This is a genomic window from Dactylosporangium sp. NPDC049140 (assembly GCF_040648435.1).
The window spans coordinates 1-56,171 of sequence record NZ_JBEZDS010000006.1 but is presented as its reverse complement, the minus strand read 5'-3'; the positions used below and the strand labels follow the sequence as shown (position 1 = coordinate 56,171).

The following is a 56,171-nucleotide window of genomic DNA, read 5'->3' as shown; positions in this document are numbered from 1 at the left end:
CATCAGCTCGCTGACATGCAACGTCGCCCGGTCGATATGCATGGGGCGATCCTTCCCGCGGCGGGGCGGCCACGGTACCGCCCGGTCGCGCGGGCCGGCAGGAATGGTCCGGCACGGATGTCGGGCCGAAAGACGTTGTATTCCGGGAGCTACGTTCGGGGTCCCTACCGGATGCGGGCCACCGCGCCGTGGCAGGCGACCTCCTCCGCCGACGGGCGCGGGCCCGCGACGTCGTCGGCGTGCCAGTACGCCACCGAGGTCATCCCCGGCTCGACCAGCTCGAAGCCCGACAGGAGCTCGGCGAACCGCGCGCCCGAGCGGGGCTGGAAGCGCCCGTCGGGGTTGTTGGCGGTGAGCGCGGCGATGGTCTCCTCGGGCAGGAACTCCCAGGTGGCGTGGGACGCGACGAGGTAGCTGCCCGGGGCCAGGGCGCCGGTGAGCCGGTCGACGATCGCCTGCGGGTGTTCGTCCTCGCGGACGAAGTGCAGGACGGCGACGAGCAGCAGGCCGACGGGCTGGCTCAGGTCCAGGGTCGCGGCCAGGTCCGGGTGCTCCAGGATCTTCTCCGGCTCGCGCAGGTCGGCGTCGATGTACGCGTTCGCGCCGCCGGGGGCGCTGGTCAGCAGGGCCCGAGCGTGGGTGAGCACGATCGGGTCGTTGTCGACGTACACGACGCGGCTGGCCGGGTCGACGGCCTGGGCGATCTCGTGCGTGTTGTTCGGCGCGGGGATGCCCGTGCCGACGTCGAGAAACTGGCGGATGCCCTGCTCGGCGAGGTACCGCACGGCCCGGCCCATGAACGCGCGGTTCTCCACCGCCATGAGCTTGACGCCGGGCATGGCGGCGGCGATCGCGTCGCCGGAGGCCCGGTCGGCGGCGAAGTGGTCCTTGCCGCCCAGCCAGTAGTTGTACCGCCGGGCCGGGTGCGCAACGGTCGTGTCGATGCGCGCGTGGCCCTGCTCCGTGATGTCCATCAGTGCACCATCGTAGCGAGCGATCGGCGCGGTTGGTCAACGCCGCCGATGGGTACGGTCGCGCCGTGAAGGTTGCGGTGGTGGCACACCGGAAGAAGACGCTGGGCGGCGGCCTGGACGAGCTGCGGCGCGTCCTGGACCGGGCGGGGGCCGGCAAGGTCGGCTGGCACGGGGTACCGAAGAGCAAGAAGGCCCCCAAGCAGGTCCGCAAGGCCCTGAAGGAGGGCGCGGACGTGCTCTTCGTCTGGGGCGGCGACGGCATGGTCCAGCGCTGCGTGGACACCGTGGCGGGCACCGGCGTCACCGTGGCCATCATCCCGGCCGGCACCGCGAACCTCTTCGCCTCGGCGCTGAAGATCCCCCGCGACATCGAGGCGGCCGTGGACGTCGGGCTGCACGGCGAGCGGCGGCGGTACGACCTCGGAAAGATCGACGGCGAGCACTTCGCGGTGATGGCCGGGGCCGGCTTCGACGCGTCGCTGATCGAGGACGCCGACCGCGGCCTCAAGCGCCGGGCCGGCCGCCTGGCCTACGTGCGCACCGCGCTGCGCCACGTGCGCGACGAGCCGGTGCACACGATCGTCCACCTCGACGACGAGCCCTGGTTCGAGGGGCCCTCGACCTGCCTGCTGATGGGCAACATCGGCACGATCTCGGGCGGCATCAAGGCCTTCGACGACGCGAGCCCGTTCGACGGCCGGCTCGAGGTGGGCGTGACCACCGCGCGCGGGGCGCTGCAGTGGGCCCGCACGATCGGCACCATGGCGACGGGCCGCACGGACCGCTCGCGGTTCGTCAAAATGGGCCATGCCCGGAAGGTGTACGCCGAGTTCGCCGAGCCGGTGCTGCTGGAGCTGGACGGCGGCGCGCGGAAGAGGGTCAAGCGCCTCGAGGCCGAGGCGGTGCCCTCCGCCGTCACGATCGCGGTACCCACACGAACGTGAACAGGCGCCGCCCGCCGGACCAGGGCCGCGGCGGGACGGCGAGCTCGTGCACCCCGACCCCGATCTCCAGGCCGTCCGGCGTGTCGAAGGCGAGCTCGCGGAACCCGGCCTCGGCGAACCACCGCCGGATGTCGACGGTCACGTCGGGCGCCCGGCGGTGCCGGGTCCAGACCACCCGCGCGCCGTCCGCGCACAGCTCCGGCAGGGCCGCGATCGTCCCGCGGATGTCCTCGTCCGTGACGTTGCCGAACACGCCGCAGGCGAGCACCACGTCGGCGGGGACGGCCCCCTCGTACGCCCCGCTGTGCCCAGCATCACCCTCGAGCACCTGCAGCGCCGTACCGGCGACGAGGCGGCGCGCGACGGCGGCGTTGGCGGGGTCGAGCTCGACGAGCCGCCCGGTCACATCCCCGCGCCGCGGGTGCCCGTCGAGCGCCCCGGCCACGTCGCGGCCCTGCCCCGCGCACATGCTGACCAGCCGCACGGCCCCCGGCGCCCGGCTCGTCACGGCGTCGGCGACGTGCCCGACGACGATCTCGAGCCGCACCGCGAGCGCCGATCCGGGCATGTCGTACGCGTCATGCCACTCCACCCAGTTCTTCATCTCAGCATCTTGGCCCGGCCGTGTCCGGACCGGCGAGTCCGGTAGCCTGCAAGCATGGTGCTGAGGACCCCCGATTCGGAGGCCGGCGCCGCCGGGCTCGCCGCGATCCTGGCCCGGCCGCACGAGGCGTCGCTGGCGTTCGACTTCGACGGCGTGCTCTCGCCGATCGTCGCCGACCCGGGCCTCTCCCGGCCGTATACGGGCGTCGTGGCCGCCCTCGGGCGCCTCGCCGAACTGGTCGGCTCGGTCTCGATCATCACCGGCCGGCCCGTCGCCGACGTGCTGCGCCTCGGCGATCTCGGCGAACTGGCGGCGCTCGAACACTTCTCGATCTTCGGGGTGTACGGCATGCAGCGCTGGGACTGGGCCACCCGCTCGGTCGTCTCGGAGCCGGTCCCGGCCGGGGTCGCCGCCGCGCGTGCGGAGCTGCCGGGCCTGCTCGACGCGGCCGGCTACGACGGGGTGTCGATCGAGGACAAGGCGATGTCGGTGGCGGTGCACACCCGCCGGGCGGCCGCGCCGCAGGAGGCGTTCGCGGCCCTGCGCGAGCCCCTGGCGGAGGTCGCCGCGCGGCACGGGCTGACCGTGGAGCCGGGCCGGATGGTGCTGGAGCTGCGCCCGCCCGGCATCGACAAGGGCCACGCGCTGGAGACGATCGTGACGGGCCACGGGGCGCGGGCGGTGGCGTACTTCGGCGACGACCTCGGCGACCTGGCCGCCTTCGACGCGGTCGAGCGGCTGCGCGAGGCGGGCGTCCCCGGCCTCAAGGTGTGCAGCGGCTCCGACGAGGTGCAGCGCCTGGCCGAGCGCGCCGACCTGATCCTCGACGGGCCGCCGGGCGTGCTCGAATTCGTAGAGGGCCTGAACGAGCGCCTCAAGTGAAGTGACGGCCTGAGCGAGCGCCTGAAGTAGGAAACCTCAGCGCGGCAGCTGCTGCAGGATGATCCGCGCCATCTCGGCGACGAGCGCCGTGTCTTCCGTGTGCGCGAACTCCATCGCCGCGTGGGATCCCCGTCCGCAGACCGCCGCGGTGTACCGGGGCGCGACGACGACCAGCGCGCACTCCTCCACCTCGGCCCCGCCCCGCTGTGCGAACCGCACCCCGGGCCCGACGGCGGCCGGGTGCAGCGGCGCGACCATCCCCACGAACGCGGCCCGCTCGGCGAGCCCGGTCAGCGACGGCAGCCACGACCGCGCCGTGAACGCGTCGGTGCACGTGGCCAGCACCACGGCCTCGTGCCCGGCCCGCCGCAGCACGTGCTCGAGATGGGCCCCGAAGAGCCCGGGCGTGGCCGAACGGGCCTTCCCCCGGGCGGCGGCCGCCTCGAAGGGCGTTCCGGCGGGGAGGTGTACCCCCGGCCGCGACGCCCGTAACGCCTGAGCCCCGCAGGCCTCGTGGGCCCCGATCGACTCACGCACGGCCAGCGTGGCGGGTCCGCCGAAGAGGAGCCCCTGCCCCCAGTGCGCGCCGAGCGCACGGGCGTTGGCGAGGTCGGCGGGGGTCTCGATGCCCTCGGCCACGATGAGCGCCCCGGTCCGCTCCGCGACCGCGTTCACCGCGGCCACCACCTCGACGGTCCGGGCCGCGTGCGGCGCGCGCAGGAGCTGCAGGTCGAGCTTGACGACCTCGGGCTCGAGCAGCGGCAGGAACGCGAGCGACATCGGGTCGGCCCCGACGTCGTCGAGCGCGAGGCAGTGCCCGTGGGCCTGGACGGCCGCGGCGAGCTGCAGGAGGGCGGCGGGGTGGGCGGAGAGCGCGCGCTCGGTGTACTCGAGCACCATCCGGAACGGCGCGTCGCTCATCAGCTCCCGCAGCCGCGGCGACAGCGGCTGGTCGACCACGGCCGGCTCGGCGTTGACGAACACGAGCGCGGGCGGCGCCTCGGCGGCGCGCACGGTCTCGAGCGCCCGCTCCGCGCAGAGCGTGTCGAGCTCGGCGAGCCGCCCGGCGGCCACGGCCGCGGCGAAGAGGTCCCGGGCCCGCCAGAGGCCGCTGCCGACGGGCCCGCGGGCGAGCGCCTCGACCCCGACCGGCCGCAGCCGCGCGAGCTCGACGATGGGCTGGAACAACGGCTCCACGGCCCGCTCGGCCAGCACCCGCTCGATGGTCCATCCGGACCGCCTGGTGTCGGTGTCGGCCGCGCCCCGCACCGCGCTCGGCAGGCCCGCCAGCTGCAGCACGGACGCGCGCGTGATGGCCGGCGTCTCCAGCATGCCCAGCGGGGTGACCTCCACGGTGTCGTCCTCGGGCCCGAGGCTCGGCACGGGGCCGACCCGGCCGCGCAGCACGTTGCGGGACGCGAGCGTGCGGCTCATCCGTGACCGGAACAAGGACTGTCGCAGCGGCTTGGGTGCCGGCATGGACACGGAGGGTGAGGTTCCGGTAGCGACGGGAGGAACGCTCGGCCGGTCTTGGGCCTGCATGCCAACCTCCCGGCTCGACACCGCCATGTGCCCCGCTCCCCCACCCACCCTAATCCCTTGCCTCCCAGCAAACCAGCCACGCAGGTCAGCCCCGGGGGCCATGTGATCGAGTCCGCAACCAGCCCGCGGTCACGCCGAGCCATCGAATGCCATCACGCCGCGGCGGCCGGGCCCGAAGCCGGGCCCGGCCGCCGTGCGGTTGGGGTGCTCGTCAGGCCGTTGCGGCGATCACCTCGACCGACTGGGTGTCGGCGTTGATGGCCGTGGTCGAGTACGAGCAGTCGCGGAGGCGCTTCTGCGAGTACAGAGACGTCTGGTCCGTGTAGTGCGACGACGTGTGGTCGCCGGACTCGCCGAAGGTCAGGATGCACTTGGCCGACGGGCCGCTGCTCGTGTAGGCCAGCGTGAGCAGGAAGCTCGTCCCGTAGTTGACCACGTATCCCTTGTTGGTCAGGTCGCTGCCCGGGACGAACGTTCCCGGGTCCATGAACGGCTCCAGCGACGAGCCCGGCGCCGGCTGGTACTGCGCCATGTTCGCGATCCCGACGTTCTCCGTGGAGCCCGGCACGGGGATCTTCTGGCCGTTCTTGATGGTGTACTGCACCTGCGACATCGGCACGTTGAGCGCCAGCCCGACCGCGCGCATCCGCTGCATGCCGCGGGCCAGTCCGGCCAGCAGCCCGTCGGGCGAGGCCGGCGCGCCGCGCGGGGTCCGGGTCGGGTCCGCGGGGTTGAACGGGACGCCGAAGAGCGGCCCGGCCTCGTCGAGGGCGCCCGGGTTGGCCGCCACGACGGCGCCGACGGTCTCGCGCCAGAGCACGGCGCCGCGGCTGGAGAGCTCGAACAGCTTGTCCCACCCGGCCAGCACGGCGCAGCCCGCGCTGACGTCGACCGCGGTGCCGTCCACGACCACGGGCGTGTGGCCGCGGGCCTGGCAGGCGGTCACGGCGTAGGCCGCCACCTGCGAGGCCGTGTAGGAGTCGCCGGACAGGATGGTGGTGCCGAGGCCGGCGAGGTCGAACTTGGCCTGGCTGTTGACGAGCTTGAAGTTCTGCCGCGTGCGGACGGTCAGCGGCGTGCCCTCCGGGCCCTGCAGCGGCGTGAAGCCGGTCAGGAACTGGTTGGCGCTCGGCACCCAGTGGCTGTCGTTGGAGTTCAGCACGTAGTCGCGGCGGGTCAGCTGGGGCTGCTGGGCGAAGGGCACGAGGCCCGGCGAGCGGGCGCCCGGCGCGACGACCCAGGAGTTGGCGCTGTTGCTGCCGTCGAGCAGGTTGAGCGGGTTGCCCGACCACTCGGCGATCGCGGCCGGCGAGAGGTTCGGCGTCGGCGAGGAGTCGGTGTAGAAGGCGTTGCCCGACGAGTCGGTGGCGATCGTGTTGACCCACGGGATGCCCTGGTTCTGGGCGATCGCGGTGCGCAGGCCCGACACGTCGGTCGCCCGGGCCATGCTCAGCCACGTGCGGATGAGCCGGTCGTTGTCGATGTTCGCGTCGCGGTAGGTGATCGCGGAGAACTCGTTCCAGCCCAGCGACGGGTCGATCGCGGAGAGGTCCAGCACCGGCCCGTAGCGCGTCGACCACATCGTGCGCGTCACGTTCTGCAGCGAGCCGTCGGCCTGCTTCACCTTGACGGTCACGGACTTGCCGGTCATCGACTCGGGGACGCCGTCCACGGTGTACGCCGTCGGCTGCCCCGGCACCAGGTTCACCGAGTAGAAGGTGTACCGCGCCCCGGCCGCGATCGTGTGCGTCCACGCGACCTTGTCGGTGAACCCGATCTGCACGCCCGGCAGGCCCCCGAGGCTCGCGCCGTACACGTTGACGTTGCCCGACACCGTCAGCTGCGACTCCCAGAAGCGCAGCTCGCCCTCCCACGGGAAGTGCGGGTTGCCGATGAGCATGCCCTTGCCGGTCTGCGACTTGTCCGCGCCCAGCGCCCAGCCGTTGCTGGACAGCGACTTGCTCTGCCCGGTCAGCTGGTCGACCCCGTCGCGCACCTGCTGCTTGGACACGGCGAGCGCGGCGGTCGACGGCGGCGTGGCCGCCGCGATCGGGAACAGCAGCGCGCCGCCGCTGGCGAGCAGGGCGATGTCGCGGTCGTACGCGAGCAGGTCCACGGCGGTGATGGGCTTGACCCACGGCTGCCCCGCGCACCAGCCGGGCACATGGGCGGCGCCCTTGCTGGCCAGGAAGGCGTTGTACCCGCGCACGTACCCGTTGACCATGTCGCGCTCGTCGGCGGTGAGCGTGGCCACCTGGGCCTGGGCCCGCTCGACGACGCCGAGCGAGGCGTAGGCGAAGTCGGTGGCGAGGTTGGCGTCGCCCTCGCCCGGGCCGAAGTAGCGGGAGCGCTCGCTGCGCACCTTGACGACCTGGTCGGCGAGGTCGCAGAAGCGGTCCTCGGCGTAGGCCCACGCCTGCCCGAAGGCGACGGAGCCGAGGTTGGCGGCGGTGATGTGCGGCACCCCGTAGGAGGTGCGCTTGATGACGGCGGCATACCCGCCGGCGGCGACCGCATCGGCGGCCGCGGCGGCCGGCCCGGCCGAGGCGAGGACGACGGCTGGGGATAACAGAGCCGCGGCGGCGAGCGCGATGACGACCCGGCGGGTTCCGGACACATTTCCTCCGTGGAGACGGCGGGAAAGATCACAGGGAAACTGAGCGCATCATCCACAGTACGCAGCGTCATCACTGGTTTCAATGGCCACACCAGTCACACAACGGATCTCGGGCGCATCGAACCCGTTGAATCTTGATGCATAGACAGTGGTGTATGCTCCGGTACCGCCGAGGTACACCTGGTCGCCGGCGCGCAGATCCGCGGACAGCTCGACGTCGAACATGATCGTGTCCTGGCTGTCGCACGTCGGCCCTGTGAGGTGGAACCGGTCCCGCCGCGCGCTGCCCCGCGAGTCGGAGACGGGAAACCGCAGCTGGTTGCCGGTTTCAAGGCTCTCCATGAGCCCGTTGAACGCGCCGACGTCGAGGTGGGCCCAGCGCCGGCCGCCCCGGGTCGCGGTGCCGATCACCGTCGTGCGCAGCCGCCCGGCCTCCGCCACGAGCGCCCGCCCGGGCTCGCAGACGGCCGCCACGGGATACGGCAGCTCGGCCAGGCCGGCGCCGATCGTCGCGCCGTAGTCGCCCAGCGGTGGCGTCTTTCCGGTGTATCGAGCGGGAAATCCGCCGCCGAGGTTCACCATTTGCAAGAAGACATCTTCGGCAGCCAATTTGTACATCACGTACCCCACGGCCCGCAGCGGCGCCCGCCACGCGTGCGGCAGCAGCATCTGGGAGCCGACGTGGAAGGCCGCCCCGTACGGGCGCAGCCCGCGCTCGCGCGCGGCGAGCATGAGGGACACGGCCTGGTCGACGTCGACGCCGAACTTGCCCTCGCTCGGCACGCCGCTGCGGATCTGGTGCGCGGCCAGGCGCACCACGACGGCGGCCCCGGGCGCGGCGACCGCGAGCTTGTCCAGCTCGTCCTCGGAGTCGAAGGCGAAGCGCCAGACGCCGGCCGCGTGCTGGCGGGCGACGTGCGCCAGCGGCTTGACCGGGTTGCTGGACAGCACCAGCCCGGGGTCGGCGCCGATGCCGACGAGCGCGTCGAGCTCGGTCGCGGAGGCGATCTCGAAGCGGCTCCCGAGGGCGTGCAGCAGCGCCAGGATCTCCGGGTGGGGATTGCACTTCATCGCATAGTGCACGGCCACGCCCGGCAGCGCGGCGGCGAGCCCGCGGTAGGCGGAGGCCACCCGGTCGAGGTCGATCACGAGTTCAGGGGCGGGCGGGAAGGCGTCGAGGCGGTCCATGGACCCTCCCGGATCGCAGATGGCGACGGATTGAGAGCACCATATTGCACAACGTGACTCTTGGACTACTCTCAATACACCATCGATCGAAAAATGTTGATCGAAATCCAGGTAACGGGGCCAACGACGTGCCCAGCCGACGGCGATCGGAGAAGCTCGACATGAACGTCAAGATTGTCGATCTGGTGCAGGGCGAGCTGCGAGAAGAGGCCTGGAAACTCTACTCGGAGGCATTCGCCGAGCTCAACGCGCTGGCCGTCCAGCGCCACCTGATGTACCGCCACGAGTTCGACGACGTGATGGACGACCCGAGGGTCGACAAGTACCTGTGTCTCGACGACGACGACACGGTGCGGGGAATGTCGATCTACACCAACCACCTCGACGCGGTCCCGCTCATCTCGCCGCCTTACTTCGAGCACCGCTGGCCGGAGCACTACCGCGAGCAGCGGATCTGGTACTGCGGCTACGTGGCCACCCAGGGCGATGCCCGGGCGGCCACGGCCTTCGGCGAACTGGTCACCGCGATGTACCTGACCGCAGCGGCGCAGAACGGTCTCATCGCACTCGACTTCTGTCAGCGCACCGACGAGGTTCGTCACATGTCCCGCGTCGTGCGCCTGATGCTCCACCGCCTTTCCGGCGACGTGAAGGCCCAGAAGATGGACGAACAGCAGTACTGGCTCTACGAGTTCCCCTCGGCCGCCTGAACTACAGCAGCGGTTCCCTCCACATCGGCCACACGGGCGGCCCGTCCGGCAGCAGGACCGGCGGACGGCCTTCGTAGCCGTGCCGCAGGTACAACTCACGGTTTCTGGGATCGTTGGCCTCCAGGTATGCGGGGAGGCCGGCGCGGTCCAGCCGGGCGTGGTGCCGGGCCAGCAGCGCGCTGCCGATGCCGAGGTTCTGCCGGTCGGGCCGCACCGCGATGAACGCCAGGTAGTGGTGCGGCCCGATCGGGTGCTCGGCCTCGAGGGCCGCGTCGAGCTCGCAGATGCGGTCGAACGCCGGGCCCGTGACCTCCTTGAGCCGGCTGTCGTAGTCGACCGGCGGCGGGATCGCACGGGTCAGCGGGAACCACAGCGCGACCCCCGACAGCTTGCCGTCGATCGGGTCGACGCTGGCGTACACCTCGCCGTGGCGCAGTGCGTGCTCGGCGAAGATCGCGAAGTACTCGGGGCTGGACTCGCGCCGCAGGGAGTCATCGGGCATCAGCCAGCGCGCGACCGCGCCGTCGCTCATCGCCGCGACGAGCACCTCGGTGACCTCGTCGGGGCTCACCGGGTCGATGTCGCGGACGACCACGTCCTGAATGGCGTGCGTCATGTGCAGCATCCCTTCCAAGTAGCCACAGTGGACAGTGGTCAGGCCGCGTGATGCGCGACATCGGCGGTGACCCGGTGCGGCCTCGTGGGCCGACCGAAGACGCTTTCCGCCGCCACGAAACCCTCGGTGCCACGGCCGATCCCGGCGTAGGCGTCCGGCCGCGAGCCGCGCATGATCGCGGCCCAGCCGAGGCCGAAGAGGGCGCAGAGTGCGTAGATGGTGGAGAACAGCCAGTTGAACGGCGAGTCGTCGGACACCTGCAGCAGATCGCCCAGGCCGATCACGGTGGCCAGCAGCACGAAGGTCAGCAGCAGGAACGCGAGCAGCGGCGCGAGGCGGGCCCGCCAGACGTTCTCCCGGCGCCGGTCGCGCACGAAGAAGCCGACCACCGCGGCCGACGTGGCCCACATGAGGATCAGCACGCCGAGGCCGCCGGCGACGGTCATCCACGCGAACAGGTGCACGAGCGGATCGGTGTGCGTCACGAAGTACACGATGAGGACGCCCAGCGCGAGGACGCTCTGGGTGAGCGAGCCGGCGATCGGGGCGCCGGTGCGGGGGTGCGCGGACCCGTAGATCCGCGGGAGCACGCGCTCGCGGCCGAGGGCGAACTGGTAGCGGGTCACAGAGGTGTGGAAGGCCAGCATCGCCGCGAACACGCTGGTGAGGAACAGGATGTAGCCGGCGTTGACCAACGCCTCCGGCACGTACGGCGCCACCAGGTTGAACACCAGGTTCGTGGTGTCCTGCCGCGCGGCGCCCACGATGTCGCCGGCGTTTGTCGACATCGCGAACGCGGAGACGCCGCAGAGCACGCCGGGAAGGAACACGGCCCAGTGGGTGGCCCGCCCGATGGTCTTCTTCGGGTCCTTGGCCTCCTCGGAGAGCACGACGGTGGCCTCGAAGCCGACGAAGCCCGCGATCGCGAGCACCAGCATCGCCACCACCTCGGGGGTCGCCAGCTGCTGGGGGTTGAGCGGGCCGAAGTCGACCTTGCCGCCGTGCGGATGGGCCAGCATCACGAAGTCGTAGATGAGCACGATCGCGATCTCGACGGTGAGCAGCACCGCGAGCACCTTGCCGCTGAGGTCGACCCAGAGCACGCCCAGGATCGCCACGAGGAACCAGCCCACCAGCGAGCAGACGAACCAGCTCGCCTGCACCCCGCTGGCCGCGAGGATGCTGGAGGCGACGACGCCGAACAGGCCCAGCAGGCCGATCTGCATGGCGGCGTACGCGGGCAGGGCGATGAACGCCGCCGCGACCCCGATCATGCGGCCCAGCCCGTGGCTGATGTAGCTGTAGAAGGCCCCGGAGTTGACGATGTGCCGGCTCATGGCCACGAAGCCGACGGTGAACAGGGACAGGATGAGGGCGGCCACGAAGTACACCAGGGGGACGGCGGTGTTGCCGACGACGGCGTAGATCGTCGAGATCGAGCCGAGGATCACCGTCAGCGGTGCGGCGCCGGCGACGCCGAAGAACACCACCGACGGCACGCCGAGCCGGTTGTTGGCCAGCCCGCGCGCGACGATGTCGGGCCCGGTCAGGGTCGTACGCGCCATAGTCTTCGTCTCTCCTTGAGCCGGCTGGCTGACGTCACCGGCGGCCGGCAGCGAGGGCTGAGCCCACCGCGGCCTCGGTGTACTGCACGAGCTGGACGAGGTCGTCCGGGAGCGAACTGAGGATCCCCGGCATCGCCTGCATGCAGTCGCGCTGCTGCTGGGGGCTGAAGAACACGTACCGCGTGAGACCGGTCGCCACGACCAATGCCACGAGTACGCGGTCGGAGAGGTTCATCGACCGGCGCCGGCCCAGTGCCTCGGCGAGGCGGATGGACTCCCACGCCGCGGCGTTGCGCTGGTCAGGGCTGACCGGCATGTAGAGGGTCTGGGCGCCGAGCAGCTTCCGCTTGGTCACCGGCTCGACCACGCCCGCCCGCAGCAACCGTTCACCGACCTGGTCGGCGGCGTCCTGGGAGAGGTACGCCAGCCAGGTGCGGATCTCCTTGTGCTGCGGCTGGGCGACGAGCAGGTCGAGCAGCGTATGGCAGAGCGAGTCACCCGGCGGTTCGTGGCTGACGACGTACAGGTCGCCGGTCATCGCGCGCAGCCGGCCGAAGAGCATGAGCTCGCCGAGCAGCCCCGCCGCGAGGCCGAGGCCGGTCGCCCTTGGGTGCAGCCGGGAACGGCCGGTCCGATCGTCGTGGGCAATGAGGTAGTAGCTGTTGGCAAGCACGGCAAATCACGCTCCTCGGCACTAGGCAAAAGGAGATCATGAATGAATAGAGGTTCATCCTCGACGTCCCCAGCATCATGTACCAAGCACTGCGCGTAGTGCAACGAGTACTAGACTCGGAGTATGGACGAACGCAAAATTGCATAGGATCACCAGCGTGAAAACGGACACCACCAGAACACCCGAGGAGGTACCGGTGGCCGCCGACGAGGGGCCCACGCTGCGCCGCCGTCGCCTGGCCGCCGAGCTGAAGAAGTGCCGGGAGGAGGCGGGCTTCACCCAGGAGGCGGTGTCCCGGCAGTTCGAGTGGCACTCGGCCAAGGTCACCCGCATCGAGAACGCGCGGGTGCCGGTGACCCCGCGGGACGTCAACGACCTGCTGACGCTGTACGGCGTGGCCGACAGCGCCTACCGCGACGCCCTCATGACCCTGGCCCGGCTGGCCCGCCAGCGGGGCTGGTGGACCGACTACAAGGACGTCATGCGCCCGGGGAACTTCGTGGGCATGGAGGCCGATGCCTCGTCCGCGAAGGTCTGGGAGCCTATCGTGCTGCCCGGGCTGCTGCAGAGCGAGCAGTACATGCGCGCGCTCATCGGCACCGGCCGCAGCCATGATCCGCAGGCCGCCAACGACCGCCGCGTAGAGCTGCGAAAGACCAGGCAGCGGCGGCTTTCGGGCCCCTCGCCGCTGACCCTGTGGGCGATCGTGGACGAGGCCGTGGTGCGCCGGATGATCGGCGGCCCGGAGGTCATGGCCGCGCAGTGGCGCCGCCTCATCGAGGCCAACGCGCTGCCCAATGTCACCCTGCAGGTGCTGCCGTACGCGGCGGGCGAACATGCGTTCCTCGGCGGTTCGGTCGCACTGCTGGAGTTCCCTGACGTCGCCCACCTGGATGTCGTGTACCTCGAAGGGCTTGCCGGGGACTACTACGAGGAGCAGCCTGCAGAGGTCAAGCGTTATCGGGTCGAGTTCGAGCGCCTCAGCACCAGAGCACTCACGCCGGAGGAGTCGACCGGCATGATCCAAGGCCTGCTCGACGACCTCTGACGGCGGAGGAGTCCGCCCGGAAAGGAGGTGTGCGATGCATGGCTATGAATTTTCAAGATGCCAAATGGCGCAAAAGCAGCCGTAGCAACGGCAACGGCGGCGCCAATTGCGTGGAGGTCGCGGTCGCCGGCCGAGAAATCGGCGTTCGGGACAGCAAGAATCCCACGGGGCCCGTTTTGCAATTTACGCCCGTGGATTGGGAGTCGTTCGTGGACGGCACGAAGCTTGGTCGCTTCGATTCCGCCCACTAACGACGTGCTGAATCAGTGCCGGTGCTGTGAACACCGTCACTGAGTTGTGCAAGGGCACGTCGCCGTGCCCTCTTCGAACCGAGAACGCCTGACGGCGCGTTGCGGGGGGCCGATGCGTAATGCATCGGTCCTCAGCAATCGATGCATCGATGCTATTGCTCATCTCGGCGGATGCCCAGCACGCCGTTTCGCAGCATCTGCGATTTCTACCCAACCCCGCGTAGTCGGTCGCTCACGGGTGTAACCGGCGTTATCGTGCGTCTCGCATGGGTCGGCGGCCGGTATATGAGGGCCGGGCGGGCGTCGACAAGCATCCATAGATCCGTGAGACTGCACGGCGTGGAGGATCAGCTCGCCTTCGCCGGCGGCCGGGCCGGCACCGGCGCGGCCACCTGGGGACAGAGCGCGATCTGGGACGTCGTGAGCCGGCTCGGCGACGACGCGGCGCGGTACAACGTCGGCGGCGGGCTGCCGCTGGACCCGCCGCTGCCCCTGGCCGGGCTCGCCGACCTCGTCCGGGCGCTGCTGCTGCGGCACGACTCGCTGCGCACCACGCTGCGCCGCGACGCCGCCCTCGAGCAGGTCGTGCACGCCGGCGGGGCGATCCCGCTGCACGTGCGGGCCGGCGAGCCCGACGGCGTCACCGCGACCGCGTACGCCTTCTACCACGACCTGCAGGCGCTGCCGTTCGACGCCGAGCGGGAGCTGCCGGTGCGGGCCGGGGTCGTGACCGTGGACGGGCGCGCGGCGTACCTCATCCTGTCGCTGTCGCACACCGCCGCCGACGGCTGGGGCCTGCGCAACCTGCTCGCCGACGCGGCCGCCCTCGCCGCCGGCCGGGCCCCGGACGCCGGCGAGCGGACGCAGCCCCTCGAGGAGGCGGCGTTCCAGACGTCGGAGAAGGGCCGCCGGCGCGACGCCGCCGCCCGCCGCTCCTGGCTGGACAAGCTCACCCGCGGCCCGGCGAGCCAGTTCCCGGCCCGGGCCGGGCGCCCCGCCGCGGCCGCGTTCCCCAACGCCGTGCTCAACTCCCCCGCCCTCGCGCTGGCGCTCGACCGGGTCGCGGCCGGGCTGGCCGTCAACCCCGGCGCGGTGCTGCTCGCCGCGGCGGCGGCCGCGTCCGCCCGGCTCGGCGGCGCCCCCGACGCCGTGTTCCAGGTCGTGGTCAACAACCGCTTCCTCCCGGGCATGGCGGGCGCGGTGAACACCATCGCCCAGGAGGGCCTCCTGCTGCTGCCCGGCCCGGCCGAGGACTTCGCGGCCCTGGTCCGGCGCACGTTCGGCGCCGCGCTGTCGGCCCAGCGGCACGCGTACTACGACAAGCTCGCCCTCGACCGGGACATCGCCGGGCTGCAGGCCGCCGGCGACCACTCCTGCTTCGTCAACGACACCCGCGGGCTCATGCCGATCCTCGGCTTCGGCAAGCCGGCCGACGAGCCGCTGGCCGCCGCCCGCGAACGCACCACCCTCACCTGGCCGGTCGAGCACGCCCCGCGGCGCAACACGACCTTCGCCCTCGACGCGCAGGACGCCCCGGGCAGCCTCGAGCTGGCGATGACCGCCGACGCCGCGGTGCTCCCCCGGCCCGACATGGCGAGCTTCCTCTACGGCATCGAGGACCTGGTCGTGACCCAGGCGCTCGCCCTCGGAGAAATTTCCGCCGCGCACCGATGAGTTCGCGAGCGGCCCGGCGTTAGACCCGCATGAACACCATCATTTACGGAGCGGCGGGCGGCATCGGCACGGCGGTGGCGGAGGCCTTCGCGAGGTCCGGCGCGACCGTCCATCTGTGCGGGCGTACCGCCGAGACCCTCGACGCGCTCGCCGCCCGCATCCGCGAGCAGGGCGGCAAGGCCGAGACCGCGGTGCTCGACGCCTACGACGAGGCGGCGGTCGAGGCCCACGCGGCGAGCGTCGGGCGCATCGACGTGTCGCTGAACCTGGTCCCGCGCGGCGACGTGCAGGGCATCCCGATCATCGACATGAGCGTCGAGGACCTCACCCGGGCCGTCGCCAACGGCCTGGCGACCAACCTCGTCACGGCCCGGGCCGCCGCGCGCCGGATGGCCGGGCAGGGCGAGGGGCTCATCCTCGCGCTGGACAGCGGCTCGGCGCACAACAGCCCGATGATGGGCAGCACCGGCCCGGCCGACGCGGCGCTCGACACGCTCGTGCGCAACCTCGCGCTGGAGCTGGGGCCCCAGGGCGTGCGCGTGCTGGGCATCTGGGTCGCCGGCATCCTCGAGACCCTGACGATCGAGAAGCTGCAGACCGTCAACGCGGGCATCGACGACAACGCGCTGCAGGGCATCCACGCGAGCCTCGACGGCCTACGCATGCTGCGCCGCTCGCCGCGGCTGGCCGACATCGCCGAGACCATCGTGTTCCTGGCCTCCCCGGCCGCCCGCGGCCTGACCGGCACGTGGATCAACGCGACCGGCATGTTCACCAGCTAGGGGCTGTATCGAAGTGGGGGTCGGAGCGAGGCGAGGCTCAGGCGTCGGCTGGGGCCGCGCCGGGCGCGCCCCGATACCGGGGTTGTATCGGGGTGTGACCGGCGTGGTTCCAGCCGGCGTCTGAGTCCGCCGCAGCCCGGCCATCCACTTCGATACAGCCCCTAGCGGGGGCCGGCCCGGTGGATGTCCATGAGGTGGTGCTCGCCCTCGTGGACGGTGTGCCGGCCCAGCCACAGCAGGGTGCGCGGGGTCGGCTGCGGCCACGGGTAGAGGCCGACGCGGTCGAGCTCGACCGGGCCCAGCGCGGCGAACGCGGTGGCGAGCACGTCGGCGGCGGCGGCGAGGGCGGCGAGCACGGCGGCCGGGTCCTGGCTGTTGTACGCCGCCGTCACCGCGAGCTCGTCGCGCCCCATCGGCGCGAACTCGGGGGCGTCGGCGTGCAGGGCCAGGTCGAGCCGCTCCCGCTGGACGCGCAGCACGTCGCGGAGGTGGCAGGTGTACTCCAGCGCCGACCACACGTCCGGCGCGGGCCGCCGCCGGACGTCGGGGACCCCGGCCAGCGCGGCGGCGTAGCGGTCGGCGAGCCCGCCGAGGCGCCCGGGCACCCCGTCGGCCGCGACGCTGTCATAGGCGAACCCGCACTCATCGCATTGATCCACGGCCTGACGGTACCCCCCTGATAAACCAGTCGCCCCACGAGCCGGATCGGCAGCCGTCCGGTGCGCACGGCCTCCCGGCGCGACGGCACCCCCGGCACCTCGCCCCGCCGCAGCGCGACCCGCGCGTCGTAGATCCACATCCGGCCGCCCGGCCGCAGCACCCGCCGCAGCTCGTGCACGCCGGCCGCCGGGTCGGCCCAGTGGTGCAGGCTCATGGACGACACGATCAGGTCGAACGTGTCGTCCATGAACGGCAGCGCGGCCACGTCGGCGACGGTGAACGTCACCCGCGAGGCCCCCGCCGCGGCCGCGGCCCGGCGCGCCTCGGCGACCATCTCCGGCGACAGGTCGACGCCGTCGATGCGCAGCCCGGGCACGGCCCGCGCGAGGGCGAGCGGCACCCGCCCCGGCCCGGTGCCGGCGTCGAGGACCCGCGCGCCCTCGGGCAGCCCGGCCGCGGCGACGTCGGCGGCGATCCGCGTGTACATGCGGCCGAAGAACGGCCTGGTGATCCGGTGGTACGCCCGCGCGTGCCCGGCCAGCCCGAACATCCGCTGATGCAGGTCCGTCACGACTCCCTCTGCCGAAAGATTCCGAACACCATGTTCGGTTACGCTGCCTTCGGGGGCGTCCGGTACCGAACACACCGGCGGAACCGTGCGGAAAGGGGCGCGCGATGGATCGGCGGGTGCGGCGGACGCGGCGGATCCTGGGCGAGGCGCTCATGGAGCTGATCGTCGAGCAGGGGTACGAGCGCACGACCGTGCAGGACGTGCTCGACCGCGCCGACGTGGGCCGCTCCACCTTCTACGCGCACTTCCGGGACAAGGACGCGCTCCTCATGGCCGGCTTCGAGGAGATGGCGGCGCAGTTGCGCGCCGATCTCGCGGCGATGGCGCCGGGGGTGCCGCCCGAGCCCGGCCGGCCCGTCCTGGCCCTGTTCCAGCACGCGTACCGCGAGCAGGCCGTCTACACCGCGCTCTTCGGCCGCCGCGGCGGCCCCGCGTTCCGGCGCCGGCTGCACGAGCTCGTCGCCGCGCTGCTGCGCGAGCACCTGGCCCCGCACATGGCGGCCGCGCGCAGCGACCTGCCGGTCGACGCCGTGGTCGAGTTCGCGACCGGGGCGGCGCTGGGGCTGCTCGTGTGGTGGGTCGACGGCGGCTTCCGCGAGGCGCCGCGGCGTATGGCCCTGATGTACCAGCGCCTCGCCGCCCCGGGCATCGGCGGCGCGGTCGGAGCGCCGGGCCTCGCGCCGGGCCTCGCCCGGGGGTGAGCCGTTATCGGATACTTGTGAGAACCGACGCGCGGCCGTCGCGCTATGCTCCACAATCGGCCAGGTCCAGCCGATCGTCTTCCCGGGAGCGATGCCCAGCCATGACGGCCCCAGCCATCGACCACCGCGCCGCCCGAGTCGGCGGCGCCCGGCGCCCGCTGCACGTCCGCCAGCGGTGCCGCCTGCTCTTCCTGAACACGCAGGAGCAGGCGCCGGTACGGGAGATGGGGCTCACGCCGTACCGCGACTGGATCGCCGAGGTCACCCGCCTGGACGCCGACCAGATCCACTGCGTGAACGTCGCCGACGGCGAGGCGCTGCCCGACACGATCGAGGCCCACGCCATCATCGGCGGCGGCTCCGGGCACTCCTCCTACGAGGAGCTGCCGTGGATCCGGCGGGTGAAGGAGTTCCTGGCCGCGGCCCAGCGCAAGGGCGTGCCGGAGCTGCACATCTGCTGGTCCCACCAGGCCAAGGCCGAGGTCGCCGGGGCGATCTCGAAGACCGGCCACCAGGGCCGCCGCTTCGGCATCGAGACGCTGACCCTGACGCCCGCGGGCCGCCTCGACCCGCTGTTCCGCGGCCTGCCCGACGCCTTCGACGTCTTCACCTCGCACGTGGACGCGGTCTACGACGTCCCCGCCTCGAGCGAGTTCGGCTCCGTCGCCGAGCTGGCCTACGGCGTGTACCGCAACGAGGCCCTGGCCATCGGCACGACGGCCCGGACCCTGCAGGTCCACCCGGAGATGACCTCGGGCATCGCGGCCGCCCTGGCCCGGGTGCGCCGCAAGCAGCTCATCGCCGAGGGCCACCTGGGCCCGTCGGAGGCCGACTACGCCGCGTTCCTGGAGTCCCTGGACTGCGCCGACCGCGACATCCGCGCACGCATGCGGACCCTGCTGGACAACTGGCTGCGCTACTACGTGGCCCCGACCCTGTCACCCCCGGTGGCCGCCGCGCTGTACGCCTAGCGGGTCGGGGCGACCGGCGGCCGCGAACGCCGCGCGGACCTCGGCGGGGCCCTCGGTGAAGTGCGCCCAGCCGTCCACGTGTACTGCGTGCACCTCGCCCACCCCGAGGATGTCCGCCGCCGCGACCAGCCCGGCGGCGTCGAGGGTCAGGTTGGCCTCGCCCAGCAGCGGGGTCCGGGCCGCCCCGCCGAAGAGCACCGCCACCCCGAGTCCGGGGAACCGCTCCGCGACGGCGCGCACGACGTCGAGCGAGGCGTTGTCGCCGCTGACGTACACGCCCGGGCTCGCCGGCGCGGTGAGCACGAAACCCGTGACCGGGCCGGTCAGGTGCTCGGTGCCGTCGGGGCCGTGCTGGGCCGGCACCGCGGTCACGCTCACCCCGCCCACGTCGGCGCTCGCCCACGGCTCCAGCCCGCGCGCCCCGGCGCCGAGGCGCGCGGCCGCGACCGGGGTGGTGAGCACGTGCGTCGCCCGCGCCAGGAAGGCGCGCCCGGCGCGGTCGAGGTTGTCCGGGTGCTGGTCGTGCGAGAGCAGGACGACGTCGGCGCGGTCCGGGGGCGGGGCGAGCGGCGGGGTGAGCTTGACGAGGACGCGGGCGCCGATGGGGTACTCGCCCGGGTCGTCGAAGGTCGGGTCGGTGACGAAGATCAGGCCGCCGTACTCGAACCGCACGGTCGGGCCGCCGAAGCGCTCGATGTCCATGCCGTCCAGCCTCGCTCGGCCCGGGCGCGGGCGGGAGTGGCCGGAAGGACGTCGTCCGATAGATTCAAGCCATGCCGTCCGGCCGCACCGCCACCACGATCGGGGTCCTCGTCGGCGACGGCGCGCCCATGCTCGAGGTCGCCGTCGCGCCGCGGGTGTTCGGGGCGTGCCCCGGGTTCACGGTGCGCGCCGCCGGGGAGCGGCCTGGGCCGCTGGTCACGACCGCGGGCATCGCGATCACGCCGCCGGACCCGCTCGCGGCGCTCGACACCGCGGGCGTCGTCGTCGTGCCCGGCTGGCGGGTCCCCGGCGGCGCGCCGGTCGGGCCGGAGGTGCTCGACGTGCTGCGCCGCGCGCACGCCGGCGGGGCGACCGTCGTCGGGCTGTGCCTGGGCGCGTTCGTGCTGGCCGAGGCCGGGCTGCTCGACGGGCGCCGGGCCACGACGCACTGGCGGCACCTGGCCGCGTTCGCCGGCCGGTTCCCGGGCGTGGACGTCGTCGCCGACGCTCTCTACGTCGACGAGGGGCACGTCGTGACCAGCGCCGGCAGCGCCGCCGGGCTCGACGCCTGCCTGCACCTGCTGCGCCGCGACCACGGCCCGGACCTGGCCAACCGGGTGGCCCGCGCGCTCGTCGTGGCGCCGCAGCGCGCCGGCGGCCAGGCCCAGTTCGTCGAGCACCCGGTGCCGCTCGTGCCCGCCGGCGACCCCGTCACCGAGGCCATGCGGCTCGCCCTCGACCGGCTCGGCGACCCGGGGCTGGACGTGGGCGCGCTGGCCGGCGCGGCGCACCTGAGCCGGCGCACGTTCGACCGCCGCTTCCGGGAGGCGACCGGCTGCTCGCCGCTGCAGTGGCTGCTCACCCAGCGCGTCCTGCGCGCCCAGCACCTGCTCTCCACCACCGGCGCCCCGGTCGACGCCGTGGCCCGGGCGAGCGGCTTCGCCGACGGTGTCGCGCTGCGCCCGCACTTCCGCCGCGTCGTGGGTGTGCCGCCGCAGGTGTACCGCGACAGCTTCCGCACCACCTGAAAGGGGCATGCATGCAGATCGGTCCGGGTCAGCTCCTCATTCGCACCGACGCCATCGGGGTCGGCGTCGGCCTGTTGCGCCTGCGCCGCGACGACCCGGGCGCGTCGCCCGGCGGCGAGGTGGTCGGGCGCGTCGCGGCGGTCGGCGACGGGGTCGAGGGCTTCGCGCCCGGGGACCGGGTCGGCGGCGTCGTGTTCCGGGACGCCTACGCCGAGCTCGTCGTGGGCGTGCCGGGGCTGGTGAACCCGGTGCCGGAGGGGCCCGCGGCCGGGGCGGCGCTCGCCGTCGTGCGCGGCGGGCTCGTCGCGCTCGGGGCGCTGCGCGCGAGCGGGTTCCGGGCGGGGGAATCGGTGCTCGTCACGGCGGCGGCGAGCGGGGCCGGGCATCTCGCGGTACAACTGGCCAAGACCCTCGGCGCGCGGCGGGTCGTCGCGGTGACCGGATCGCCCGGGAAGGCCGCGTTCCTGCGCGAGTGCGGCGCCACCGAGTGCGTGACCTACGCCGACGCGGACTGGGGCGACCCCGTCGACGTCGTCCTCGACGGGGTCGGGGGCGAGCTCGTCCAGCGCGGCGCCGACGCGCTCGGCCCGTTCGGGCGGCTGGTGGCATTCAGCGCCGGCGGCGGGCCGCTCGACGCGGGTTCGCTGCTGGGCAACGGCCGCACGGTCACCGGGTTCGCGGTCGGGCTGTGGAACCGGCACCGGGCCGAGGTCGTCGACGGGTGGCGGGCCGAGCTGTGGGACCTGCTCGCGGCGGGCCGGATCCGGCCCCGGTACGTCGAGTTCCCGCTCTCGGACCTGGACCGCGCGCTAGAGCTGGTCGCCGCTCGGGGCAACCTCGGCCGCGTCGTCGTCCTGGCCCCCGCGCACGCCTGAGACGCGGCGGTACGCGATGTGCCACCCCGCCGCCGCCAGGACCACGGCCAGCAGGGCCCACGCCGGGAGCGGCCCGCCGAGGACCCCGGCCGCCGCGCAGACCAGCACGGCCGGCACGCCCCAGCCGAGCACCCAGCGCCAGCTCGCGCCGCCGCGGGCGCCCATCAGCGTCGCGATCAGGAAGTACAGGACGGCGCCGGAGCACAGCACCAGGCGGGCCGACGTCTCGACGTGGCCGTCCGGGTGGCCGGCCATGGCGCCCAGGCCGGCCGCGATGACCACGATCGAGACCGTGGTCAGGTAGTGGGCGGGCATGGTGAGGCGCAGGGCGAAGACCCGCATCCCGTACGTCGGGGCCGCGCTCGGGCCGTACCGCAGGGTCAGCCACCACAGTGCCACGAGCAGGCCGAAGCCGAGCACGACCACGAGCCACACGCCGTTGCGCCAGTGCTCGACGTCGGCGGCGGCGTTGACGAGCTGGGCGACCGCCTCGCCGAGGACGATGATCACGAAGAGGCCGAGGCGCTCGCCCAGGTGCGGGCGGTCCGGCGTCGCGGCCTGCAGGGCCAGGACCTTGTCCAGCTCCTGCTCGCGGTGGCGGCGGCGCAGGGAGCGCTCGAGCTCGCGGCGCTCCTCGGCCAGCAGGGCCTGCGGGTCGCGGGAGCGGGCCAGGGAGAAGTACAGGTCCAGCGCGATGCCCGCGGCCCAGAACCAGTACCGGTTCGCGTCGTGCAGGGCGAGGGAGGCGACCCACGGCAGCACCCCGATGGCCTGCTGCACGCCCGGCCACTCGGTCATGACCCGGTTCTCGCGCTTGAACGAGCCGATGCTGAGCAGGCGGCAGCAGAGGTAGGCGATGACGAACGGGCCGGCCGTGCCGCGCTCGACGATCGGGATCGAGGCGGCCATCACGGCGATCCCGAGCATCGCCAGGAGCATGGAGCGCTGCCGGGTGCGGATGCCCGACACGTTCGCGTACAGGGTGAACGCCGTCCACACGCTCCACATCGCGTAGTACGCGAAGGCGAAGAGCACCACCTTCTCGCCCGTCACGTCCTCGTGCAGCAGGTGCGCCAGCTGCGCGACGGCGGCGACGATGACGAGGTCGAAGAACAGCTCCAGCCAGGTGGCGTGGCGTTCCTCGGCGTTTGCCGGGGTGGACATGATCGCCACCCTAATCGACCGAGACGGTCTCCAGCTCCCGGGCGGGCGGCAGCGCGTGCTCACGCAGGCCGATGCGTTCGTGCAGGCGCCGCAGCGGGCCGGGGGCCCACCAGTTGAAGCGCCCGAGCAGCGTCATCGTCGCCGGTACCAGCAGGCAGCGCACCACCGTCGCGTCGATCACGACCGCGGTGAGCAGGCCGAGCCCGACCTGCTCGATCTGGCCGAGGTCGGCCGCGGCGAAGCAGGCGAAGACCACGACCATCAGCAGCGCGGCGGAGGTGATGATCCGGCCGGTGTGCTGCAGGCCGCGGCGCACGGCGGTGTCGGTGTCGTCGCCGCGCTCGACGTACTCCTTGATGCGCCCGAGCAGGAAGACCTCGTAGTCCATGGAGAGCCCGAACGCGAAGGCGAACACGATCACCACCACGAACGGGTCGAGCCCGCCGACGGTGAGCGTGTGCAGGACCCCGGAGCCCCAGCCGTGCTGGAACACGGCGACCATCACGCCGAAAGTGGCCCCGAGGGACACGACGTTGGCCAGCACGGCCTTCACGGGTACGACGAGCGACCCCGTCATCGCGAACAGCAGCAGCACCATCGCCACGAGGGTGACCGCCACGGCGCCCGGCAGGTCGTCGACGATCAACCCGACCAGGTCGATGAGGATCGCGGCGTCGCCGACCACCCACGACTGCACCCCGGCGGGCCGGTCGGCGCGCAGCCGGTGCACGAGCCCCTGGGCCGCCTCGTCCTCGGAGCCGCCGCGCAGCGCGAGGTCGACCGTCGCGACCCCCTCGCCCGCCGGCTTGGCGGGCTGCACGCCGGCGACGGCCGGGTCGGACGCCCACCGGGCGGCGTACGCGTCGAGCGACTTGGCGTCGGTACGGGCGACGACGGTCACCACCGGCCGGTACGCGCGGCCGAAGCGCTGGCCGAGCTCGTCGGCGACGCGGGCCGACTCGATGCTGCGCGGCACGCCCTCGAGCCGGGGAAGCTTCAGCGTGAGCCCGAGCAGCGGCGACCCGGCGGCCAGCAGCACCACGGTGGTGCCGAGCGCGATGAGCACCGGCCGGCGCTGGACGATCCGCGACAGGTTCGCGAAGAACCCGCGCTCGTCGGTCCGCTGGGCGCGGGCCCGGGGCCGGATCCGCTTGTGGCACACGCCGATGAGCGCGGCGGTGAAGGTCAGCGCGGTAAGCATCGCCACGACCGCGATCGACACCCCGCCCGCGCCGAGGGCGCCGAGCTGGTGGACCGAGAACATCATGAGGCCGGACAGCGCCGCGGCGACGGTGAGCGCACTGAAGAAGATGGTGCGCCCCGCGGTCGCCCAGGCCCGGCCGATCGCCTCCGGCGGCTCGAAGCCGGCCGCGACCTCCTCCCGGTAGCGGGCCACGAGCAGCAGCCCGTAGTCGATCGACAGGCCGAGGCCGAGCAGGGTGACCACGGTGACGACGTTCTGGTCGAGGTCGGTGACCCGGCTGAACGCCCACAGCAGCGGCATGGCCGCGGCCACGGACACCACGGCGGCGAGCACCGGCAGGCCGGCCGCGACCAGCCCGCCGAAGACGAACACGAGCACGATCAGGGTCAGCGGCAGCGAGACCAGCTCGGCGCGGCCGAGGTCCGCCTTCTGCGCGCCGCGCACGTCGGCGTTGAGGGCCGGGTTGCCGCCGACCTCGACCGTGGCCTGCGGTACACCGGCCGCCGCGAGATCGGCGTCGACCCGGTGCAGCCGGGTGCGCAGCGTCGCCAGCACACCGTCGCGCTCGCCGGTCTCGAGCTTGGCGAGGGTGACGACGATCAGCAGGGCCTGCCGGTCGCCGGCCACGTAGGCGGCGGCCGGCCCGGCGGGCACGGAGAACGGGGTGGCCACCGTGGTCACGCCGGCGGAGCGGCCGAGGTCGGCGGCCGCGGCGTCGACGGCGGTGCGGACCGCGGGGGCCTGCGGGTCGACGTGGTCGACGAGGCCGATGACCGTGCCGCTGGAGTCGTTGCCGGTCGCGACGGCGTCCAGCCCGTCGATCGCCTCGACGTGCTTGGGGTTGGTGGGGTCGGCGATCGCCCGGAAGACCGGCCCGAACGCGAGCCCGCCGAGCACGACCACCACCAGCCAGACCCCGATCACCGACCAGCGGTGCCGGAAGCAGAACCGACCGATCCTCGCCACCACGCCGAGCGCCATGCCCGAAAGCTTCTCATCAGCACTCGATCACGGTGACGGCCAGGCCGCCGCGGGCCGTCTCCTTGTACTTCACCGACATGTCCCGGCCGGTCTCCCGCATGGTGCGCACGACCTTGTCCAGCGTGACGTGGTGCGCGCCGTCGCCGTTGAGCGCGAGCCGGGCCGCGTTCACCGCCTTGACGCTCGCGATCGCGTTGCGCTCGATGCACGGGATCTGCACCAGGCCGCCGACCGGGTCGCAGGTCAGGCCGAGGTTGTGCTCGAGGCCGATCTCGGCGGCGTTCTCGACCTGGCCGGGCGAGCCCCCGAGCGCCTCGCACAGCCCGGCGGCGGCCATCGCGCAGGCCGAGCCGACCTCGCCCTGGCAGCCGACCTCGGCGCCGGAGATCGACGCGTTGCCCTTGATGATGATCCCGACGGCCGCGGCGGCGAGCAGGAACCGGACCACGCCGTCGTCGTCGGCGCCGGGCACGAACCGGCCGAACTTGGGAAGCACTGCGTAGTGCAGGACGGCGGGGATGATGCCGGCCGCCCCGTTGGTGGGGGCGGTGACGACCCGGCCGCCGGACGCGTTCTCCTCGTTGACGGCGAGCGCGTAGAGGTTGAGCCAGTCCATGACGTACAGAGGGTCCGACATATCCGATTTTTCGCTTAAGCTAGCAAAGAGGCGCGGCGCCCGGCGGCGCACCTTCAGGCCACCCGGCAGCACGCCGGCCGGGCGGGTGCAGCCGCTGTGCACGCACGCCTGCATGACCGACCAGATGTGCAGCAACTCGGCGCGGATCTCCGCCTCGGAGCGCCAGGACAGCTCGTTGGCCAGCATCACGTCGGAGATCGAGCGGCCCTCGCAGTGGGCGAGCAGCTCGGCGCCGGTGGTGAACGGGAACTTCACCGGGACGTCGGCCTCGGCGATGCCGCCGTCGGGGCCGACCACGAAGCCGCCGCCGACGGAGAAGTACGTGCGGGTGAGCAGCTCCTCGCCGCTGTCGGTCCACGCGGTGAAGCGCATGCCGTTGGGGTGCTCGGGCAGGGAGCGGCGGCGGTGGAGCACGAGGTCGTTGTCGACGCTGAACGGGATGTCGTGCTCGCCCAGCAGGGCGATCCGGCCGGCGCCGCCCGCCTCGGCGTCGGTGTCCACGGTGGCGGGGTCGGCGCCTTCGAGGCCGAGCATGACGGCCTTCGCCGAGCCGTGGCCGTGCCCGGTCGCGCCGAGCGAGCCGAAGAGCTCGGCCTTGACGCGGCCGGTGCGCGGCAGGAGCCCGTCGCCGGCCAGGCGGGCGGCGAAGCGGCGGGCGGCGCGCATCGGCCCGACCGTGTGCGACGAGGACGGGCCGATGCCGATTGAGTACAGGTCGAACGCGCTGAGCGTCATGGAGGCTCCTAGTGAGGTCGGGCCTCCCCGCTCTGTCATCGAATGCCTGAGAGCTTCACCGCCGGGGCGGCTTGCACCGTGGGCGCGGGACGCGACGTCCCGGCTTTCCAGAGTTGCCTCCCCGCGGCGGTACATGGGCCTGAGAGATTCTCGGGGAGAGTTGCTCCTTCGGCGCCCCTTGCGTCACAAGGGGGCTCTCCCGTCGCGGGTCGAGCGGCGCGTATTCGGTTGTCGGGCCGACCGTACTACGGGGCCCAGGGCGCGGCAACGGCCCACGTGATGTCGGGGACGAGGCTGCCGGCATTGTCCTGGGCCGCGCTGCCGCCGGGCGTGGCCAGCCACAGCTCGGCGTTGATGTGGCGCAGGTAGGAGCCCGGGAAGTTCCAGGACGCCAGCCGCACCCCGCCCGGGGACGTGCGCGCGCACCACGTCGCGTCGGCGCGCATCAGGGCGGTACCGTCATCGGCGCTGATCTTCGCGCGGCCGTTCTGGTGCCGCAGGTAGTAGGCCGGGTAGTTGCGGGACTGGAGGCTGTAGCAGCCGCCCGCCAGGCCGGGCACCACGCGCCAGGTGGCGTCCTGCTTGAGCAGCTGGTCGCTGGCCGACGACACCGCCTCGGTGTAGCCGAGGCCGTTCATGTGGCGCACGTACCGCGTCGTGCAGCACGCCGTCGTGGCCCGCAGCGAGACGTAGGAGCCGGACGGCAGCGTGGCGGGCGCCCCGTCGTCGCCGGCCGAGCCGGGCACGGCGGCCAGGGCCGAGGCCCAGCGCGCGGCCATCTTGTCGTAGCCGGCGCGCGTCGGGTGGACCCCGTCGGCGAGGTCGCCGGTGTTCAGCGCGGCGTGCATGTCGACGAAGTGGACCTTGGTTCCCTTGCCGTTCACGATGCCGGGGATGGTGGCGTTGAACGCGTTCGCGGCCGACTCCCGCCCGGCGTCGGCCAGCGGGATGATCGAGGCGACGAACACGTCGGCGCCGGGCGCGGCCGCGCGCACGTGGTCGATGAGCGCGGACAGCCGCGCGGGGGCGTTGCCGGGGTCGTAGCCCTGGATGACGTCGTTGGTGCCGAGGTGGACCAGCACGCTGCGGGGCGCGGTGGACGACACCCAGGCGGCGGCGCTCGCGTCGACCTGGTCGATGCGCCAGCCGGGGTGCCCCTCGTGGTCGTGGTCGGGCAGGTCGGACGGGCCGTTGAACTGGGAGCCGACGAAGTCGGCCGGGTGGCCGGCGGCGGCCAGGGCGCGCCACAGGTTGATGCGGTACCCGCCGGGCACGTTGAAGCCGTCGGTGATCGAGTCGCCGAGGGGCAGGATGCGCACCCCGCCGTTCGACTCGGCGTGGGCGGCGGCCGGCACGGCCAGGAGCGCCGCGACGGTGGCGGCCGTCGCGGCGAGTGCGGTGAGCAGACGACGCATGAATCCGACGTTATGTGTGTGATTCATTGTTGTAAATATTTGAATTTTGTTCGTCGGGTACAATTGGCGTTGGAACTCCGAATTCCGCCCCCGAGATGGACGTCGCAGATGGGGGCGGGACCTCGCAGCAGTCGCGGGGAGGAGGTGGCGACAGCACTGTTTGCTGCCCACCTACAGGGAGTACCGAATCATGGATCTTGGCCTTGGCCTGCCCATCAGCGACCCCGCGCGGCTGCCCGAATGGGCCCGCCGCGCCGAGGCGGCCGGCTTCGCCACCGTGGCGCTGCTCGACCGGCTCGCCTACGACAATCCCGAGCCGCTCGTCGCCCTCGCCGCCCTGGCCGGCGCCACCACCCGAATCCGGCTGCAGACCGAGGTCCTGCTCGCCCCACTGCGCGGCACCGCGCTGCTGGCCAAGCAGGCCGCGACGCTCGACCTGATGTCGGGCGGGCGCCTCACGCTCGGCGTCGGCATCGGCGGCCGCGACGACGACCACGCGGCCGCGGGCGTGCCGATCGACCGGCGCGGGCCGATCATGGACCGGATGCTCGCCGACCTGCACGACATCTGGGCCGGGCGGGCGTACCCGCAGACGCCGGTCGGCCCCGCCCCCGCCACGCCCGGCGGCCCGCCGCTGCTCATCGGCGGCTTCGCGCCCGCGGCCCTGGCCCGGGTCGCCCGCTATGGCGCCGGGTTCCTGTGCGCGGCCCCGCTGCAGTGGGCCGGCGGTCTCGTGCGCACCGTGCACGACCAGTGGGCCGAGGCCGGGCGCACCGGCCGCCCGCGCCTGGTCTGCCAGATCAACGCCGCGGCGGGCTCGCCCGAGTCGATCGCCCGGGCGCGGCGCGCGGTGGCGGAGTACTACGCGTTCACGGGCCGCTCGGGCTGGGGCGACCCGGTCACGGACGCCGGACAGCTCGCCGACACCGTTGCCGCGTACCGCGACTTCGGCGCCGACGAGCTGGTCCTGTACTGCTACGGCGACGACCCGGCCCAGATCGAGCTGCTGGCCGAGACCGTGCTCTAGCGCTGCACGCGGGCGCCGGCCCCGGCGACCAGCGCCTCGACCTCCTTCAGGCTCGCCATCGAGGTGTCGCCCGGGGTGGTCATGGCCAGGGCGCCGTGGGCCGCGCCGTACTCGACGGCGGTCTTCACGTCGCCGAACGTCATCAGGCCGTAGATGAGGCCCGAGGCGAAGCTGTCGCCCCCGCCGACCCGGTCCAGGATCTCCAGGGCCGGACGGTGGGTGGCCTCGGCGAAGTCGCCGTCGGCCCAGGCGATCGCGCCCCAGTCGTTCACGGTGGCGGTGTGCACGCCGCGCAGGGTGGTCGCGACGACCTGGAAGTTCGGGTACGCCGCGACCGCCGCCGCGATCATCGTGCGGAAGTTCGCCGAGTCCAGCTCGCCGCCGTCGATGTCGGTGTCGGGCACCTCAAGGCCGAGGCAGGCGGTGAAGTCCTCCTCGTTGCCGATCATCACGTCGACGAAGCCGGCCAGGCGGCGGTTCACCTCGCGGGCCCGCTCCTGGCCGCCGATCGCCTTCCACAGGCTCGGCCGGTAGTTGAGGTCGTACGAGATCACGGTGCCGTGCCGGCGGGCCGCGGCCAGGCACGCCTCGATCGTGTCCGGGGTGGTCTCGGACAGGGCCGCGTAGATGCCGCCGGTGTGCAGCCAGCGCACGCCGAGCTCGCCGAAGAGGTGCTCCCAGTCCACGTCGCCCGGGCGCAGCTGGCCGGCCGCGGTGAGCCCGCGGTCGGAGACGCCGACGGCGCCGCGCACCCCGAACCCGCGCTCGGTGAAGTTCAGGCCGTTGCGGACGGTGCGGCCGATTCCGTCGTACGGCACCCACTTCACGAACGCCGTGTCCACCCCGCCCTGCAGGATCAGGTCCTCCAGCAGCCGGCCCACGTCGTTGTCGGCGAACGCGCTGACGAGCCCGGTGCGCAGCCCGAAGCAGCGGCGCAGCCCGCGGGCCACGTTGTACTCGCCGCCGCCCTCCCAGGCCCGGAACTGCCGCGCGGTGCGGATGCGACCCTCGCCCGGGTCGAGGCGGAGCATGACCTCGCCGAGCGAGACGAGGTCGTAGCGGCACTCGGCCGCCGGCCGCACGGTGATCATCGGGTCTGCTCCAATGCGTCTCGGGTGCGGCTGGTGACGGCGTCCCAGTCGCGGGCGGCGAGCAGGTCGGGCGCGACCATCCAGGTCCCGCCGACGGCCAGCACCGACTTCACGGCGAGGTAGTCGGCGAGGTTGCCGGTGTTGACGCCGCCCGTGGGGATGAACCTGACGGAGCGGAAGGGAGCGGCGAGGGCCTTCACCATCGGTACCCCACCCAGCTGCTCGGCCGGGAAGAACTTCACGGTGTCCAGGCCCGCGTCGAGGGCCTGGATGATCTCGCTCGGCGAGGCGACGCCGGGGAACACCGGCACGCCGTGCTCCTGGCAGCGCGCCACGACGGCGGCGCTGAAGCCGGGGCTCACGACGAACTTCGCGCCCGCCGCCACGGCCCGGTCGACCTGCGCCACATTGAGCACGGTGCCCGCGCCCACGAGCATGCCGGGGCGGTCGCTCATGGCACGGATGGCGTCGGCCGCGGCGGCGGTCCGGAACGTCACCTCGGCGCAGCCCAGGCCGCCGGCGACGAGGGCGTCGGCCAGGCTCGCGGCGTCGGCGGCGTCCTCGAGCACGACGACCGGCACGATCTTCCCGGTGGCAATGACTTCTACGACGGTGGGGTGTTCAGTATGCTGAACGTCGGTCACGTCCGTGACCATAGTGCATGGGGGGCCGCGTGACCACACCCGTCAAATCAGCGGACCGGACCCTGGACATCCTGGAGGCGCTGGCCGCCGCGGGCCCGTCGACGCTGTCGGAGCTCACGCGGCTGCTCGACATCCCGAAGAGCAGCCTGCACGGCATCCTGCGCACGATGGCCGCCCGCGGCTGGATCGAGGCGTCCGACACCCGCTTCCGGCTCGGGCTGCGGGCGCTGCAGGTCGGCGCGGCCTACCTCGACGCCGACGACACCGTGGGGCTGCTCGCCGGCATCCTCGACGACCTGGCCGCGCGCTTCGGCGAGACCACGCACCTCGGCCGCCTCGACGGCCGCGACATCACCTATGTCGCCAAGCGGGAGTCGGTGCATCCGCTGCGGCTGTACTCCGCGATCGGCCGTCGCCTTCCCGCGCACGCGACCGCGCTGGGCAAGGTACTGCTCGCCGGCCGCCCCCTCGCCGAGGTCGACGCACTGCTGCCCGACCCGCTGCCGGCCCTGACCCCGCACACGATCACGGACCGGGCCGCGCTGCACGCGGAGCTGGCCTCGATCCGGGCGGCCGGCTACGCCGTGGACCGCGAGGAGAACACCGAGGGCATCGTGTGCGTGGCGCGGGTCGTGCCGATGCGCGAGCCGGCGACCGACGCGATAAGCCTGTCGATCCCCCGCACGCGGGTCTCTCCGTCCACAGTGGACGAAGTGGCGGCGGCGCTGTCGGAGGCGGTTTCCAAGGCCGCCAGCGCGCGACGCTTCCTGTAGGCCCTGTCGTCCCAGCGCGTGTTTCAGAAGTGGCCGGGCTGCGTGGGGTCGCGGCGTGGCGGTGATCGATAACTGAAGAGGTCTCGGGTAGATGGTTCAGCGCGCCGTGGCGGGACGTCGACTCCACGACCAGCCGCGCACATCAGCACGCCGCCGGCGCCCGCCGCGACGGCCACCTGCGGCAGGAGCCGCCCGGCGGGGTCCATGAGCCCGCCGACCACGCGCTCGGCCGATCCCGCGGCATCACCGCGTGCATCCCCAGCAAGGCCGATCAGGCCGCCCGCGTTCGACCCGATCCGCTGCCGACAGCGCCACGCCGTCGAGTGCGGCATCATGATCCGTTACACGGTGACTCCAGTTGACGGGTTACACCTGCCTTGAGCATGCCGGACACGGACCGTGACGCCGGCCGTCCACGACGCCGGTCGTCCCAGCCATTCGCTTCTGCCGAATTGAGTGCGTAGTTCGGGTATCGAGTCTGATCTGGGACTCGCTCATAGGAGCGTGTCTTCGCGCCGCGTTTGGACGCGAACCGGCATCAGGAAGGATCAGTATTCGGCAGCCGACTCGATCATCGGCATAAAAGCCTTCACCAAAGGCTCGAAGTTGAGATGAAACTGCAACTCCATTGAACTTCCCAAATTTTGTTTATCGTAGTATGATAGATGCGGTTCATCTGACGTTTCTGTTAGCGTCGCCCGTCATGGATGTTGAACGCTCTTTCCCCTCATCGGGACAATCCTCCGAGCCGCCTGCCGCACCCACGACGATCGCGACCCGCACCGTGTCCTACAGCGACGTCGATACCTCATTGACCGGCGTTCTCGTATGGAACGAAGCGCAACCGCGCCCGAAACCCGGGATCCTGCTCATTCACGGTGGCGCCGGCCTCGACCAACACGCACGGGATCAAGCACACCGCTACGCCGAACTCGGCTATGCCGTCCTCGCCTGCGACATGTACGGCGACGGCATCGCGGGCGACCGCGCGCGAGTCATGGCATGCCTCACCGCCCTGCGCGACAACCCTGCCCTGCTGGTCCGCCGAGGCCAGGCCGGGCTAACAGCACTCGCGGACTGCCCCGAGGTGAGTGGGAACCTGGCCGCCATCGGCTTCTGCTTCGGCGGCATGGCCGCCCTGGCGCTGGCCCGGTCGGGCGCGGACGTCGGCGCCGTCGTGAGCATTCACGGCAGCCTGACGACAAACAAACCCGCCGAGCGCGGCACAGTCACGGCGAAGGTACTCGTCTGCCACGGCGCATCGGACCCGCACATCCCGATCGCCGACGTCGTCGCATTCGCTGATGAGATGAGCCGTGCGGACGCCGATTGGCAGCTCAACATCTACGGCCAGGCCATGCACGGCTTCACGCACAAGCACGCAGCGCCGGGCTCGGTTCCCGGCGTCGCCTACGACCGGACCGCCGACGAGCGCTCGTTCGACGCTACTCGCACGTTCCTTGCCGCAACGCATGAGGAAGGCTGACGGCGCATTGGTCGTCGGCACGCGGATGATGGAAGGTGAAATGGCCTCTTACCTCATTCGTGAAATCGGCGCTGCGCACTCGACGCACTCCTCTGCCGCTGACCGCGCGTCTTCACCGGCATCGAGGATCGCTTCCCCGGCGATAGGACGGCACGCTGGTTGCGCACTGTGACGGCAGAACAGGAGAGATCCGGCCGATTGTCACCCGTCAAGTGAAGCCGATGTGTAACGGATCAACTGGAGCCCGACAGCCATCAGCGAGGGGCTCGGACCAGACTTATGAAACGGACCCTAGCCGGCAAGCAGGGCGGAAACCTGCGGCGAGTACGTCGAGTGCAGCACCAGGGCCGCGCCCCCGATCACGGCCGCGTCGTCGCCCAGCGGGGACAGGGCCACCTCGACGTCGCGAATGCGCCGCGCGATGGCCCGCTCCCCCAGCGCCCGCACCACCGCGCCGCGGAACTGCGTCTCCACGTGGCGGATGCCGTGCCCGCCGAGAATGATGAGCTCCACGTCGACGATGTTCACCACATTGACCGCGACCGCGGCGAGGCGCTCGGCGGCCCGCCCGATCACCCCGGCGGCGAGCTCGTCGCCGGCCGCGGCCGCCCGGCACAGGGCCCCGTGATCCACAGTGGACGGTGACCGCCGGTAAGCCTTCGTGAGAGCGCTCTCATCGCCGGCGGCCAAAAGCCGGCGGGCGTCGGCGACCAGCGCCGCCGGGTTGATGAGGCTCTCGAGGCACCCCCGGTTGCCGCAGTAGCAGTCAGGGCCACTCTCCGTAACCGAGGTGTGCCCGAACTCGGCGGCGTTCATGGACCCGCCCCGATGGACCTGGTGGCCGAGCACGAGGCCGCCGCCGACACCGGTGCCGAGGAAGAAGTACGCGAAGTTCGCGACCCCGCGCCCGGCGCCCGCCCAGCGCTCGCCGATCGCCGCGGCGGTCGCGTCGTTGTCCAGCGTGACCGGCAGCCCGGTGGCGTCGGCGACCATCTGCTTGAGCGGCACGCGGGTCCAGTCCGACAGCTGGGGCGGCGAGATGACCTCGCCGAGCGACTGGTCGATCGGCCCGGGGGCGGCCAGCCCCACGCCGAGCACCCGCTCGCGCTCGACCCCGGCGGCGGCCAGCACCTCCCCGACGAGGCCGGCCATCGCCGCCGTGACCTTGGCCGGGTCCATGTCGGCGGGGGTCGGGCGGCGGGCGGTGACGAGCGGCCGGCCCAGCAGGTCGACCACGACACAGGCAAGCTCGATCGGGTCGAAGTGCAGCCCGACGGCCCGCCCGGCGTCGGCGTTGATGCGCAGCACGGTGCGTGGCTTGCCGCCGCTGGAGGAGCGCGCGCCGTCCTCGCGCACGATCCCCTCGTCGATCAGCCGGCGCACGATGCCGGAGACCGTCTGCGGTGTCAGGCCGGTGTGCTCCGCGATCTCCACCCGGCTCGTGCCGTCGGTCAGCTGGATCTGATCCAGCACGACCGCCCGGTTGTACTGCCCGACCTTTGGGAGATTTGTCCCGACTTGCCGCACCCGGCCTCCTGCCTACGTACCGTTACCTACATGATGCCCCGCGGCGTTGACTTAGTAAAGCAATTGGATTTAGAGTCCGACACGCGCAGCTAACACCCCGGACATGTGAGAGCGCTTCCCGGGTCGCTGCGATGGCGGCCTGAGGGCTAGATCATTGCCGGATTGTTACCAAGAAACGATCGGCGGGGCTGGGCAGGATCGCCACACTGGAATAAGTTGGTCGTCACAACAAACCTGGCTGGCGGCAATGCCCCTCGGAGGCAACATGATGTCGGTGACAAGGCGGCTCGCGTCATGAGCACCGCACCGATCCTGCTCGAGATGCGGTCCATCACCAAGGAGTTCCCGGGCGTCAAGGCGCTCAGCGACGTCAACCTGGTGGTCCGTGAGGGCGAGATCCATGCGATCTGCGGTGAGAACGGCGCCGGAAAGTCGACGCTGATGAAGGTGCTCAGCGGCGTTTACCCATATGGCTCGTACGACGGCCAGATCTTCTACCAGGGCTCGGAGAGTCGCTTCAGCGACATCCGGTCCAGCGAGAAGGCCGGCATCGTGATCATCCACCAGGAGCTTGCCCTGGTGCCGCACATGTCCATCACGGAGAACCTGTTCCTGGGCAACGAGCCCCGCCGGAACGGGTCCTACGACTGGAAGGGCGCCAACCGCCGCGCCCACGAGCTGCTGACCCAGGTCGGCCTGCGCGACGACCCCGACACCCTCATCAAGGACATCGGCGTCGGCAAGCAGCAGCTGGTGGAGATCGCCAAGGCGTTCGCCAAGGACGTCAAGCTGCTCATTCTCGATGAGCCGACCGCCGCGCTCAACGAGAACGACTCCAAGCACCTGCTCGATCTGCTGCGCGGCTTCAAGCGGCAGGGCATCACCTCGATCATGATCTCGCACAAGCTCAACGAGATCGAGGAGATCTCGGACGCCATCACGATCCTGCGTGACGGCAAGACGGTGGAGACCCTCGAGGTCGGCGCCGAGGGCGTCAACGAGGACCGGATCGTGCGCGGCATGGTCGGCCGCGACCTGGAGAGCCGCTTCCCCGAGCACACCCCGAAGATCGGCGAGGTCTTCTTCGAGGTCCGCAACTGGACCGTGCGCCACCCGATCGCCGCCGACCGGCTGGTCTGCAAGAACTCGAGCTTCACGGTCCGCCGCGGCGAGATCGTCGGCTTCGCCGGCCTGATGGGCGCCGGGCGCACCGAGCTGGCGATGAGCCTCTTCGGCCGCTCCTACGGCGTCTATGAGTCCGGGCAGATCTTCAAGGACGGCCAGGAGATCCAGCTCAAGTCGGTGGCCGAGGCGATCAGCCACGGCCTGGCGTACGTCAGCGAGGACCGCAAGTCCATCGGGCTCAACCTCCTCGACGACATCAAGACCTCGACGGTCGCCGCCAAGCTGTCGAAGATCACCCGCCGCGGCGTCATCGACGAGGTTGCCGAGTACAAGGCGGCCGAGGAGTACCGCAAGGCTTTGCGGGTCAAGGCCCCCTCGGTCGACGAGGGCGTCACCAAGCTCTCGGGCGGCAACCAGCAGAAGGTCGTGCTGGCCAAGTGGATGTTCACCGATCCCGACCTGCTGATCCTCGACGAGCCGACGCGCGGTATCGACGTCGGCGCGAAGTACGAGATCTACGGCATCATCCAGCGGCTCGCCGACGAGGGTAAGGGCGTCATCGTCATCTCCTCGGAGCTGCCGGAGCTGCTCGGTCTGTGCGACCGCATCTACACGGTGTTCGAAGGCAACATCACCGGAGAGGTCCCCCGCAGCGAGGCCAACCCGGAACTCCTCATGAAGCAGATGACCTCAACGAAGAAGATGCCGACGCGATGAGCCGACTCAAGGACCTCCAGAAGAACCTGTTCGGGGGCACGACCTCGAACGCCCGCCAGTTCACGATGATCTTCACCCTCGTGGCGATCATTCTGCTGTTCCAGTGGTGGACCGACGGGCTGACCCTCAACTCCGGCAACCTGATCTCGCTGACCCAGCAGTACGCGTACATCTCCGTGCTGTCCATCGGCATGCTCATGGTGATCGTCGCCGGCCACATCGACCTCTCGGTCGGCTCGGTCGCCGCGTTCGTCGGCATCATCGTGGCCAAGACCATGCGCGACCACAACCTGCCGTGGTGGGTCGGCATCCTGCTCGGTCTCGCGGTCGGTGCCCTGATCGGCGCCTGGCAGGGCTTCTGGGTCGCCTACATCGGCGTGCCCGCCTTCATCGTCACGCTCGCCGGCATGCTGATATTCCGGGGCGGCAACCAGTTCATCGGCAACGCCGAGACGATCCCGGTCTCGAAGGCGTTCACCAAGATCGGCGCCGGATACCTGCCGGAGTGGGGCCCCAACACGGGGTACAACAACAGCACCCTGATCCTGGGCCTCATCGCCTGCCTGGCCGTGGTGTGGCGCGAGTTCTCCGCGCGCAAGACCCGCCGCCAGATGGACGCCGAGCAGAGCCCGATGTGGGTGTCGGTCGTGCGCATGGCCATCATGGTCGCGATCATCGTGTTCGCCACCCTGCGCTTCGCCGGCGGCCGCGTCGGCACGAGCTTCCCGATCTCGGGTTGCATCCTCGCCGCGCTGGTCATCGCGTACTCCTTCTACACCCGCAACACCCCGGGCGGCCGGCACATCTACGCGGTCGGCGGCAACGCCCGCGCCGCGGAGCTCTCCGGCGTCAAGCTGCGCCGGGTCAACTTCTTCGTCATCATGAACATGTCGATCCTGGCCGCGCTGGCCGGCATGATCTTCGTGGCCCGCTCCGGCGCCTCCGGCCCGCAGGACGGCCTCAGCTGGGAGCTCGACGCGATCGCCGCCGTCTTCATCGGTGGCGCCGCGGTCGCCGGCGGCATCGGCACGGTGAGCGGCTCGATCGTCGGTGGTCTGGTCATGGCCGTGCTCAAGAACGGCCTGCAGCTGCTGGGCATCGGCACCGACCGCGAGCAGATCATCCGCGGCCTGTTCCTGCTGCTCGCCGTCGCGCTCGACGTCTACAACAAGAGCCAGGGTCGCTTCTCGATCATCGGATCGATCATGCGCCCCTTCCGCCGGCAGGAGAACTCCGAGCCGGCCGCGCCCAACCAAGCCGGTCAGGAGTCAATCAGGACTCCGGTCGGCGGCTGACCCACCCGCCGCACACCCGCGGCAGACGCCCCTATCCCCAGTAACATCCCGAAAGAAAGGGCTTTCAAAGCCATGCGCAAGTTCCTCACCAGGAGCCTCGCCGTCAGCGCTGTCGCGCTGGTTGCGCTGAGCACCGCCGCGTGCGGCGGCAGCGATCGCAACGACTCGTCCACCGCTGCCTCCGGTGCCACCAAGGGTTTCGCCAAGGACGCGCTGATCGGCGTCGCCCTGCCGTCGAAGACCTCGGAGAACTGGGTTCTCGCCGGTGACCTGTTCACCAACGGCCTCAAGGACGCGGGCTTCAAGTCCGACGTGCAGTACGCCGGCGCGTCGACCACGGTCGCCGACCAGCAGTCGCAGATCTCGTCCATGGTCACCAAGGGCGCGAAGGTCATCGTCATCGGCGCGACCGACGCCGCGCAGCTGGGCACCCAGGTCAAGCAGGCCAAGGACTCCGGCGCGATCGTCATCGCCTACGACCGGCTCATCACCGGCACGAACGACCTCGACTACTACATCGCGTTCGACAACTTCAAGGTCGGCCAGCTGCAGGGCCAGGCCCTGCTGGACGGCATGAAGGCCAAGAAGCCGACCGGCCCGTGGACCATCGAGCTGTTCTCCGGCTCGCCGGACGACAACAACGCCGGTGTCTTCTTCAACGGCGCGATGGACGTGCTCAAGCCGCTCATCGACAAGGGCGACGTCATCGTCGGCTCGGGCCAGAAGGACGTCAAGCAGACCGCCATCCAGGGCTGGAAGGCCGAGGGTGCGCAGTCGCGCATGGACACCATCATGACCTCGACCTACGCGAGCGGCGGCAAGACGCTGGACGGCGTCCTGTCCCCGAACGACACCCTGGCCCGCGCGATCATCACCTCGGTGAAGGCCGCCGGTAAGCCGGTTCCGGTCGTCACCGGCCAGGACTCCGAGGTCGAGTCGGTCAAGAGCATCATGGCCGGCGAGCAGTACTCCACGATCAACAAGGACACCCGCAAGCTGGTGGCCGAGACCATCAACATGGTGAAGGCCCTCCAGGGTGGCGGCGAGCCGACCATCAACGACACCAAGTCCTACAACAACGGTGTCAAGGTCGTCCCGTCGTACCTGCTCCCGCCGGTCATCGTGACCAAGGCGAACGCGGCCGAGGCCTACGCCAACGACCCGAAGCTCTCCCCGCTCACCAAGTAACACCGGCAACGACGTCGTGGGTCCCCGGAGCGATGTTCCGGGGACCCACGCTCGTTCCAGGAGGCTTAAAGCGTGTCCTCCTCCACCAGTCCGCAGGAGTCGGTGCGCCGGCAGAACCTAGGGGCCCTGCTCCGCTACATCCACGTCCGCGGCGCGACGTCGCGCGCCGAACTGACGAACCGGCTCGGCCTGAACCGCAGCACCATCGGCGCGCTCACCGCCGATCTGGCCACCGCGGGCCTTGTCGACGAGGGTGTACCGCATGAGACCGGCCGCGCCGGCCGGCCGTCGATCGTGGTACGTCCGCGGTCGTCGCGCGTCTACGGGTACGCGCTGAGCCTGGAGCTCGACCGCCTGCGCGCCGCGCGTGTCGGCCTGGGCGGAAAGGTCCTCGACGGCCGCACCGCCCAGCGCCCGCCCGGCCCCGACCCGGCCCCGACCATCGCCGCGCTGGTCGCCCTGGTCGCCGACATGCAGCGCTCCGCACCCGCGGACGCCGTGCTGGTCGGCTCCGGCCTGGCCGTCTCCGGTTCCGTGCGCCACAACCTGGGCTGGGCCGATGAGACGATCGAACCCGAACTGGCCGGCGCCCTGTACCCCCGGCTGGGCCCGTCGGCGGGCCCGTTCCTGGGCGGCACAGCGGACCTGGCCGCCCTGGCCGAACACACCCGCGGTGCCGCGACGGGCGCCGACAACGTCATCTACCTGCACGGCGACGCGGGCATCAGCGCGGGCATCATCGCCGGCGGCCGCCGCATCACCGGCTACGGCGGCCACGGCGGCGAGGTCGGCCACATGGTCGTACACCCTGAGGGCCGGCTCTGCGGTTGCGGCTCCCGCGGCTGCTGGGAAACCGAGATCGGCGAGCGAGCCCTGCTGCACCTCGCGGGCCGCACGGTCCCGACCCCGGGCGCGGCGGTGGCGGCCGCGGTACAGGCGGCGCAGGACGGCAACCCGGACGCCCAGGCCGCCGTGGCCCACGCCGCGGACTGGCTGGGCTTCGGCGTGGCCAACCTGGTGAACATCTTCAACCCGACGGTGGTCGTCTTCGGCGGAACCCTGAGCGAGCTGTACCTCGCGGGCGCCGACCACGTGCGCAACCGCCTGCACACCATGGCCTTGCCGGCGTGCCGCGCCCACGTGGCACTGCACACGCCCCAGCTCGGCGACGACGCCCCTCTGGTTGGCGCCGCGGAGCTGGCCTTCGAGTCCCTGCTGTCCGACCCGCTGTACGCCGCCAGGTCTTAGCCGGCCGCCGAAGTCGCGCTCAACCTTTCGTACCGCCGCGGCGTGCATGCGGTGACGGCGTCCGGCGGAAGGCGGCAGCGTGCCGCCGCGCTCAACGCCTCCCGGGAGCCGTGCGTCCACGGCTGGGACCGACGGAGTAGAAACGAGGGCGTGACCACGTGGCGGATCCTTCTCGCCGATGACCATCTCGTCGTGCGGGCCGGGCTGCGGGCGCTGCTCGCCGCCGACCCTCGCTGCCGGGTCGAGGGCGAGGCGGCCGGGCTCGCCGAGCTGCGCGCGGTCGCCCACCGCCTGCGGCCCGACCTCATCGTGCTCGACCTCAGCTTCGGCCCGGACAGCGCGCTGCCGGTGCTGCCCGAGCTGCTGGCCGCCGACCCGCCGCCGCGGATCGTGGTGCTGACGATGCACGACGACGTGTCGTTCGCGCGGGAGGCGTTCGCCGGGGGCGTGCACGGATATGTGCTCAAGGAGGCCGCCGCCGACGAGTTGCTGCGGGCGGTCGAGACGGTGATGGCCGGTTCGGTGTACGTCGATGCCGAGCTCGGCGCGCGCCTGGCCCGCAGCCGCCGGGCCCCGGCCGACGCGCTCAGCCCGCGCGAGCGGGACGTGCTCGCGCTGCTGGCCGCCGGGCACACCAACGCCGAGATAGCCGCGCGGCTCGCGATCAGCCTGCGTACGGTCGAGACGCACCGCGCCAACCTGCGCGCCCGGCTCGGCACGACCAGCCGCGCGGAGCTGGTCGTGGCGGCGCGCCGAATGGGCCTGCTCCCGTGATCGGCGGCGTGCGTAAAACGCTTGCCCGCGGCCTGCGCAGAACGCTGCTCGGCACGACGGTGACCGGCGGGCTGCGCAAGGCGCTCACGGCCGTCGGCGTGGCGCTGCTCGGCACCGCGATCCTGCTCGAGCTCGGCGACCTGGCCCCGAGCGCCGAGCTGTGGTCCGGGGCCGGCGCGGGCGCGGCGTTCCTGCTCGCCCTCGCCGTCGCCCCGGCCGCCGACCCCCGCCGCTTCGCCGTACGGGCCCGGCTGCTCGCCGCCGCGGGCATCGCCGCGCTCATCGCCGTCGCCGCGCTCTGGCAGGGCAGCAACCGGCCCGCGCCCGAAATACTGCTGCTGCTCCTCCCGGTCGCGCTGCTGTTCGCGACCGCGGGGCTGGCGCTGCGCGAGGCCGCGCTGGAGCGGCACCGGGCCCGGCTGCGCGAGGCCGCGTCCCGGCTCGACGGGGCCGAGGCCGAGCGCCGCCGATGGGCCCGCGAGCTGCACGACGACACCCTGCAGGAGCTGGCCGCGGTGCAGGTCCTGCTGGCGGCCGCGGCAGCGGGGGCAAACGAAAAGCGGGCCGACGCGAACGGCGAACGGGCCGACGCGAACGGCGGGCCCGCCGACGTCGCGATAGACGCGAACGGCGGCCTGGCCGACGCCCGGGAGATCGTCGGCCGGCAGATCCAGTCGCTGCGCCGCCTCATCGCCCAGATGCGGCCCCTGGCCCTCGACGCGCTCGGCCTGGCCGCCGCGCTCGACGACCTGGCCCGGCACATCAGGGACCGCCACGGCCTCGAGGTCGACGTTGCGGTCGACGGGCTGCCGCGGCTGCCGGCGACGGCGGAGACCGCAGTGTACCGAATAGTCCAGGAGGCGCTGACCAACGCCGTGCGCCACGCCGGGCCGCGGCGCATCCACGTCGAGGCCGGGCCGCACGGGCCGGGGCTGCGGGTGCTCGTGCGCGACGACGGCCCGGGCCCGCCCCCGGGCGGCTTCCCGGCCGGCCACGGGCTGATCGGCATGCGCGAGCGCGCGGAACTGCTCGGCGCCGAGCTGTTCGTGGGGGCGGGACCGTCCGGCGGTACCGTCGTGCGCCTCGACCTTTCCGCTCAGTTCACGTAGTCCTCGAGCAGGGCGGGCGTGAGCCCGGCGGCCGAGATGGCCTGGAGCACGGCGAGGAAGTCGTCGACGAACGCGGGCCGGAAGTGCATGAGCAGGATGTCGCCCGCCTTGACAGTCGAGCCCGCCTGGTAGCGCACGACGCCCTTGTCCGTCGTCTCCTTCCAGAAGAACGCGGCCTTCATCCCGCAGTCGTGCACGACGCGCAGGGTGGTCGCGTCCTTGTCGCCGAACGGCGGGCGGAACAGCAGCGGGCGGCGCCCGTAGAGGCGGCCGAGCTCGTCCGCGGAGCCGCAGATCTCGTGCTTCTGCACGTCGTACGACTTGCCCTTGAGCTCGGGGTGGGAGATCGTGTGCGCCTCGATGACCGCCCCGGCCTGCTGGAGGCGGGTGAAGTAGCCGGGGTCGGCCTTTATCGCGTTGATCTCCAGGAACAGCGTGACGGGCACATGCGCGGCCTGCAGCAGGGGCAGCGCCCGCGGATCCTTGGTCCAGCCGTCGTCCATGGTGATGAACGCGATCGGCTGGTCGGTCGGGATCGCGCTGTACCAGCCCGCGGACGGCCCGGCCGGCACGGTGACCGGCTTCGGCGGGGGCGCCGGCGGGAAGTGCGGGATCCGGGCCAGCTGCGCCGCGCTGAGCCCGGATCCACCGGTCACGCCCGACCCCGAGGTGGTCGCCGAGGGACCGGGCCGCCCCTGGGCGGTTTCGCCGCCATGGGCTGCACACCCGGACGCGAGCAACGACACGGCGACGAGTGCCAGGAGACGTGACCGCACCGCCCAAGTCTCGGGTGTACCGCGGGCGCCGGCCTCGGTACCGTCCCGCACCCGGGTTGCGGGTTTCCCGCAGTCAGTGGTGGTGGGTGTAGTCGGGCTGGGCCGGGTTCCCCGGGTGTTCGAAGCCCGGCATGAGCCGGACCCGGGCCGCGCAGCGCTCGTCGAGCCAGCGCGTGAAGTGCCGGTCGCGGGCCTCGCGCAGCAGCAGGGCGGCGACCGCGGGGCGGCTCTCGGCGAACGGCGACGGATGGCGGTCGCGGTTGCGGGACCAGTAGTCGTGGACCTCCGCGTCGGCGACCGTCACGCCCGCGGTGACCGAGGCGTACACGTCCGGGCGCGCGGCCACCACCGCGGCCGCGACACCGCCGAGGCGCAGCGCGCGGGCGAGGGCCGGCGGCTCGACCGGAGGCGGCTCGACCAGCGGCGGTTCGACAAAATCCTGCGAAACGACCGCGTTCGCGGCCATGAGCTGGACCAGCCAGCGGCGCAGGTTGCGCCCCTCGGCGGTGGCCGGGTGCGGCAACCGCGCGCCCGAGGAGCCCGAGTACAGGCCGGCGAGGCGCTCCTCGACCTGGGCCACCGTGATCGGCTCGTCCCCCACCCAGGCCGCGATCACGGCGCGACCGTCACGGTGATGGGCTCGGTGTAGTACAGCTCTCCCGCGTCCGCGATCCGGGCCAGCAGCCACCAGGTGCCCGGCGGGTGCTCCGCCGGCACGGTGACGGGGAACTCCACCGTGGACCCGCCGCCCAGGACCGCCGGGGCGGCGACGAGCTCCCACGTGTGCCAGGGGCCGATGAGGTGCACCTCGGCGTCCGGCGCCGACGTCTCGAGCCGGATCACCGCGGAGTCGCCGCGGCGCAGGTGCAGCGCGGGTGGCGACAGCACGCCGCTGATCGGCTCCGGGGCGTCGGCCCCGACCAGTATCCGGGCCACGTCGTAGACGCCCGAGGGCAGCGACGCCCGCAGCCGGTACACGCCCGGCGAGACGTCGGCCGGCGGGGCGGCCGAGACCGGGAACTGCGCGTGGCCGCCGGGCGGGAGGTCGTACGGCAGCGACGACGGCGTCACCGTCCAGCCCTCCGGCGCCGTGAGGAGCACCTCGCCCGACGCTCCCGAGGCGACCAGGTCGGAGGAGATCGTGACGGTGAACGAGGCCTGGTCGGTCACCGACGGCTCGAGGTGCACCGACAGGGGCATGTTCCCCAGCGGCGCCGGCCCGGTGTTGTGCAGCCAGTACCGCGCGAAGACCGGGGCCGCCGTCAAGGCAGCCGCGGGCAGCGTTCGGCCGACGTCCAGCAGCACCTGCCCGATCCCGGCACCATCCAGTGTGGACCCGTCGTCCACCGGCTGCTCGAGCAGGTCCACCGCCCGGCGGGCGGACACCGGCACCGGGAGTCCGATGTGGACGTCGGCCGGGGTGCCCACCGACTCGTAGTACCGCGCCAGGACCGACGACACCGGCGACGGCTCGCGGCCCGACGCCAGCGGGTCGCCCGCCGGCTTCAGCGCGGTCAGGACCACTGTGGACGGCTCCACCGTGACGAGGCGCTCCGACGCGGGCGGGCCGGGCGGCGCGACGCGCGCGTGCAGCGGATGGTTCACCGCGTGCCCGGCGGCGACCAGGCCCGCGGCCCGCCAGTCCCCCGCGCCGGCCACGATGCTGTACTCGAAGACGTGCGTCCAGTGCTGCTGCTGGAAGTTCGACCCGTCGGGTGCGGTCCGGCGCGGCGGGTCGATCCACACGCCCGACGGCCAGCCGGTGCAGGAGCGGACCAGCGACAGGTGCAGGGCACCGCCGGGATCCACGGCGAAGCCGGGCAGGCCGCGGTTGACGATGCCGACGGTGTACTCGTCGAGCGATGGGTCGGGGTCGGCGGCGGCCGCGGGGGCCGTGATCTCGCCGGTGGCGGCCAGCTCGACGCAGACGGCGGCGACCTCGGCGGCGGCGAGGACGAGCACCGGCAGGTCGCGCGGGCCGGTGAGATCGGCGTTGGGCGTCCAGACCTGGGCCAGGGGGCGCTCGGCCGGGACCCAGGTGCGGGCGGCCGCGGCGGCGTCGTCGATGCGGATGCGGACGTCGGGCAGGTTCGAGTCGACGGCGAGGGAGCCGTAGCGGGGGCCGCCGGCGGTCGAGCAGGTGGCCGTGACCCCGCGCCGGATGAGCGCCAGGGCGAGGTCCCGCGCGGCCGGGCCGCCGCCGATGATCTCGGCGACGCCGATCGCGCGGGTATGGCGTCCGACGCGAACTCTCGCCGTCGACGACAGCGCGAACCAGTGCTGCGCCGGGTTGTCGAGGGTCCAGGGGGCCGGGCCGGCGTCGGTGTCGATGAGGCCGAAGCCGCGGCCGACGACCGCGTTGCCGACCTCGCTGACCGGAAGGGCACCGGCGACCGCGGCCGGCCAGCGGACCCGGACGAGCTGGTCGGCGCCGGCGAAGTCGTCGAGCCGGGTGCGCACGTCGAGGCGGGGCACGCCGCGCCAGAGGGTCAGGATCTGGGTGTACCGCGCCGGGCCGACGACCCCGGTGACCGTGACGCGCTCGCCCAGCGGGCCCGCCTCGACCAGCACCGAGAGCGCCGGACGATCGGCCGAGCCGGCCGCGGGCGGGCCCTTGGGCAGCAGGTGCCAGGGGCCCTCGTGGACCTTTGGGTGGGCCGGGTACTCCTCGTAGACGAGCAGCTCGTTGCCGGGCCGGCCGGCGGCCAGCAGCTCGCGCCCGGCGCGGAGGTCGACGATGGACGAGACGGTACCGCCGCGGCCGGGGTCGACGGTGACGCGGAAGGACTCGTTCTCGATCGTCGTGCCGTCCCGGACCGACCACGCGTCCGCGGCGGGCAGCGCGAACGTCTTGTACCCCACGCCGGGGACGTCCTCGGCGAGCAGCTCGAGCCCGCCGACGCGCACGACGTCGGTGCGGGTCCACGACGACGGGTTGAAGACGACCACCCGGGGTGTACCGTCCGGCGCGCCCGCCGGCAGCCGGGCGACGAGCGCGTCCAGGGCCTCGCCCAGCACGCCGGCCGCGAGGTCGTGGGCCTGACGCCAGCCGGTGAGCAGGTCGAGGTACACCTGATCGGACTCCGAACCGGTGATCCCGTCGTGGTGCGCGCCGAAGACGAGCTGCCGCCAGGCCAGGTCGGTTTTCTCGTGCGGGAACAGCGCGCCGTCGAGGGCGGCGAGGGTCGCGAACATCTCGGCGTCGGTCAGCAGGGCCTCGGTGTGCCGCTGGGCCTGCTTGGTGTCGATGAACGACACGTCCTTGCCGGTGTAGATCGGGTTCATGTCCCGGGTCTGCGGCGAGAATTCGGTCGCCTGCGCCCGCACCGCGGCGAAGAACTCGCGTGGCAGCCCGCACACGAACCGCGGCCAGGTGTAGCGGGCGTTCCAGTCGCGGTGGATGTCGACGACCCACTTCGCGGGCGGGCTGTAGTCGGTGCCGACCGGCAGCAGGATGTTGCGGGTGCGGGCGACCTTCTTCAGCAGCAGGAACAGCCGGTAGATGTTCTCCTCGGCAGCCGCGAGGGTCGGCTGGGCGTCGATGTGCCAGCCGGCCGAGTAGTGCGCGGGCATGTAGTGGGTGAGCACGCCCCGCCCGTTCGGCGACAGCCACTCGAACTCGGCGTCGAACTGCATGCTCGACGGGTCGCCCCAGCCGCGGTCGCCGGGCGTGAACGTGGTCTGCATCGGGCCCCACTGGTGGAACGGCCCGCGCGCCCACGAGGAGGAGTCCAGGCCCGCGGCGGCGGCCAGGCCCGGGAAGTTCGGGTCGTGGCCGAACGCGTCGAGCTGCCAGGCGGTGCGCGGGTCGCCGCCGACGACGTCGCGCTGGAAGCCGATGCCGTACCGGAAGTTGCGGATCGTGGTCTCGGCGAGGGTCAGGTTGGTGTTCGGCTCGTTGTAGGTGCCGCCGACGAGCTCGAGCCGGCCCTCGGCGAGCAGCCGCCGGATGTACGCGCGGTCCTGCGGGAACGTGTCCCAGTAGGGCTTGAGGTAGTCCAGCTCGGCGAGGACGAACTTGTACTCCGGGTGCAGCCGCGCGGTCTCCAGGTGCAGCCGGACGAGCTCGAAGCCGGTGCGCTGGAAGTCGCCGCGGAACTCGGTGCCGGTCTGCCCGGGCGCGCCCCAGGTCTCGGTGTAGGCGGCCTGGGTGTTCCACCACACCGGGTCGTAGTGGAAGTGCGAGACCATCCACACCGTCCAGCCGGGCTCGGCCACGACGAGCTCGCCGTGCCCGGTCTCGCCGCCCGCCTCGACGGTGATGGGGACGACGGTGCCGGGGGGCGCGTCGACGCTTACCGGAATCTCGCCGGGGCCGTTGCCCTCGCCGGACACCCCGTCGCCGCGCACGGTGGCGGGCCCTTCGGCGTCGAACACCCGCACGACCTGCCGGTCGCCGATGAACAGCTCGGTGGACTCGATGCGCATGCCGTTCCTAACCCTTCACCGCGCCGGTGAGGCTGAACGCCCCGCCGAAGACCCTCGACAACACCGAGTACATCAGGACGACCGGCGCCGTGTAGAGGATCGCGAACGCCGCCAGCTGGCCGTAGGCGACCTGCCCGTAGGTGGAGAAGAACGTGTAGATGGTGACCGACGCCGGCTGGCTCTCGGGCGCCTGCAGCAGGATGAACGGGACGAAGAAGTTGCCCCATTGCAGCACGAACGTGAAGACGAAGACGACGGTCAGGCCGGGGACCATGAGCGGCAGCACGATCCGCAGCAGCGACTGGGCCCAGCCGGCGCCGTCGGTCCAGGCCGCCTCCTCGAGCTCGACCGGCACGCCGTCCATGAAGTTCTTCATCATCCAGATGCCGAACGGCAGCGACGACGCGGCCATGAAGAGGATGAGCGCCGGGACCGAGTCGGTGAGCGAGAAGCGGCTGTACAGCGTGTAGACCGGGACCATCACGGCGGTGATGGGCAGGCAGGTGGAGAACAGGATGGTGTACATCAGCGCCCGGCCCGTGCGGCTTCGGTGGCGCGAGAGCGGGTACGCGGCCAGGACCGCCGCGGCCACGGTGAGCGCCGCGGTGCCGCCGGAGATGATCAGGGAGTTGAGCATCGGCCGGAGCACGGTGTCGGCGTTGAGCACGTCGCCGAAGTTGCGCGCGGTGAAGTGCCAGTCGATGTGGGCCGACAGCGCGGCGCCGGGCTGGACCGAGGCGACCACCAGCCATACGAACGGCAGCAGGAACAGCACGGCGACGAGCGCGAGCACGGCCCGCGCCGCGGCCCTCACGCCTCCTCCAGCCGGATGACCCGCACGTAGATGAGCGAGAAGACGGCGCCGATGAGCAGCAGTACCAGGGCCATTGCGGTGCCGTAGCCGAGCTTGTAGAACTGGAACGACTCCTGGTACATGTAGATCGGCGTCGTCTGGCTGCGGTCGCCGGGGCCGCCCTTGGTCATCACGTAGATGAGTCCGAAGGACGCCAGGGTCTGCAGCGTGATGAGCATCAGGTTGCTCACGATCGACCGGCGGATCAGCGGCAGGGTCACGTAGCGCAGCCGCTGCCACACCGAGGCCCCGTCGACGGCGGCGGCCTCGTGCAGCTCGGGCGGGACGTCGTTCAGCGCGGCCTGGTACACCAGCATCGAGAAGGCCGTGCCGCGCCACACGTTGGCGAGGGTGACCGCGAGCATCGGGGCGGTGTAGAGCCAGTTCTGGTGCAGCCCGAGCGGCCCGGTGAGGGCGTTGAGAGTGCCCTCGCGGTGCAGGAACGAGTACCAGCAGAACGCGGCCACCGTCTCGGGCACCGTCCACGCGGCCACCACGACGCCGGAGACCCCGGCCCGGGTGACCTTGCCGGCCCCCTTGAGCAGCAGCGCGATGAGCAGCCCGAGGGTGTTCTGCCCGATCACCGCGGAGCCGACGACGAAGACGAGCGTCAGCTCCAGGGAGTTCCAGAACTGCTTGTCGTGCCACATGGTGACGAAGTTGTCGGCGCCGACGAAGTTGACCTGCGACGTGCCGGTGAGCGCGATGTCGGTGAAGGCGCTGTACACGCTCCAGAGCAACGGCCCCGCGAAGAACACGCCGAGCAGCAGCAGCGCGGGCGCGAGGGCCACGGCCCGCGCCGCCAGTGCACGGCTCATGATGCCGTCGTCACCTTGTCGTCCCCGCCGACGGCCGCCTTCACCTGGTCGCCGAACGTCTTAGCGGCCTGTTCGGGGGGTGCCTGCCCGGTCATCACCGACTCCATCGCGACCTGGATGGCGTCGGAGACGTGCGGGTAGTCGGGGTACGCGGGCCGGAAGTGCGTCACCTTCACCAGGTCGGTGAAGAACTGCAGGGCCGGGTTCGACTGGAGGTACTTCGGGTCCGCCGCCACGTCCGCCCGCTCGGCGATCTGCTGGGCGGCGATGTCGTAGGCGAGCGTGTTGTCCTTGTTGAGCATCGTCGTGACGAAGTCGAACGAGGCCTTCTTGTCCTTGGCGTGCGCGCCCACCGACAGCACCCAGCCGCCGGACATGCTCGTCCTGCCCGGCGCGTCGCCGTGCTGGGTCGGCATCGCGGCCTCGCCGAGCACCGTGCTCCACTGCGGCCACGGCTTGCTCCCGGTCGGCAGCCACGTGCTGGACAGCCAGGAGCCGTCGAGGTCGATGGCGAGCTTGCTCGACGGCAGCAGCTCGGTGGAGACCCGGGTGCCCCAGTTCGGGTCGAGGGCGTCCTGGGCCTCCGGCGCGAGCTTCTCGGAGAAGATCGTCTTGATGAAGCCGAGCGAGTCGTTGAAGCCCGGGCTGCCGACGACCCACTTCTTGGACGAGTCGTCGTAGAGGGCGTGCTTCGTGCCGTAAAGCAGCATCTCGAAGCCCTGCATGGTGGCGCCCTCGCCGGCGCCCTTGCCGGAGTACACGTTCAGCGGGGTGACGCCGGGCAGCTTCTGCTTGACGGTCCGCGCCGCGGCCAGGATGTCGTCCCAGGTCTTCGGCTCCCAGGGCACGGCCAGGCCGGCCTGCCGGAACAGGTCCTTGTTGTAGTAGAGCGCCCGCGTGTCGGTGCCCATCGGCACGCCGTACGTCTTGCCGTCGAGGGCCTTGGCCGCGTTCTTGGCGGCGTCGCTGTACTGGCTCCAGTCGGGCCAGGCGGCGAGGTACTCGTCGACCGGGGCCAGGAACCCGGCCGCGATGTCGGTGTTGACGAGGAACGTGTCCTCGTACAGCACGTCGGGCGCGGTCTTCGGGGACCGGTTCATCAGCGAGAGCTTGGTGTAGTAGTCGTTCTCCGACGCCTCGATCGGCAGCAGCTTCACGGTGTAGCCCGGATGGGCCGACTCGTACTCGCCCTTGACCCGCTGGAGCTGGTCGTCGAGCTGGATGAAGGCGCCGAACTTCTGGTAGGCGACGGTGATCGTCTTGGCGTCGTCGCCGCCGGACGAGCCGCATCCGGCGGCCGATCCGACTAGCGCGACGGTAAGGGCGAGGGTGGCTCCTGTCTTGAACACGGCTTACCTCCCCAGGTGGCGGGCCTGGTTTGAAAGGTCAACGTCTATGTGAACGTTTTCAGAAAACGTACTCATATACTCTCCCGTGGTCAAGAGAGCGCTCGACTGCGTCCACAGCGGAGCCGATACATACCCCGGAGCCTCAATGTCCTTGCGCCGCCCCACGATGCACGACGTGGCCCGCGCGGCCGGCGTGAGCGTCGCGACGGTCTCACGGGTGGTCAACCACGAGCGGTACATCCGCCCGGAGACCCGCGAGGCGGTGGAGCGCGCCATCGCCGACCTCGGGTTCCGCCGCAACGAGTCGGCCCGCACGCTGCGCCCCGGGCAGAACACCCACACGGTGGCGCTGGTCATCGAGGACGTGGCGAACCCGTTCTGGTCGGGCATCACCCGCGGCGCCGAGGACGTGGCCCGCCGGCACTCGCACATGCTCGTCGTGGGCAGCACCCGGCAGAGCTTCGACACCGAGCGGGAGCTGCTGCGCGACCTGGTGCTGCGGCGGCGGGTCGACGGGCTCCTCGTGGTGCCGACCGGGCACTCCCAGCGGGCGCTGCACGACGAGCTGGCCGGGTGGGCGCCGATCGTGTTCATCGACCGCGTGCCCGGGCGGGTCGCGGCCGACTCGGTCGTGCTGGACAACCACGGCGGCGCGCGGGAGGCCGTGCGGCGGCTGCTGGAGCTGGGGTACCGCCGCATCGCCTACATCGGCGGCGACCCCGCGGTCGGCACGGGCGCGCGGCGGCTGGCCGGCTACCGGCAGGCGCTCAAGTCCGCCGGGCTGGCCGCCGACCCGGCGCTCGTACACGTCGGCGTGCACACGGTCGAGGCGGCGCACGCGACCGCCCTGGCGCTGCTGCGCGGACCGGACCCGGCCGACGCCGTCTTCGCCGACAACAACCGCATGGCGGTGGGCGTGCTGCACGCGGCGCGGGCCCACGGCGGCGGCACGGGCGTGGCCGCCTTCGACGACCTCGAGCTCGCCGACCTGCTGCCGACCCCGGTCACGCTCGTCACCTACGACGCGGCCGACCTGGGGGCGCGGGCGGCCGAGCTGCTCTTCGACCGCATCGGCGGGGTGGACGGGCCACCACGGCGGGTGGTGCTGCCGACCACGGTCGTGACGCGGGGCGGTCCGGGAAGAGCTGGATAATCTTCCATATATCTATGTATCCTTGCCCAGCCCTCAACTAAAGCGCGCCACAGAGCGGTGGCGGGCTGTGCCCTGCCCGCACACCGAAGGGACATCGTGGCAATGACCGAAGACCGTGTGCAACCCTGCGCGCACCGACGGGCCCTGCTGGCCGGCCTCGGCGGCCTGAGCGCCGCCACCCTGCTGGCCGCCTGCGGCGGTAAGGGCGCCACCGCCCAGGCGCCGGCGCCCGAGCCGGCCCAGTCCTCGGGCCCCGCCGCGGGGCCGTCCGCCGGGCCGTCGGCGGCCGCCGGCGGGTCGGTGGCCGACACCGGCCAGGTGCCGGTGGGGGGCGGCATCGTGCAGAACGGGCTGCTGATCGTGCAGCCGGTGAGTGGAACTTTCAAGCTGTTCGACGCCGCCTGCCCGCACAAGGGAGTCCTGGTGACCGCGCCGCAGAACGGCGTGGCCGTCTGCCCGGCGCACGCCTCGAAGTTCAACATCGCCGACGGATCGAAGATCGACGGGCCCACGCCCAGCGGGCTGAAGGAGATCAAGTCCAAAGTGGACGGCACGAAGATCATGCGCCTGGAGTAAGCGGTTCGACGGGCGGCCGCATCCGCAGCGGCCGCCCCGTTGACGATGAATTGATCATTTACTTATGCTTCGGCCGTGAAAGCCGCCAAGGCGATGCGAGAGCCGACCTTCCTCATCCTGACCGCGCTCGCGGGCGCGCCCCGGCACGGGTACGGCATCCTCCAGGAGGTCGCCGAGCTCTCCGGCGGCCGCGTGGGCCTGCTCACCGGCACCCTCTACACCGCGCTCGACCGGCTGACGGCCGAGGGGCTCGTCGAGCCGGACCGCGAGGAGATCGTGGACGGCCGGGCCCGCCGCTACTACCGCCTCACCTCCGCCGGCCTGACGGCGCTGACCGCCGAGACGGCCCGGCTGCGCGAGCTCGCGACCGCGGCCGAGCACCGGCTGCGGCAGGCCCACCGACCGAGGACGGCGCGATGACGGCGCTGCGGCGGCGGTACACCCGGCTCCCGCGCGTCTATCCCCGCGACTATCCGCGTGCCGCGATCCGCCCCACGGAGGCGTAGTGGCCTCGCCTTCGCCGGAGCGGCGGTACGCACGCCTGCTGCGGGTGTACCCACCCGGCTGTCGCCGCGGCGAGCTGCTGGGCACCCTCCTGGACGCCGCCCCGGCCGGTCGCTCCCGGTCGGCCGCCCGCGAGGCCGCCGAACCTGGTGCGGCACGGGATGCGGGCCCGGCTCGGCCGCCCGCACAGCCGCGCGGTGGTGTTCTGGGCGCTCGCGACCGCCCTCGCCTGCGGGCTCTTCGGCACCGCGGCCGCGGTGCGCGCCGCCTGGGAGACCGCGCGGCCGCTGCCCGAGCCGGCGCAGACCCGCGCGCTGGCCTTCGCGCCGGCCCTGGCCGTCAGCCTGGCGGCGCTGCCCCGGCTCACGCCCGCGCCGCTGGGAGCGCGCGACGCTGCCCCGGCTCACGCCCGCGCCGCTGGGAGCGCGCGACACGGCCTCACTCACGCCCGCGCCGCCGGGAGCGCGCGACGCGGCCTCACTCACGCCCGCGCCGCCGGGAGCGCGCGACGCGGCCTCTTGAGCTCGGCGGCCGGGACGGGGCGGCCGTAGAGGTAGCCCTGCGCGTACTGGTAGCCCAGCTCCCGCAGCGCCTCCGCCTGCGCCTCGGTCTCCACGCCCTCCGCGACCGCGCGCAGCCGCAGCCCGTCGGCGATGCCGATGAGCGCCTCGGCGATGGCCGAGCGGGCGCCGGCCTCGGTCACGTTGTCCACGAACGACCTGTCGACCTTGAGCACGTCGACCGGGCAGGTGCGCAGCAGCCCCAGCGAGGAGTGGCCGAAGGCCGCGGGCCCCGCCCCGCCGACCGCCACGCCCACGCTCGCCTCCACCACGAGGGCGTGCCCGGCCGCGTCGAGCGGGCGGCGCAGCCCGGCGGCGACCACGCCCAGCACCCGCAGCGCGGCGGGCTCGCCGGCGGCCGGGAACACCAGCGCGTACTCGTCGCCGCCGAGGCGCGCCACCAGCGACTCCGGCCCGGCGAGCTCGGCCAGGCGGGCCGCCGCCGCCGGCCGAGGCGAGCAGGTACAGCGCCCGCCGGTCGAGCGGCCCGGTGCCGGTGAACGCGATCTTCACCACCGCGAACACGCACACGGCGGCGCAGGCGAGCAGCGCCAGCACGGCCCGGGCGCCCGTGGCGTTGCCGCCGGACCACCGCTGCCAGTCGCTGAGCAGGAAGTGCCAGGCGAAACGCCGGGACGGCTACCAGTACCGTCGCGGAGTCCAGCCCGAAGCGCAGCCACTCGCCCCGCGGCTGCGACGGGCGCCGGGGATGCGCAGCAGCGCCCACAGCAGCACCGCGAGCCCGGCGACGTAGATGCCCGCGGTCAGCGGCCCGACGTGCTGGGGCCGCACGATCCCGCGGAGCATGTCGACGCCGTTGCTGATGCCGCCGAGCCCGATGAACGCCATGGCGACGGCGACGTGCCGCCAGCAGCGGGCCCCGCCCGGGGCGATTCCGGGCGCGGCCGCGGCTCCCAGGCAGGCGGCGACGGAGAGCCCGACGGCGAGCGGCACCACGACCCAGCTGACGAGCTCCGGGGTGCGGTGCAGCAGCCCGACGGCGAACCAGGCCTCGTCTCGAAGAGCGCCCGCCGCTCCGGCCGCTCCTCGCCGAGCGCCTTGCGCAGCGCCACCAGCGCGGCCTCGGGCGAAGCGCTGTGCCCCTCGTCGTAGGCCACCCCACACCATTCGGCCGGGCCCGAACGATCCCGCCGCTAGCGTCCCGCGCATGGAACTCGAGAACGTGATCGACGCCGCCGTCGAGGAAGTGCTGGGCCTGGCCCAGGGGTGGCTGGGCTGGGACGGCCGGCCTGTCGTCTTCGACGGCAACGCCTGGACGCCGCACAAGTCGCTGCGCCGCGTCACCGACCACCTCGTCGACCACCTGGCCGAGATCATGTGCCGGCTCAACGGGCTGGACCCGCTGCCCGACCACTGGCACGGGCGCACCGTCACCACGCACGCCGACTTCGCGCGGTTCACCGAGACCGACCTGGAGGAGGCGACGAGCCGGCTGACCCGCCTCGCCCTCATGTACCGCGCCGGCCTGCGGGGACTCGACCCGGCGGTGCTTGACGCGCGGCCGGACCCGGACACGTGGACGCTGCGCGAGGTCGTCGAGCACGTCGCCGGGGTCGTCTACTACGCCCGGGCGATGTCATGATGTCGCCGTGGGCTATCTCGACCCGCAGACCGAGGGCCCGCGGCGCCCGAGCCCCGAGCGGCTGGCGGCGCCGGACGCCGGCGTGCTGTACGTGCGCTCCTTCCTGCTGATGCGGGCCGTCATCGGTTTCATCGGCCTCGCGCTGCCTGTCGCGCTCGTGCTCGGCGACCTCGCGCTCGAGGGCGGCCGGCCCCGGGCGTCGCTGAGCGAGTACTTCTACACGGGCCTGCGCGACGTGTTCGTCGGCGCCCTGTGCGTCACCGGGCTGTTCCTGGTGACGTACAAGGCGTTCGAGCACAACCTCGACAACCTGCTCAGCAACATCGCCGGGGTCGCCGCGCTCGGGGTCGCGCTGTTCAGCACCGACCGGCCGCGGCACTCGACGATCGCCCTCACCCCGTTGCAGGAGCGGATGGGTGAGATGCCGGTCGCGGTCGTGCACTACACCTGCGCCGCCGTGTTCATCGTGTGCCTCGGCATCATCAGCCTGTACTTCGGCATCCGCGAGGGCAACCGCACCGAGCTGCCGGGCCGGCGCTCGCCCGCGTTCTGGCGCCGGTTCCACTTCACCTGCGCGGCCGTCATCGGCGTGGCCGTAGTGTTCATCGCGGTCACCGAGATCGGCGGCTGGCTCCAGGACTACGCGCTGCTGGTCGGCGAGGCGCTGGCCATCCTCGGCTTCGGCGCGTCCTGGCTGATGAAGGGCCTGGAGTTACGGGTTCTGTTCAGCACGAAATAGGATCTGGGACATGGTGACGGCCAAGCCGGCCGCGGGCGGCGGTCGTTGGGTGGAGATCTCGCCGGAGCGCCTGCGCGGCTGGCTCGACGGCTTCTACGGGCGCCATCAGGGCGCCGACGAGGCGGGCCTGGTGCTGACCGGGACGAGCAACGGCGACCGGGCGACCCTGCACCCGCCGCCCGGCCTCGACGCGGCCGAGGACGTCGACGCGCTGCTCAGGGGGGTTGCCGCGCCGCCCCGCATCGGGCTGCTCCTGGCCCGCAAGGGCGCCGTGGCGGCGGGCCTTGTCGACGGTACCGCCATCACAGCCTCCAAGGTGGAGCGCTTCCACGTGCACGGGCGCACCGCCGCCGGCGGCTGGTCCCAGCAGCGCTACGCCCGCCGCCGCGACAACCAGTCCGACGCGGTCGCCGGCAAGTCCGCGGACATCGCCGAGCGGGTGCTGCTGCCCGAGGCCGGCACGCTCGCCGCGCTCGTCTGCGGCGGCGACCGCGGGATGGTCGACGCGATCCTCGCCGACCGGCGCCTCGCCGCCCTCGCCGCGCTGCGCCACCCGCATCTGCTCGAGGTCGCCGAGCCGCGCCTGACCGTGCTGGAGGAGGCCGCGGTCGCCGCGCGGAAGGTGCGCATCCACCTGGTCCCGTGAAACGAGCGGGCCGCCCGGCTGGATGCCGGACGGCCCGCCCACTACAGGTACCGGATCAGGGGAAACTGACCACGTTGTGCGGGGTGACGGAGCTCGGCAGCGCCGCGTCCCCGGTGTCGTTGATGACGTGGGTGATGGAGCCCTTGCCCAGCGACACGGTCAGGATGTTGTGGAACTTGACGTTGGCGTTCACCGGCGTTTCGTAGCTGTGGTAGGCCGCGATCGACTCGTCCGAGGTGAAGACGCAGTAGCTGCCCATGCCCCACGCCTCGTGCGAGGTGACGTTGTTGGCGACCTTGTAGGCGGCGTAGCCGGTGATCCCGTCGTGGGACCAGGCGGCGGCCGACGGCGGATCGTAGGGCAACTCGTTCTGGAAGAAGATCGTCTTGCCGCCGTTGCCGTTCCAGATCACGTTGTACTTCTCGAAGTGCTCGACGAACAGGCCGTA

52 protein-coding genes, 5 pseudogenes and 1 riboswitch (1 of these 58 running past the window's edge) are annotated in these 56,171 nt (G+C 72.3%); of the genes and pseudogenes, 27 read left to right on the top strand and 30 right to left on the bottom strand.

Annotated elements, in window-relative coordinates:
- Positions 1-42: the 5' end (the start) of a DUF262 domain-containing protein gene (locus AB0B76_RS12455; protein ID WP_360373809.1), read on the bottom strand. 1,944 nt of this gene lie to the left of the window's left edge; only the first 42 of its 1,986 coding nucleotides appear in the window; the start codon lies at positions 40-42; the stop codon falls past the left edge of the window.
- Positions 43-164: 122 nt separating this feature from the next.
- Complete coding sequence (locus tag AB0B76_RS12450) at positions 165-974, bottom strand: SAM-dependent methyltransferase (protein WP_360373806.1); 810 nt, start codon at positions 972-974, stop codon at positions 165-167.
- Between the two features lie 65 nt (positions 975-1,039).
- Between AB0B76_RS12450 and AB0B76_RS12445 the strand changes: the two genes are divergently transcribed.
- The gene (locus AB0B76_RS12445) at positions 1,040-1,918 is read left to right on the top strand and encodes a diacylglycerol kinase family protein (protein ID WP_360373803.1); all 879 of its coding nucleotides are present in this window, start codon (positions 1,040-1,042) and stop codon (positions 1,916-1,918) included.
- Here the strand turns inward: AB0B76_RS12445 and AB0B76_RS12440 are convergent.
- Positions 1,890-2,522 carry an SAM-dependent methyltransferase gene (locus tag AB0B76_RS12440; protein ID WP_360373800.1) on the bottom strand — a complete coding sequence of 211 codons (633 nt, stop codon included), beginning with the start codon at positions 2,520-2,522 and terminating at the stop codon, positions 1,890-1,892. The genes AB0B76_RS12445 and AB0B76_RS12440 overlap by 29 nt on opposite strands.
- Positions 2,523-2,576: 54 nt before the next feature.
- Between AB0B76_RS12440 and otsB the strand changes: the two genes are divergently transcribed.
- Complete coding sequence (gene otsB / locus AB0B76_RS12435) at positions 2,577-3,404, top strand: trehalose-phosphatase (RefSeq protein ID WP_360373797.1); 828 nt, start codon at positions 2,577-2,579, stop codon at positions 3,402-3,404.
- Between the two features lie 36 nt (positions 3,405-3,440).
- Here the strand turns inward: otsB and AB0B76_RS12430 are convergent, their stop codons facing one another.
- From AB0B76_RS12430 to AB0B76_RS12420, 3 genes are all read right to left on the bottom strand, one after another.
- A complete protein-coding gene (locus tag AB0B76_RS12430) occupies positions 3,441-4,838 on the bottom strand; it encodes an EAL domain-containing protein (protein WP_360373794.1) in 1,398 nt (465 codons plus the stop codon).
- Between the two features lie 319 nt (positions 4,839-5,157).
- Positions 5,158-7,563, bottom strand: a complete 2,406-nt coding sequence (locus tag AB0B76_RS12425) for a penicillin acylase family protein (protein WP_360373791.1) — start codon at positions 7,561-7,563, stop codon at positions 5,158-5,160.
- Between the two features lie 48 nt (positions 7,564-7,611).
- Entirely contained in the window at positions 7,612-8,751 is a 1,140-nt protein-coding gene (locus tag AB0B76_RS12420; RefSeq protein WP_360373788.1) for a type III PLP-dependent enzyme, read from the bottom strand.
- 161 nt (positions 8,752-8,912) lie between these two features.
- Here AB0B76_RS12420 and AB0B76_RS12415 point away from each other — a divergent pair, with 161 nt between their 5' ends.
- Positions 8,913-9,461 carry a hypothetical protein gene (locus AB0B76_RS12415; RefSeq protein WP_360373785.1) on the top strand — a complete coding sequence of 183 codons (549 nt, stop codon included), beginning with the start codon at positions 8,913-8,915 and terminating at the stop codon, positions 9,459-9,461.
- A gap of 1 nt (position 9,462) precedes the next feature.
- Here AB0B76_RS12415 and AB0B76_RS12410 read toward each other — a convergent pair whose 3' ends face one another.
- The 3 genes from AB0B76_RS12410 to AB0B76_RS12400 are packed head-to-tail and all read right to left on the bottom strand — an operon-like array spanning position 9,463 to position 12,315.
- Complete coding sequence (locus AB0B76_RS12410) at positions 9,463-10,077, bottom strand: GNAT family N-acetyltransferase (protein WP_360373782.1); 615 nt, start codon at positions 10,075-10,077, stop codon at positions 9,463-9,465.
- Positions 10,078-10,115: 38 nt separating this feature from the next.
- On the bottom strand, positions 10,116-11,642 hold the full coding sequence (locus AB0B76_RS12405) for an APC family permease (RefSeq protein ID WP_360373779.1): 1,527 nt from the start codon (positions 11,640-11,642) through the stop codon (positions 10,116-10,118).
- Between the two features lie 34 nt (positions 11,643-11,676).
- Positions 11,677-12,315 carry a GPP34 family phosphoprotein gene (locus AB0B76_RS12400; protein ID WP_360373776.1) on the bottom strand — a complete coding sequence of 213 codons (639 nt, stop codon included), beginning with the start codon at positions 12,313-12,315 and terminating at the stop codon, positions 11,677-11,679.
- A 157-nt stretch (positions 12,316-12,472) separates the two neighbouring features.
- Here AB0B76_RS12400 and AB0B76_RS12395 point away from each other — a divergent pair, with 157 nt between their 5' ends.
- The 4 genes from AB0B76_RS12395 to AB0B76_RS12380 all read left to right on the top strand — a co-directional run bounded on the left by AB0B76_RS12395 (position 12,473) and on the right by AB0B76_RS12380 (position 16,070).
- Positions 12,473-13,363 (top strand): helix-turn-helix transcriptional regulator, encoded by an 891-nt coding sequence (locus AB0B76_RS12395; RefSeq protein WP_360373773.1) that lies wholly within the window; start codon positions 12,473-12,475, stop codon positions 13,361-13,363.
- Positions 13,364-13,407: 44 nt separating this feature from the next.
- The gene (locus AB0B76_RS12390; protein ID WP_360374331.1) at positions 13,408-13,614 is read left to right on the top strand and encodes a DUF397 domain-containing protein; all 207 of its coding nucleotides are present in this window, start codon (positions 13,408-13,410) and stop codon (positions 13,612-13,614) included.
- Positions 13,615-13,953: 339 nt separating this feature from the next.
- The gene (locus AB0B76_RS12385) at positions 13,954-15,288 is read left to right on the top strand and encodes a condensation domain-containing protein (protein ID WP_360373770.1); all 1,335 of its coding nucleotides are present in this window, start codon (positions 13,954-13,956) and stop codon (positions 15,286-15,288) included.
- 29 nt (positions 15,289-15,317) lie between these two features.
- Positions 15,318-16,070, top strand: a complete 753-nt coding sequence (locus AB0B76_RS12380) for an SDR family oxidoreductase (RefSeq protein ID WP_360373767.1) — start codon at positions 15,318-15,320, stop codon at positions 16,068-16,070.
- Between the two features lie 161 nt (positions 16,071-16,231).
- Here AB0B76_RS12380 and AB0B76_RS12375 read toward each other — a convergent pair whose 3' ends face one another.
- On the bottom strand, positions 16,232-16,729 hold the full coding sequence (locus AB0B76_RS12375) for a DinB family protein (RefSeq protein ID WP_360373764.1): 498 nt from the start codon (positions 16,727-16,729) through the stop codon (positions 16,232-16,234).
- 179 nt (positions 16,730-16,908) lie between these two features.
- A pseudogene (locus AB0B76_RS12370) lies at positions 16,909-17,217 on the bottom strand (class I SAM-dependent methyltransferase); the annotation flags it as partial.
- 188 nt (positions 17,218-17,405) lie between these two features.
- Between AB0B76_RS12370 and AB0B76_RS12365 the strand changes: the two are divergent.
- The gene (locus AB0B76_RS12365; protein WP_360373761.1) at positions 17,406-18,002 is read left to right on the top strand and encodes a TetR/AcrR family transcriptional regulator; all 597 of its coding nucleotides are present in this window, start codon (positions 17,406-17,408) and stop codon (positions 18,000-18,002) included.
- A gap of 101 nt (positions 18,003-18,103) precedes the next feature.
- Positions 18,104-18,973, top strand: a complete 870-nt coding sequence (locus tag AB0B76_RS12360) for a type 1 glutamine amidotransferase (RefSeq protein WP_360373758.1) — start codon at positions 18,104-18,106, stop codon at positions 18,971-18,973.
- On the opposite strand, the gene AB0B76_RS12355 is transcribed toward AB0B76_RS12360, so the two are convergent.
- A complete protein-coding gene (locus AB0B76_RS12355; RefSeq protein WP_360373755.1) occupies positions 18,941-19,675 on the bottom strand; it encodes an MBL fold metallo-hydrolase in 735 nt (244 codons plus the stop codon). The genes AB0B76_RS12360 and AB0B76_RS12355 overlap by 33 nt on opposite strands.
- Positions 19,676-19,746: 71 nt before the next feature.
- Here AB0B76_RS12355 and AB0B76_RS12350 point away from each other — a divergent pair, with 71 nt between their 5' ends.
- A complete protein-coding gene (locus AB0B76_RS12350) occupies positions 19,747-20,703 on the top strand; it encodes a helix-turn-helix domain-containing protein (protein WP_360373752.1) in 957 nt (318 codons plus the stop codon).
- 11 nt (positions 20,704-20,714) lie between these two features.
- Positions 20,715-21,578 carry a zinc-binding dehydrogenase gene (locus AB0B76_RS12345; protein ID WP_360373749.1) on the top strand — a complete coding sequence of 288 codons (864 nt, stop codon included), beginning with the start codon at positions 20,715-20,717 and terminating at the stop codon, positions 21,576-21,578.
- Here the strand turns inward: AB0B76_RS12345 and AB0B76_RS12340 are convergent.
- The 4 genes from AB0B76_RS12340 to AB0B76_RS12325 all read right to left on the bottom strand — a co-directional run bounded on the left by AB0B76_RS12340 (position 21,513) and on the right by AB0B76_RS12325 (position 27,714).
- Positions 21,513-22,742, bottom strand: coding sequence for a low temperature requirement protein A (locus AB0B76_RS12340; RefSeq protein WP_360373746.1), 1,230 nt, complete (start codon positions 22,740-22,742; stop codon positions 21,513-21,515). The two genes, AB0B76_RS12345 and AB0B76_RS12340, sit on opposite strands and share 66 nt — an antisense overlap.
- Positions 22,743-22,752: 10 nt before the next feature.
- Positions 22,753-24,927 carry an MMPL family transporter gene (locus AB0B76_RS12335; RefSeq protein ID WP_360373743.1) on the bottom strand — a complete coding sequence of 725 codons (2,175 nt, stop codon included), beginning with the start codon at positions 24,925-24,927 and terminating at the stop codon, positions 22,753-22,755.
- 16 nt (positions 24,928-24,943) lie between these two features.
- Complete coding sequence (locus AB0B76_RS12330; RefSeq protein ID WP_360373740.1) at positions 24,944-26,299, bottom strand: L-serine ammonia-lyase; 1,356 nt, start codon at positions 26,297-26,299, stop codon at positions 24,944-24,946.
- 117 nt (positions 26,300-26,416) lie between these two features.
- Positions 26,417-26,511, bottom strand: a riboswitch (glycine riboswitch).
- 33 nt (positions 26,512-26,544) lie between these two features.
- Positions 26,545-27,714, bottom strand: coding sequence for an AbfB domain-containing protein (locus AB0B76_RS12325; protein WP_360373737.1), 1,170 nt, complete (start codon positions 27,712-27,714; stop codon positions 26,545-26,547).
- Positions 27,715-27,904: 190 nt separating this feature from the next.
- Here AB0B76_RS12325 and AB0B76_RS12320 point away from each other — a divergent pair, with 190 nt between their 5' ends.
- A complete protein-coding gene (locus AB0B76_RS12320; protein WP_360373734.1) occupies positions 27,905-28,741 on the top strand; it encodes an LLM class flavin-dependent oxidoreductase in 837 nt (278 codons plus the stop codon).
- Here AB0B76_RS12320 and AB0B76_RS12315 read toward each other — a convergent pair.
- Entirely contained in the window at positions 28,738-29,832 is a 1,095-nt protein-coding gene (locus AB0B76_RS12315; RefSeq protein ID WP_360373731.1) for a sugar kinase, read from the bottom strand. The genes AB0B76_RS12320 and AB0B76_RS12315 overlap by 4 nt on opposite strands.
- Positions 29,829-30,476: a bifunctional 4-hydroxy-2-oxoglutarate aldolase/2-dehydro-3-deoxy-phosphogluconate aldolase gene (eda, locus tag AB0B76_RS12310; protein ID WP_360373728.1), complete on the bottom strand. Its 648-nt coding sequence runs from the start codon at positions 30,474-30,476 to the stop codon at positions 29,829-29,831. The genes AB0B76_RS12315 and eda overlap by 4 nt, the downstream gene beginning before the upstream one ends.
- 29 nt (positions 30,477-30,505) lie before the next feature.
- On the opposite strand from eda, the gene AB0B76_RS12305 reads away from it, so the two are divergent.
- From AB0B76_RS12305 to AB0B76_RS12295, 3 genes and pseudogenes are all read left to right on the top strand, one after another.
- Positions 30,506-31,249 carry an IclR family transcriptional regulator gene (locus tag AB0B76_RS12305; RefSeq protein ID WP_360373725.1) on the top strand — a complete coding sequence of 248 codons (744 nt, stop codon included), beginning with the start codon at positions 30,506-30,508 and terminating at the stop codon, positions 31,247-31,249.
- A 116-nt stretch (positions 31,250-31,365) separates the two neighbouring features.
- Positions 31,366-31,497, top strand: a pseudogene (locus AB0B76_RS12300) (IS5/IS1182 family transposase); the annotation flags it as partial.
- A gap of 455 nt (positions 31,498-31,952) precedes the next feature.
- The gene (locus AB0B76_RS12295; RefSeq protein ID WP_360373722.1) at positions 31,953-32,735 is read left to right on the top strand and encodes a dienelactone hydrolase family protein; all 783 of its coding nucleotides are present in this window, start codon (positions 31,953-31,955) and stop codon (positions 32,733-32,735) included.
- A 291-nt stretch (positions 32,736-33,026) separates the two neighbouring features.
- Here AB0B76_RS12295 and AB0B76_RS12290 read toward each other — a convergent pair whose 3' ends face one another.
- Complete coding sequence (locus AB0B76_RS12290; RefSeq protein WP_360373719.1) at positions 33,027-34,262, bottom strand: ROK family transcriptional regulator; 1,236 nt, start codon at positions 34,260-34,262, stop codon at positions 33,027-33,029.
- Between the two features lie 294 nt (positions 34,263-34,556).
- Here AB0B76_RS12290 and mmsA point away from each other — a divergent pair, with 294 nt between their 5' ends.
- The 6 genes from mmsA (at position 34,557) to AB0B76_RS12260 (ending at position 41,718) form a co-directional block, all read left to right on the top strand.
- The gene (gene mmsA, locus AB0B76_RS12285) at positions 34,557-36,104 is read left to right on the top strand and encodes a multiple monosaccharide ABC transporter ATP-binding protein (protein ID WP_360373717.1); all 1,548 of its coding nucleotides are present in this window, start codon (positions 34,557-34,559) and stop codon (positions 36,102-36,104) included.
- Positions 36,101-37,399, top strand: a complete 1,299-nt coding sequence (gene mmsB, locus AB0B76_RS12280; RefSeq protein WP_360373714.1) for a multiple monosaccharide ABC transporter permease — start codon at positions 36,101-36,103, stop codon at positions 37,397-37,399. The genes mmsA and mmsB overlap by 4 nt, the downstream gene beginning before the upstream one ends.
- 72 nt (positions 37,400-37,471) lie before the next feature.
- Positions 37,472-38,587, top strand: a complete 1,116-nt coding sequence (locus AB0B76_RS12275) for a sugar-binding protein (RefSeq protein WP_360373711.1) — start codon at positions 37,472-37,474, stop codon at positions 38,585-38,587.
- A 72-nt stretch (positions 38,588-38,659) separates the two neighbouring features.
- Positions 38,660-39,835, top strand: coding sequence for an ROK family protein (locus AB0B76_RS12270; RefSeq protein WP_360373708.1), 1,176 nt, complete (start codon positions 38,660-38,662; stop codon positions 39,833-39,835).
- Positions 39,836-39,985: 150 nt separating this feature from the next.
- Positions 39,986-40,609, top strand: a complete 624-nt coding sequence (locus AB0B76_RS12265) for a response regulator transcription factor (protein ID WP_360373705.1) — start codon at positions 39,986-39,988, stop codon at positions 40,607-40,609.
- 8 nt (positions 40,610-40,617) lie between these two features.
- On the top strand, positions 40,618-41,718 hold the full coding sequence (locus AB0B76_RS12260; RefSeq protein ID WP_360373702.1) for an ATP-binding protein: 1,101 nt from the start codon (positions 40,618-40,620) through the stop codon (positions 41,716-41,718).
- Here AB0B76_RS12260 and AB0B76_RS12255 read toward each other — a convergent pair.
- From AB0B76_RS12255 to AB0B76_RS12230, 6 genes are all read right to left on the bottom strand, one after another.
- On the bottom strand, positions 41,706-42,374 hold the full coding sequence (locus AB0B76_RS12255) for a polysaccharide deacetylase family protein (RefSeq protein ID WP_360373699.1): 669 nt from the start codon (positions 42,372-42,374) through the stop codon (positions 41,706-41,708). The genes AB0B76_RS12260 and AB0B76_RS12255 overlap by 13 nt on opposite strands.
- Before the next feature lie 193 nt (positions 42,375-42,567).
- Positions 42,568-43,110, bottom strand: coding sequence for a hypothetical protein (locus AB0B76_RS12250; protein WP_360373696.1), 543 nt, complete (start codon positions 43,108-43,110; stop codon positions 42,568-42,570).
- Complete coding sequence (locus AB0B76_RS12245; RefSeq protein ID WP_360373693.1) at positions 43,107-46,922, bottom strand: glycoside hydrolase family 38 C-terminal domain-containing protein; 3,816 nt, start codon at positions 46,920-46,922, stop codon at positions 43,107-43,109. The genes AB0B76_RS12250 and AB0B76_RS12245 overlap by 4 nt, the downstream gene beginning before the upstream one ends.
- 7 nt (positions 46,923-46,929) lie before the next feature.
- The gene (locus AB0B76_RS12240; protein WP_360373690.1) at positions 46,930-47,736 is read right to left on the bottom strand and encodes a carbohydrate ABC transporter permease; all 807 of its coding nucleotides are present in this window, start codon (positions 47,734-47,736) and stop codon (positions 46,930-46,932) included.
- Positions 47,733-48,593 carry a sugar ABC transporter permease gene (locus AB0B76_RS12235; protein ID WP_360373687.1) on the bottom strand — a complete coding sequence of 287 codons (861 nt, stop codon included), beginning with the start codon at positions 48,591-48,593 and terminating at the stop codon, positions 47,733-47,735. Before AB0B76_RS12235 ends, AB0B76_RS12240 begins: the two co-directional genes overlap by 4 nt.
- The gene (locus AB0B76_RS12230; protein WP_360373684.1) at positions 48,590-49,942 is read right to left on the bottom strand and encodes an extracellular solute-binding protein; all 1,353 of its coding nucleotides are present in this window, start codon (positions 49,940-49,942) and stop codon (positions 48,590-48,592) included. Before AB0B76_RS12230 ends, AB0B76_RS12235 begins: the two co-directional genes overlap by 4 nt.
- Before the next feature lie 145 nt (positions 49,943-50,087).
- Here AB0B76_RS12230 and AB0B76_RS12225 point away from each other — a divergent pair, with 145 nt between their 5' ends.
- The 3 genes from AB0B76_RS12225 to AB0B76_RS12215 all read left to right on the top strand — a co-directional run bounded on the left by AB0B76_RS12225 (position 50,088) and on the right by AB0B76_RS12215 (position 52,091).
- Complete coding sequence (locus tag AB0B76_RS12225) at positions 50,088-51,095, top strand: LacI family DNA-binding transcriptional regulator (RefSeq protein WP_360373681.1); 1,008 nt, start codon at positions 50,088-50,090, stop codon at positions 51,093-51,095.
- 102 nt (positions 51,096-51,197) lie between these two features.
- Positions 51,198-51,671, top strand: coding sequence for a Rieske (2Fe-2S) protein (locus AB0B76_RS12220; RefSeq protein ID WP_360373678.1), 474 nt, complete (start codon positions 51,198-51,200; stop codon positions 51,669-51,671).
- Positions 51,672-51,764: 93 nt separating this feature from the next.
- Positions 51,765-52,091, top strand: a complete 327-nt coding sequence (locus tag AB0B76_RS12215) for a helix-turn-helix transcriptional regulator (protein WP_360374329.1) — start codon at positions 51,765-51,767, stop codon at positions 52,089-52,091.
- Between the two features lie 49 nt (positions 52,092-52,140).
- Here AB0B76_RS12215 and AB0B76_RS12210 read toward each other — a convergent pair whose 3' ends face one another.
- The 4 genes and pseudogenes from AB0B76_RS12210 to AB0B76_RS12195 form a co-directional block, all read right to left on the bottom strand.
- Entirely contained in the window at positions 52,141-52,542 is a 402-nt protein-coding gene (locus tag AB0B76_RS12210; RefSeq protein WP_360373675.1) for a hypothetical protein, read from the bottom strand.
- A 114-nt stretch (positions 52,543-52,656) separates the two neighbouring features.
- A pseudogene (locus tag AB0B76_RS12205) lies at positions 52,657-52,953 on the bottom strand (EAL domain-containing protein); the annotation flags it as partial.
- 36 nt (positions 52,954-52,989) lie between these two features.
- Positions 52,990-53,166 (bottom strand): annotated as a pseudogene (locus AB0B76_RS12200) (hypothetical protein); the annotation flags it as partial.
- A 208-nt stretch (positions 53,167-53,374) separates the two neighbouring features.
- A complete protein-coding gene (locus tag AB0B76_RS12195; RefSeq protein WP_360373672.1) occupies positions 53,375-53,692 on the bottom strand; it encodes a hypothetical protein in 318 nt (105 codons plus the stop codon).
- A gap of 211 nt (positions 53,693-53,903) precedes the next feature.
- On the opposite strand from AB0B76_RS12195, the gene AB0B76_RS12190 reads away from it, so the two are divergent.
- The 3 genes from AB0B76_RS12190 to AB0B76_RS12180 are packed head-to-tail and all read left to right on the top strand — an operon-like array spanning position 53,904 to position 55,723.
- Positions 53,904-54,338: a hypothetical protein gene (locus tag AB0B76_RS12190; RefSeq protein ID WP_360373669.1), complete on the top strand. Its 435-nt coding sequence runs from the start codon at positions 53,904-53,906 to the stop codon at positions 54,336-54,338.
- Between the two features lie 7 nt (positions 54,339-54,345).
- Positions 54,346-55,077 (top strand): hypothetical protein, encoded by a 732-nt coding sequence (locus AB0B76_RS12185; RefSeq protein ID WP_360373666.1) that lies wholly within the window; start codon positions 54,346-54,348, stop codon positions 55,075-55,077.
- 10 nt (positions 55,078-55,087) lie between these two features.
- Positions 55,088-55,723 (top strand): acVLRF1 family peptidyl-tRNA hydrolase, encoded by a 636-nt coding sequence (locus tag AB0B76_RS12180; protein WP_360373663.1) that lies wholly within the window; start codon positions 55,088-55,090, stop codon positions 55,721-55,723.
- A 55-nt stretch (positions 55,724-55,778) separates the two neighbouring features.
- Here AB0B76_RS12180 and AB0B76_RS12175 read toward each other — a convergent pair.
- A pseudogene (locus tag AB0B76_RS12175) lies at positions 55,779-56,171 on the bottom strand (sialidase); the annotation flags it as partial.

Bases quoted from the DNA above. Each gene is read 5' to 3' on its own strand.
- AB0B76_RS12450 (WP_360373806.1), bottom strand. From the start codon at position 974: ATGGACATCACGGAGCAGGGCCACGCGCGCATCGACACGACCGTTGCG.
- AB0B76_RS12440 (WP_360373800.1), bottom strand. From the start codon at position 2,522: ATGAAGAACTGGGTGGAGTGGCATGACGCGTACGACATGCCCGGATCG.
- otsB (WP_360373797.1), top strand. From the start codon at position 2,577: ATGGTGCTGAGGACCCCCGATTCGGAGGCCGGCGCCGCCGGGCTCGCC.
- AB0B76_RS12430 (WP_360373794.1), bottom strand. From the start codon at position 4,838: ATGAGCCGCACGCTCGCGTCCCGCAACGTGCTGCGCGGCCGGGTCGGC.
- AB0B76_RS12420 (WP_360373788.1), bottom strand. From the start codon at position 8,751: ATGGACCGCCTCGACGCCTTCCCGCCCGCCCCTGAACTCGTGATCGAC.
- AB0B76_RS12415 (WP_360373785.1), top strand. From the start codon at position 8,913: ATGAACGTCAAGATTGTCGATCTGGTGCAGGGCGAGCTGCGAGAAGAG.
- AB0B76_RS12410 (WP_360373782.1), bottom strand. From the start codon at position 10,077: ATGACGCACGCCATTCAGGACGTGGTCGTCCGCGACATCGACCCGGTG.
- AB0B76_RS12405 (WP_360373779.1), bottom strand. From the start codon at position 11,642: ATGGCGCGTACGACCCTGACCGGGCCCGACATCGTCGCGCGCGGGCTG.
- AB0B76_RS12390 (WP_360374331.1), top strand. From the start codon at position 13,408: ATGAATTTTCAAGATGCCAAATGGCGCAAAAGCAGCCGTAGCAACGGC.
- AB0B76_RS12380 (WP_360373767.1), top strand. From the start codon at position 15,318: ATGAACACCATCATTTACGGAGCGGCGGGCGGCATCGGCACGGCGGTG.
- AB0B76_RS12365 (WP_360373761.1), top strand. From the start codon at position 17,406: ATGGATCGGCGGGTGCGGCGGACGCGGCGGATCCTGGGCGAGGCGCTC.
- AB0B76_RS12360 (WP_360373758.1), top strand. From the start codon at position 18,104: ATGACGGCCCCAGCCATCGACCACCGCGCCGCCCGAGTCGGCGGCGCC.
- AB0B76_RS12355 (WP_360373755.1), bottom strand. From the start codon at position 19,675: ATGGACATCGAGCGCTTCGGCGGCCCGACCGTGCGGTTCGAGTACGGC.
- AB0B76_RS12350 (WP_360373752.1), top strand. From the start codon at position 19,747: ATGCCGTCCGGCCGCACCGCCACCACGATCGGGGTCCTCGTCGGCGAC.
- AB0B76_RS12345 (WP_360373749.1), top strand. From the start codon at position 20,715: ATGCAGATCGGTCCGGGTCAGCTCCTCATTCGCACCGACGCCATCGGG.
- AB0B76_RS12340 (WP_360373746.1), bottom strand. From the start codon at position 22,742: ATGTCCACCCCGGCAAACGCCGAGGAACGCCACGCCACCTGGCTGGAG.
- AB0B76_RS12335 (WP_360373743.1), bottom strand. From the start codon at position 24,927: ATGGCGCTCGGCGTGGTGGCGAGGATCGGTCGGTTCTGCTTCCGGCAC.
- AB0B76_RS12330 (WP_360373740.1), bottom strand. From the start codon at position 26,299: ATGACGCTCAGCGCGTTCGACCTGTACTCAATCGGCATCGGCCCGTCC.
- AB0B76_RS12325 (WP_360373737.1), bottom strand. From the start codon at position 27,714: ATGCGTCGTCTGCTCACCGCACTCGCCGCGACGGCCGCCACCGTCGCG.
- AB0B76_RS12320 (WP_360373734.1), top strand. From the start codon at position 27,905: ATGGATCTTGGCCTTGGCCTGCCCATCAGCGACCCCGCGCGGCTGCCC.
- AB0B76_RS12315 (WP_360373731.1), bottom strand. From the start codon at position 29,832: ATGATCACCGTGCGGCCGGCGGCCGAGTGCCGCTACGACCTCGTCTCG.
- AB0B76_RS12295 (WP_360373722.1), top strand. From the start codon at position 31,953: ATGGATGTTGAACGCTCTTTCCCCTCATCGGGACAATCCTCCGAGCCG.
- mmsA (WP_360373717.1), top strand. From the start codon at position 34,557: ATGAGCACCGCACCGATCCTGCTCGAGATGCGGTCCATCACCAAGGAG.
- mmsB (WP_360373714.1), top strand. From the start codon at position 36,101: ATGAGCCGACTCAAGGACCTCCAGAAGAACCTGTTCGGGGGCACGACC.
- AB0B76_RS12275 (WP_360373711.1), top strand. From the start codon at position 37,472: ATGCGCAAGTTCCTCACCAGGAGCCTCGCCGTCAGCGCTGTCGCGCTG.
- AB0B76_RS12245 (WP_360373693.1), bottom strand. From the start codon at position 46,922: ATGCGCATCGAGTCCACCGAGCTGTTCATCGGCGACCGGCAGGTCGTG.
- AB0B76_RS12235 (WP_360373687.1), bottom strand. From the start codon at position 48,593: ATGAGCCGTGCACTGGCGGCGCGGGCCGTGGCCCTCGCGCCCGCGCTG.
- AB0B76_RS12225 (WP_360373681.1), top strand. From the start codon at position 50,088: ATGTCCTTGCGCCGCCCCACGATGCACGACGTGGCCCGCGCGGCCGGC.
- AB0B76_RS12220 (WP_360373678.1), top strand. From the start codon at position 51,198: ATGACCGAAGACCGTGTGCAACCCTGCGCGCACCGACGGGCCCTGCTG.
- AB0B76_RS12215 (WP_360374329.1), top strand. From the start codon at position 51,765: ATGCGAGAGCCGACCTTCCTCATCCTGACCGCGCTCGCGGGCGCGCCC.
- AB0B76_RS12190 (WP_360373669.1), top strand. From the start codon at position 53,904: ATGGAACTCGAGAACGTGATCGACGCCGCCGTCGAGGAAGTGCTGGGC.
- AB0B76_RS12180 (WP_360373663.1), top strand. From the start codon at position 55,088: ATGGTGACGGCCAAGCCGGCCGCGGGCGGCGGTCGTTGGGTGGAGATC.